The following is a 57,330-nucleotide window of genomic DNA, read 5'->3' as shown; positions in this document are numbered from 1 at the left end:
GCTACCGCGACCATCGGCAGGCGCTGTACGAAGCGGTCCGCCGCGCCGGCCCGGCGATCCTGGCCAGCAATATCACCGTGGTCCTCGCGCTGTGCACCCTGCTGCTGGCGACCCTGCCGAACACCCGGTCGCTGGGATTGATGGCTGCGGCCGGACTGCTGGTCGCCGTGGTCTTCGTGCTGGTGGCACTGCCGCCCGCGCTCGCGCTGTGCGGCCGGAACGTGTTCTGGCCGTTCGTTCCCCGGTTGCGCGAGGACGACATCACCGAGCGAGGCGTCTGGCATCGGATCGCGACCTGGGTGGTGGCCCGGCCGGTGGCGGTCTCGTCGGCCGCGATCGTGGTCCTGCTCGGCTGCTGCGCCGGTCTCTTCGGTGTGTCCATCGGGTTGTCGCAGACCGAGCAATTCCGGGTCGAGGCGGAATCGGTCGACGGTTTCGATACCTTGGCCGCGCATTTCCCGTCGGGATCGTCCGATCCGACGATCGTGCTGGCCCGTCAGGGGACCGCCGAGGAGGTTCGCCGGGCCTTGTCGGCCGTTCCGGCGATCTCGGCGGTGAACCCCGCCGGTAGCCATGCGGGTACCGACCAGTGGATGGTCACACTCGAGGCCGCGCCGGAATCCGCGCAGGCCTTCGGCACCATCGAGCAGATGCGTGCGGCGCTGGCCGATGTGCCTGCGGCGGAAGCGCTGGTCGGCGGCAGTGACGCTCGAGCACTCGATACCCGCGATGCCGCCCGCAGTGATCAGTTCCTGGTCATCCCACTCATTCTGGTGGTGGTCTTCGCGGTGCTGCTGGTGTTGCTGCGGGCCGTCCCTGCCGCCGTGCTGCTGATCGCGGTCACCGTGCTGAGTGCTCTCGCGGCTCTCGGGCTCGGCAGCCTGGTCGGCACCCATCTGTTCGGCTTTCCGGCATTGGACACCACGACACCACTGTTCGCCTTCCTCTTCCTGGTGGCGCTGGGCGTCGACTACACCATCTTCCTGGTGACCAGGGCCCGCGAGGAAACCCCGGGCCACGGCACGGTCGGCGGTATGGTGCGCGCGGTTTCGGCGACGGGTGCGGTGATCACCAGTGCGGGCATCGTGCTCGCCGCGGTGTTCTGTGTTCTCGGTGTGCTGCCGCTGATCACGCTCACCCAGCTCGGCATCATCGTCGGTATCGGCATCGTGCTGGACACGTTCCTGGTGCGCACGGTGGTCATTCCGGCGCTGTTCACCGTTGTCGGGCCGAAGGTGTGGTGGCCGAACACGCTCGCACACAAGTGAAACGGGCCCGCTTGACACTGGTGGAGTAGGTAAGGCTAGCCTGGGTGGCCTCGGGGTGGTGCTGCATCACCCCTCGGTCTGTTCGACGACTGGGCGACCAGTGAAAGAAGGATTTATGCTGACCGTCCACGAAAACGGTGTGCCGCTGACTTTTTCGTATGCCGACATGATGAAGTACCACGGCCCCGGATTCCCGGGCGGTGTCGCCCACGCCTACCGCGCCATGCAGCAGGCCGTCGCGGTACTCGGCGAGGTCGAACGCCGTGAGGTCACCGTTCGCACCGCGTTTCCCGGCCCGGGCGGCCGGGACGCCATCGAGATGACGCTGCGGGCCGTCACGGGAGACCGTTTCACCATCGACTCCGAACTCGCGGCGACCTCCCGCGGCACCACGCTCGCTCGGTATGTCTGGGAATTCGGCTACCGAGGCAGGACCGTGCGGGTGCAGCTGCGTGATGCGGGATTCGTCACCGACGAATTCATCGCACTCGGCGCGAAAACTGGCCGGACCTCCGCAGACGAGGCCCGGCTGACGGTGCTCAAGCAGGAGATGGCCGAACGGTTGCTCACCGCGGCCGCGGGTGAAGTCTACGAGGTGGTCGCGGCAACTCCCTGACCGGTGACGATCCGGCCGGCGAGCCGGGGGTCGGTGACGTTTCCCCGGCGCCGGCCCGGGTACGCCATGACCGTTGCCCGGGTGTGGAAGGCGGGGCGCCGATGGCTGCCGAAGGTATCGAGGGGTTGCGCACAGTTGTTCTGGACTGCCCGGACCCGTGGAAACTGGCCGAGTTCTATCGCGGCCTGCTCGGCGGCGAGATCGTCCGGCCGGAAAGCGACGGCGCCTGGGTGGCCATGACCGACCCACAAGGTCGCCGCCTGGCCTTCCAGCTCTCCCCGAAGTACCGGCCGCCGCAGTTCCCCGACCCGGCGGGATCCCAGCAGATCCACCTGGATATCCGGGTCAGCGATATGGAGGTCGCCCAATCCGCTGTGCTCGCACTCGGCGCCACCCTTATCCAGGCCACGGACAGCTTCCGGGTGTACACGGATCCGGTGGGACATACTTTCTGCTTGGTCCGGCCCGAGTAACCGCCTGTCCGCGGCGGCACGGTCTGCCCGGTCGGAGCGGTCGCGCTCCGTTTCGTTCCGATCCGCCGAGTGCCCGGGGACGATCCCCGTGCCCGGGCACTCGCGTATCGACTCAGCGATGTTTCGCCGCGTCCGCCCTGCCCTTCCGGTAGGCCTTCTCCAGCTGCGCCCGCTGCTTCTTCAGCTGGGCACGCTGCTCCTTGGCGGCCGCGCCCAGTTCACCGCCCCGGTTCTTCGAATAGTCGGCGAGGCCGGCCGCCCGCTTCTTGGCGGCCTCGGTCAACACCGGGCCCTTGGTCTGGGCGGTCCCGGCGAGTTCGTTGCCGCGATGTTTCGCGGTCTCGGCGACTTCCTCGCCCCGGTGCCTGGCGGCATCGGCCAGCCTCGCCGCCCGCTGCTTCGCCGTCTCGGCCCATACCGGGCCCCGCGCCTGAGCCGTATCGGCCAATTCGCCGCTGCAGTGCTTGGCGATATCGCCGATCTCGGCGGCGCGGCCCTTGGCGGCTTCGGTCCACCCGGGCCCGCGGGTCTGCACGGTATCGGCCAGCTCACCGCCCCGATGTTTCGCGACCTCGGCCAGTTCACTGCCGCGGTGCCTGGCGATATCGGCCCACTCGGACCCGCGGTGCTTGGCCGCTTCGGCCCAATCCGGGCCGCGCTCGCGGGTCAGCTCGGCCAGCTCGGCCCCCTTACCGGCGACGGCGCCCGCCAGTTCCTGGCCTCGGCTCGCCGCGGTGCCCGCGACCTCTTGGCCGCGCTCGGCAGCCTGTTGCAACTGGTGACGCACCGCCTCACCGGACCCGTTACGCCCGGACGCGCCGACCGGTAGCGCCCCGCCGACCGTGGCCGCGGCCCTGCGGGCAGCCCGCCGGCCCCGCCAGCCCAGCGACGGTTTGCCCGCGGTATCCGCCGCGGCGATCATCAGCCCGCCCAGCAGACCCATATCCTTCAGGAACGCGGTCCGCTTCGCGGCCTTGCGGGCCGGGTCGGTTTCGGCCCAGAAATTCTGTTCGGTGACCGTCGCCGGAACCACCGTCGCCGCCAGGGCCAGCGCCGCGGGGCGCGGTGCTTTCCCCAGCGCCAGCAGCGTGCCGCCCGCGATCTGGACGGCCGCGGTCACCTTGACCATCGTGTCCGGGTCGGAGGGGAGCGACGATGCGATATTCGACGGCAGCGATTCCTGCCCTTTCACCACCAGGTTCGACGCTTCTTGTACCCGTGATTGCGGATGCATCAGGGTTTCGACGCCGTTCGCGACGAACGTACTCGCCAGCAGCGGCCGGGCAAGCCGACGTATCAGCATGGTATGCGTCCCTTTCCTCGGTGTATCGCATCTGTCACAGCCGGAAACCAGGGGAGGTTGCCCAGCGTACTGGCGATCTACCCGGCATTCGGTACGGGAAACAGCGCGGCCTCACGCGTGTCGCGGGCGCGGCGCCCGGGGGATCCCGCGCCGCGGCGGCCATGGCCAACATCACACCTGTGGGCCGCTACCGGGCAAGGTACGCGGACACGTCCGGAATCTCCTGGTGCACTGCGGAATCCCGCCCTGCGATATGCCGGGCCGAAGGCGAATCCCGGATATCCGGCCGATATCCCGATGCCGGCTCCGGCGCGAATGTCTACCCTCGGGACCAGCACAATCGCCGTCGCGGCCGCGGTTCACCGACGGCGTGCCGCGGTGATCACGCCGTCGGCCGGGCGCCGGTTTCCCCGGCCGGCGGGTAGCGGCAACCACCTCCGCAAACCAGTTCTGTGACCGGAAGGACACATCACAAATGTTCGCCGCGATCCCGGATGGTGAGACCCTCGATATCGCCCTCGGTCTCGCCGTCCGAGCGCCGTCCGTCCACAACACCCAGCCGTGGCGATGGCGACCGACTCCCACCGGCATCCAGCTCTTCGCCGATCCCGGCCGCCACCTCACCGCCACCGACCCCTACCAGCGGGCCCTGATCATCAGTTGTGGCGCGGCACTACACCACCTGCGTATCGCGCTGGCCGCGATGAATTGGTCGACGAGCGTGGAATACTGCCCGGACCCCGCCGAACCCCGCCATCTGGCCACTGTGCACACCGCGCCGCAGCGGCCCACCGATGCCCAGATCGAGCAAGCCGCCGCCATCCTCCTGCGGCGCACCGACCGCCGCCGCTACCTGCCCCGGCCTGTCCCCGCCGGGCATATCCGCGCACTCGCCGGTCAGGTCTGTGCCTACGGTGCCGCGGTCCGGCAGGTTCCGGACTCTTTTCTTCCGCGTCTGGCCGAACCCATGCGCCACGCCGCCGAAGTACACAGTGCCGACCCCGTCTACCAAGCGGAGATCGCCCGCTGGAGCGGTCCCGGCCGCACCGCCGACGGTGTTCCATCCCGGAACGCGCCGGCACCCCGTCGCAGCGACGAGGTCCCGGTACGCAGCTTTGCCGAGCCTGCTCTGCTGGACCCCGCCGATCGACCCGACGGTGCCCAATGGCTGGTCGTGGGCACACCCCGTGACGATCGCCGCGCCCAATTGCGCGCGGGCGAAGCGATCAGTGCCCTCCTGCTGACCGCGACCGGACTCGGCCTGGCGACGAGTCTGCAAACCGAACCGCTCGGCATGCTCGATTCCCGGCGGGAGATCCGCACCGGACTCCTGCACGACTGCGCCTACCCGCAGGCAATGGTGCGCGTCGGCTGGGCGTCCGGTAGCGCGGCACCGCTCGCCGAAACCCCGCGCCGCCCGGTATCGGACGTGACGGCCGCCTGACTTGTGGTCGCCGGGGGCGTCCCTGCCTTCGCCGGTGGTGGGGGACCGGTCCAGGCATCCCGATCGGATGGCACATAGGGTTCACGACGCTCGATTGCTGCGTCCATCGGGATTCGCGCCGCTCCGATGCTGCCCCGCCGGTTCCGCCGCCGCCACCGTCGACCGGGAGGTGGCTGTACCGCCCGTCGTCGATACCGAGCGTGCCCCGGAACGGGCCGAGTGGTCGGCTACCGAACGACTGCGCCGACTGCGGCAGTTGCCGTCGTGGTCGCGCGAGAGATCGGGCGACCGGTCGGCTTCGCTCTGTGCCGGTCGAGCTCGGTTTTGCGTTGTGCCGGGCCTGCTTGCAGGCCTGCTGCGTGGCCTGGGCCGGCCTGGCCCTGCGCGATCCGGGATCGGTGCCGTACCTGCCGGGACCTGGTGTTGCACCGCGGCCGAGTTGATCATGTGCCGATACCTGGATATGCGCATTCAGCTATTAGTCCGACCGTGATGGACTCTTCCCAGATTGTCGGACGCCGATGTAAGACTCAGGACGTGCGGTGGGCGGTGGCGGAGTCGGATGACGGTGGTGCGGTGCTGTGTCCGCTCGGTCCGGACGGGCGGCCCGCGGGAGCTGTGGTCCACGAGCGGTCGCTCGCCGAGGCGGTGCGGAAGCGTCCCGAAGTCGAGAGGTGGGTGTGGCGTTGCACTGCCGGTATCTACCGATCGCTCCTGGCGGCGGGGGTGTGGGTCGAGCGTTGTTACGACGTGGAAGCCGCGGAGGCAGTACTGATCGGGTACGAGGAGGGGCAGGCCGGCCAGGCCCGGTCCTTGGCGGCTGCCTGGGCTCGCCTGCACGGCCTGCCGGTGCCACCGGATGCTCCGGCGCGGGCTGCCGAGCTCCAACCGTCGCTGTTCGAGTCCGGCCCGGTACCGTTGCCCGTCGGAACGGACGAATTCACCGCCCTGCTCGAGGTCTACGCGGGCCAGCTCGCCCGCACCGCGGCCACCGAACATCCGGAGCGGATGCGATTGCTGCTGGCCGCGGAATCGGCGGGCATGCTGGTCGCCGCGGAGATGTCGCGGTCCGGTATCCCGTGGCGAGCCGATCTCCACCGCGAGCTGCTGGATACGCTGCTGGGTGAACGTTATCCCGGCGGGGCGCAACCCCGCCGGATGACGGAACTGGCCGACGAAGTATCGCGGGCGTTCGGGGCCAGGGTCCGGCCCGACCTGCCCAGCGACATCATCAGGGCCTTCGCTCGCGCTGGAATCGAGTTGTCTTCCACGCGCAAGTGGGAGCTGCAACGCATCGAACATCCGGCGGTGGAGCCGATACTGGCCTATAAAACCCTGTATCGCCTCTACACCGCGCACGGCTGGTCCTGGCTGGAACAGTGGGTGCACGGCGGACGCTTCCGTCCCGAATATCTCCCCGGCGGCACGGTTTCCGGTCGCTGGACTACCAATGGCGTTGGGGCCCTGCAGATTCCGAAAGTGATCCGCCGGGCCATCCGCGCGGACCCGGGCTGGTGCCTGGTGGTTGCCGACGCCGACCAGTTGGAGCCGCGGATACTCGCCGCCGTCTCGCGCGACCCAGGACTCATGCAGGCGGCAGGGCGGGTCGATGATCTGTATGCGGACCTGGCGGCCCGTGGCTTCGGTGGCGACCGTGCGCAGGCCAAACTCGCGCTCCTGGGTGCCGTCTACGGCCAGACCTCCGGCGACGCCCTGACCCATCTGGCCGGCTTGCGGAGCCGGTATCCGGCTGCCGTGGCCTACGTCGACGAAGCGGCGCGGGCCGGTGAAGAGGGCCGGTTGGTGCGTACCTGGCTCGGCCGGACGTGCCCGCCGGTATCGGCCGAATCCCCGGACCGGCAGGAGATGCCGGGCGGCCGCGAATACCGCACCACCTCGGCCGCGCGTGCCCGGGGCCGTTTCACCCGCAACTTCGTGGTGCAGGGCAGCGCTGCCGAATGGGCTCTGCTGGTCCTGGCGGGTCTACGCCATGCGATAGCCCGTGCCGGGCTCCGTGCCGAGCTGGTCTTCTTCCAACACGACGAGGTGATCGTGCACTGTCCGCACGACGAGGCCGCGCGGATCACGGAAATGATCTCCACGGCAGCCGATACCGCGGGCCGGCTGGCTTTCGGGGTGTCGCCGGTGCGGTTTCCGTTCTCGACGGCAGTCGTGGAGTGCTACGGGGACGCCGGTCAGGGCTCGGCCGGCGCGCTGATCTCGTGAACGGCGCAGTTGTCGATGTGCGCCGCCGGTTGCGCGCCATGGTCCACACGACGATCCCCGGCGTCGAAGCGCAGATCCGATACGGCAAACGGCATTTCCTGAAGAACGGGCACCATGCGGCATTGATCCATGCGGCGAAGAACAAAGTGTCGTTCATGATGTTCAACGCCACGGAGATCGAGCCGGTCAAGGGAGTGCTCAGGTCCATGGGCAACGGTGAGCGCAAGACCGCCGATATCACCGAGGGCGGGGCCGTCGACTACGACCGGCTCGCCGGGCTTCTGACGAAGGCGAGCAGCAGCCTCTAGCCCTCCGTCGCGTCGAAACGCTCAGCCGAGGCTCGACACCGCTGCGGTGGCGTGGTTTTCGGATCGGCGGCTCGCCCGGCGTTGCTCATGATGCCAGATATCGGTGACTGCTACTGTGCCGCGGGAAGTTTGGGTGATCCGTGCGGGTCGGTGAGTGGAGGTATGGAGCGTGGCGCGAAAAGTTGTTGTCACTGTGGTCGATGATCTGGACGGCGAGTCCGCGGCAGCGGAGACTGTGTCGTTCGGGATCGACGGAGTGCTGTACGAGATCGATCTGACCGAGGCGAATGCCCGGGAGTTCCGTGCGAGTATGGCGAAGTGGGTGCCGTTCGCCCGGAGAACCGGCGGTCGCGGGCGGCTCAAAGGGGTTGTCGCCGGACGGTCGAAGGACGCGAAAACCGTGCGTGAGTGGGCACGGAACAACGGTCACGATATACCGGACCGCGGCCGTATCCCCGCTGCTGTGCAGGAGGCCTATCAGCGCGCCGTGAGTTGATCGCATCGATGTCTCGTGCTGCGTCGTCTCGACTCGGCCGCGGTCGCCAGGGCGGAGTCGAGCACGGCCGTCGGCCTGTCGGTCACCATATGTCCACCGCCGTTGACGTTTCGGGTGACGCGTCCGGACCGGACGCTTACGAGTGCCGGCACGCACCACGGTCGCCCGGACTGTGAGGGGTCGCGAACCATCGTCCGATGGTGCCGGTCGGACGGCTCTGCGGTGGCGTAACGCACGACCGGGACGCGCGGGTGGTCTCCGTGAACGCGGAGATACCCGGGGCATGGTCCGTGGTGGTCAGCAGCCGGGGTGCCGCCCAGATCTTCTTCCCGGCGTGGTGTGCTGCGGTGATCCATCGTTCGTAGCCGGCGGTCGCCCGGGCGGCGGCAGGGGTGGGGAGCGGATCAGTCCTGTGTTCGGTCCGCTGCCCGGAAAGGCGTTGCGAGCGAGGCGATCACCGTCGAGTCGGGACCGGATTCCCGGTGCCCTCCGCCTGATACGGCGGCCGCTGCGTCGGCGCGGTTGTCGTGGGTGAGGCGGTGGACCGCGCGGTCGAGGATGGGCAGAATTTCGGTGATCTCGAGGTTGTGGTCGGCGAAGCGTCCGATCAGTGCGTAGGTGAGGTTGTTCAGCACCAGGGATATGTCTTCGACATAGGTGGGGTCCGCTCGCTCGAAGAGGGCGGTGAGGATCGGTTGCATTGCCGCGACGCCCTGGGCGTCGAGCCGGTGTCCGCAGGGGCCGGTGCGGGCGCGGTGGTAGGCCTCCAGCATTCGGGGGTTGCGCTCCCACGGCTGGAAGACGTATCCGAGGACCCGCATCAGCCCGGCGTACAGCGATTCGCCCGGCTGCGGTCGCTGCATGGCGGTGAAACTGTGGGTGGCCATCCAGTGCTCGACCGCGGCGACGATCATTTCGTCGCGGTCGGCGAAATGCTTGTACACGGTGGCCAGTGATACGTGTGCGCGCCGGGCGACTTCGCGGAGTTGGACGGCTTCGAATCCTTCGGTTTCCAGCAGGTGGAGGACAACGTCGATGATCTGGTCGGCTGCCGTTGCCTTCGGTGCTGGACTCACAGGTCCACGGTAGCGATTTCGGGCTTCTCGGTGCGAGCCGGACCGGCGCGGTGCCCGCGCGACGGTATGGACCGTCCGGGTAACTATGTTACTGTCCGGTACGCCGCAGCTGTGACGTGCTTCATCGGGGCACGGCTGTGCGACCCGGGCCACTCTCCAAGGGGCTCCGGGTGCAAGGTTATGGAGAGGTATCGATGGATCAGCATGGGCGGAATTCCCGGCGGAGAGCGCTGCCACGGGGCACTCGGACGGTTGCGGCCGTAGTGGCCGTCGCCTGCGCCGTTGCGGTAGCAGCGGTGACGGCCCGGCAACCCGAGGCCGCGGCCGCGCCCGGCGAGTTCTACAGTCCGCCCGCGCAGATCCCGGCCGAGCCCGGCAGCGTGATCCGGACCCAGCCGATGTCGCTGCTGGCCACTCTGCCCTCCGAGCAGGGGTGGCCGGGCAAAGCGGAACACATCATGTACACCACCCGGTTGCAGGACGGATCGCCGGTCGCGGTCACCGGGACCTATATCGATGCCGCGGGGCCGTGGCTGGGGGCCGGTCCGCGGCCGACTGTCGTGATCGGTCCCGGTACAGCGGGCCAGGGCGACCGGTGCGCCATGTCGAAGGCCTTCTCGACGGGGCTCACGATCACCGCCGACCCCTCGCCGTCCTTGTCCGCGAATCAGGAGCTGCCGTCGTCGGCGGTGTGGAGTCGCCTCGGCGCGCGCGTACTGGTGACCGACTACGTCGGGTTGGGAACGCCGGGTATCCACACCTACGCGAACCGGATCGAGGAAGCGCATGCCGTCCTCGACGGTGCGCGCGCGGCCAACACTCTCGCCGGCACCGGTCCCGATACGCCGCTGGTGTTCTGGGGTTACTCCCAGGGGGGCGGGGCCGTCGCGGCGGCGGCGGAGATGCAGCCCGAGTACGCGCCCGAGTTGAACCTGAAGGGCACCTGGGCGGGTGGTCCGGTGGCGGATCTGGCCGCGATCCTCGAGCGGATCGACGGGGCCCTCATCGGCGGGGCGATCGGTTTCGCCGTCAACGGATTGCTGGCGCGCTATCCCGACCTGGAAAAAGCGGTCGACCGGGTGACCAGCCGGCACGGTCGCGACACCCTGGCAGCGCTGAGTGACGCCTGTATCGGCGATATCATCACCCGCTACCCGTTCCTGAAGACCAGCTCGCTCACGCGCGACGGCCAACCGCTCGGCACCCACCTGCAGGCGATCCCGGAAGCCGTTCCGGCTCTGGCCGACCTGCGGGTGGGCACTCTGACACCGGCGACACCGGTGCTGATCACCAGCGGACGCAACGACGACACCGTCCCCTACGACCAGGCCCGGCAACTGGCCGACGACTGGTGCGCCAAGAGGGCGACGGTCGAATTCCGGACGAACGAGCTGCCGCCGCTGCTGCCCGGGACCACCATCCCCAATCATTTCGGCCCGGAGTTGATCGACGGATTCGGGCCCGACAACGCCATCACCTATCTCCTGGACCGGCTGGCGGGAAAACCCGTCCAGGGCTGCACCATCGACTGATTCCGGCCCCCGGAACATAGTGCGCCCGCGCGCGGAAGTGGCGTGCGGGTTCCCGCCCGCGCGGCGTAGGGCTCCGTCGTATCGAGCGCACCACCGTCCGGTGGTGCGTGGTACCGCCCTGCGCTGTGCGGACTGTTCGAGTGGAGTTCGTCTCCGACGACACGATGAAGACCGAAGGATCGAGTGATGAAGGCAATCTCGCGCCGTTCGCTGTTGACCGGCGCCGCAGCCACGGGGCCACCCTGCTGGGCGCCCATGCGACCGCGACACCGGCCCCGGCCGCGGCCCAGTCGAAGAATGTGGCGCTGACCATGGAAGAGCATCGGGTGGTGGTGATCGGCTCCGGGTTCGGGGGCGGTGTCAGTGCCCTGCGGCTGGCCCGGGCGGGAGTGCCGGTGACGGTGCTGGAACGGGGACTGCGCTGGCCCACCGGCCCGAACTCCGAGACGTTTCCCCGGGCCACGGCACCGGATAAACGACTGCTGTGGTGCCGCTCCAGCCCGAACCTGTTCGGCCGGCCGCTGCTGTTCGAGCCCTACACCGGTCTGGTGGAGGCCATCCCGGGCGAGAATATGACCGCCTTGTGCGCGGCCGGTGTGGGTGGCGGATCACTGGTCTATCAGGGGATGTCACTGCAACCGTCGGAAGAGGTGTTCAACACCCATTTTCCGGAGGAACTGGACTGGCAGACCATGAACCGGCTGCACTATCCGCGGGTGGCGAAGATGCTGCGGCTGGCCGAGGCACCCGACGAACTGGTTGCTTCCGAGAACTATCGTGCGGCGCGCGTTTTCGCCGCCCAGGTCCGGCGGGCGGGGATGCCGCTGTCGAAGATCCCGATGCCGATCGACTGGGATTTCGCGCTGGCCGAGTTGCGCGGTGAGATGAAACCCTCCTTTACCAACGGTGACGGCGCGATGGGGGTCAACAACGGCGGCAAGCATTCCGTCGATGTCACCTACCTTGCCGCGGCCGAAGCCACCGGCCTGGTGCGGGTGGAGACCTTGCACGAGGTGACCGATATCGAACGGTCGCCCGACGGGCGCTGGGTCGTGCGGGTGCAGCGTCTCGATACGACCGGTGCGGTGGTGGAGCACAAGGTGCTCACCGCCGGTGCGTTGATCCTGGCGGCGGGCAGCCTCAACACCACCCGGTTGCTCGTACGCGCGGGTGCCGAGGGCCTGATCCCTGATCTTCCCGATGGCCTCGGTACAGGCTGGGGCACCAACGCCGACCGCATCTACATGTGGTCCGACCCGTCGGCGGGATTCGGTGCGCCACAAGGCGGCCCGGTGGTCTACGGCAGTCTGAACTGGTCCGACCCGCATACCGCCCACACTGTCGTCCAGGCTTCCATACCGCCGCTGGCGCTGGATCCGCGCAGCACGATGATGGTCGGCTACGGAGTCAGTGAAGGCCGCGGGGAGTTCCGCTACGACACCGCTCGCGACGACGCTGTCCTGCACTGGCCGCGCGAGGGGGACAGCGCCATCCAGAACGGATATATCGGGCCGGCTGTGCACCGGATCGCCGGGCCCGGCGGTGCGCTGGTGGACACGAACGCATTGTTCCCCACCACCTGGCATCCACTGGGCGGCGCGAGCATGGGTACGGTCTGCGACCTGGACGGCCGAGTGCACGGCCAGCGCGGCCTCTACGTTCTCGACGGGGCGCTGATGCCCGGCAATACCGCCGCCTGCAATCCGTCGATGACCATTGCCGCGGTCGCGGAACGAGCACTGGACAATCTCGTCGCCCGGGATGTCGGGACGCTCATCTGACCCACCAGGCAGTGCGGGACCGAACCGGCCCGCCGGTGCCACCACCGTGCTGATCATCGCGCCCGGCGTGCAGGGGAGCGGATGGTCAGCGGATCACCATGCCGCCGTCGCCGGCGAGGAACTGTCCGGAGACATAGCTGGTGTCGTCGGACAGCAGGACGGCGAGGGTGATATCGACCTTGCGGGCGACCGTGCGTCCGCTGACTGTGCGCGCACGGATCAGGGCAGGACGGCGGGCATGGTGTCCCACCCACGGACCGTCGAGGTCGTCGGCGGTGCGGTCGACGTCCCATTCCGGCAAGCGTCGAAGCACCTCTTCGAGGGCGGTACGCCCTTCGATGCGGGCCAGGGCGGCGCCGAGGCAGAAATGTGCGCCGAGGGATCGGTTGCCCGAGGTGTCACACAACGACGAGCTCCCCGGCAATTCGATGGCCTTCCGGTCAGGAGCCGGTTTCCCCGCTACCTCCGGCCAGGGCCTGGGAACCGTATCTGGCGGCGATCAGGGACCAGGGTTCGGCGTAGGGGCCGCGGTGTTCGATCCGCCGCTGCAGGGCCAGGGCGGTGCGGATCGCCGGGCGGAGGAGCGGGCCCGTTGCCCGGAGGGCGGCGCGCAGAAAACGTGGCTGGGCGGCGGCGACCCATGCGACCGTCTCCGGCCAATCGTGCTGCTGGAAGTCCAGCAGCGCGTGCGATTCCGTGGTGTCGAACCAGCCGGTGAACGCCCACCCGCGGTCGTCGGCGGGGTCGCCGGGCAGGCTTGCCGACGGTCCGAGCCGGCCGATACCCATGGCGTCGAACATGGAATCCTCGACATCGCGATGGGTGCGGACATAGCTGTCGTTACCGGCGATGAGCAGTACCTTGCCGTCGATGCTGTCGCGGCGGTCGACGGCATTGGCGAAGGCGAGCGCAGCGTCGCGGGCATCGATGCCGTGCAACCTGTTGTCGCCGGGGGTCGCGCGGATGAGTACGAGATGATCGGCGTTGATGCCGGCGGTCGCATCGGGGGACAGTACGCCGCCCAGTCGCAGGAACGCATGGGGCAGACCGCTTCCGGTGATGATGCCTTCGGCCAGTACCTTGTCCTCGCCGTACTGATCGATCGGAGCCACCGGTGTTTCCGCGGTGATGCGTTCGGGATGCCGATGTGGATTACGGGAACCGTAGACCGCGGCGCTGGAAGCGAACAGCAGCAGCGGTGCGGCCGGTAGCTGCCGACCGGCGTGTACCAGGTTTTCGGTGCCGCCGACATTGATCCGCCGGGCCGATCGAGGATTGCGATAGGACTGCGGGGAGAACATGGCGGCCAGATGGATGATCGTGCCGGGGCGGTGGTCGACGACGAGCGTCTCGACGGCGTCGCGGTCGAGCAGATCGGCGAAGTGTGTGCGCAGGGTGCCCGGTGGTCTTGCCACGGCCAGTTCTTCCGCGGTGGCCAGGGCGGTGGCGGTGCGCAGGTCTGTGGCCACCACTGCCTGCCCTCTGGACAGCAGGAGTTCGGTGACGCGTTTGCCGACCTGGCCGAATGCGCCGGTGACGAGAACAGGAGCGCTCATTGTGCCTTCTTTCACGCCGGTCCGCGGGAAAGGCTGTGCAGCAATGGGAATCGCCGGACGTATGCGAGCCGTCGAGGAGGGGGCGTCAGGGGAGTTTGACGACGGATAGATACATTTCGAGGATCGGCCGGTAGAGGTCGATATCGTCGAGCTGGCTTCCGAGTATCACGGAATCGCTGGTGGCGATGAGTACGTGGGCGAAGGCCAGGGGAGTGATCGTCAGGCTGCCCCCGACGCGTTCGAGATTGTCGGCGACGAATGCGGCGAGTTCTTCGGCCACTGCCAGTCTTTTGGCCGCTACGCGCGCCCGGGCCTCCGGATTGCGCAGGAGATAGAGGCTGAACTCGTGCCCCAGTGCGGCGTGTTCGGCGCCGCGGTCGCGGCCGAGCCGGCGCCACCGTTCCGCTACCCGGTCGAGTTCGCGCGGTCCGACCGCGGTGACGGTCGAGAGGACCTCGGAGAAGTTGTCGAAGTAGCGGCGCCAGTATCGGTCGCTCACCGCCAGGAACAGCTCTTCCTTCACCGAGAAGTGTTTGTAGATGGCGCCCTTCGTGTAGCCGGCCGCATGGGCGATGTCGTCGAGGGTGGCTGCCGCGAAACCCTTCTCGGCGAACACTTCCTCGGCGGCATCCAAGAGGAGCGCACGGGTGCGTTCCAATCGCCGTTCCTTCGTCCAACGCTCGACCACGCATTCGATCCTAACATGGATCTCAGATACCTATTGTGACTACAGATACCTATTGGTATCTTGGCGGAGGGCCGGATGCCGGAACGGGGAAGACCGCCGCGGAAGGCCGGCTTCCGTTGGGCGCCGGTGGTATCGAGCGCATCGCGGAGCCGCCGGCGGCGAGCCGACCCGTCAGCGCTGCGGAACGCAACCCAGAAGGGGCAGTTACATGAGCGAACTGTCGAACGAGAAATCTCCCGAGATCGTCGAAACCATCGGCGATACGAAAACTCTGGGAACCCGGAAACGGCCGGTGAGCAAGGGGGTCTACCTCTGGGCCACCGCCGGCGGACTGATCCTGGCGCTCCAGGTGTATGTCTGGATCAGATGGATCACCGGCCCCTACTTCGAGCGGGTACCCACCGGCCCGAACGATCCGCCGATCCTCATGAAGACGATCCTCAGCATCTGGACGGCCGGTGTCCTGATCGGATTCCCCATTGCCATCTACTGGTGGATCATCAGGCCGTGGTGGCGCGAACGCCGGATCACCCTGGACGGCATACTGCTGGCGTCCATGGGCCTGATGTTCTTCCAGGACCCGTTCCTGAACTACGTGAACACGTGGTGCACTTACAACACCTGGATGTTCAACCGGGGGTCGTGGGCGCCCTACGTTCCGGGCTGGGTATCGCAGGAAGAGCCCGGCGCCCAGGTCGCCGAACCGCTACTGATGAACGTCCCGGGGTACGCGTGGGGCGTACTGCTCATCACGATCGGCGTGTGCTGGTTCATGCGGAAGGTCAAATCGCGCCGGCCCGGGATCAGCAACCTCCAGTTGATCGGCGTCACGTTCGCGTTCACCTTCGTCCTGGACTTCGTCATGGAAGGCCTGATACTGCTGCCGCTCGGGCTCTACACCTTCCCGGGCGCGATCCAGTCGGTGTCGTTCAACGCCGGCCACTACTACCAATGGCCGGTCTACGAGGGGCTGATGTGGGGCGCGGTGCAAGCAGGCCTGGCCTGTCTGCGGTTCTTCACCGATGATCGCGGGCGAACAATTGTGGAGCGTGGGATCGACCAGGTCCGAGGGGGTGTCGTCCGGCAGCAGATCACGCGTTTCCTGGCGATCTTCGCTGCCGTGAGCGCGATCTTCTTCGTCTTCTACAACCTGCCCGCGCAATGGGTCGGCCAGCACGCGGACCCCTGGCCCGAAGATATCCAGGAGCGTTCGTACTTCACCGGTGGTATCTGCGGTGACGGGACGGACAGGCCCTGCCCTCATCCCGATCTGCCGATGCCACGCAACAACTCCGGGTACATCGACAAAGACGGTGAACTCGTCCTTCCGGACGGAGTCGAGGTTCCGGAGATCGTGCCGTTCCAGCCGGAGGACTGATATGCCTACCACAGCCACAGCCACAGCCACAGCCACAGCCGTGAGCCGCCCCGGCGTGCAACCACCGTTCTACCGGGCGGTCGGAGACGAGGCAGAAGTATTCCGCGCGGCCGCCTGCCAGGGACTGCCGGTCCTGTTGAAGGGCCCCACCGGTTGCGGGAAAACCCGCTTCGTGGAGGCCATGGCGCACGAACTCGGCCGCCCGCTGATCACCGTCGCCGGCCACGAGGACATGACCTCCGCGGATCTGGTGGGCCGATTCCTGCTCAAAGGCGGCGAAACGGAATGGGTCGACGGACCGTTGACCCGCGCCGTCCGCGAAGGCGGTATCTGCTACCTGGACGAGATCGTGGAGGCGCGCCAGGACACCACGGTGGTCATCCATCCGCTCGCCGATCATCGCCGCGAGCTGCCCGTCGACCGGCTCGGCACCACGGTACCGGCGGCGCCGGGATTCCAGCTGGTGATCTCCTACAACCCGGGATATCAGAGTGTCCTGAAGAACATCAAGGAGTCCACCCGGCAGCGGTTCGTCGCGATCGAACTCGGTTTCCCGCCGCCCGATATCGAGCGGGAGGTGGTGGCGCGGGAGGCCGGGGTCGCTCCGGAGATCGCGAACTCCCTGGTGCTGCTGGGTGATGCCATACGTAACCTGGAGGGATCTCCGCTGCGCGAAGCCTCCTCGACCAGGATGCTGATTCTGGCCGGGGCACTGGTGGCGGGTGGGCTGAATCTGCGCGCCGCCGTCCGGTCGGCGATCATCCGAGCCCTGTCCGACGATCCGGATATCGTCCGAGCCCTCGGTGAACTCGCGGACGCCGTCCTGCCGTCGTCATGACCGCATCCGGGGCGGAAGGTCCGGAACGGTTCCGGCTCCTGGCGACCTTTCTGGCCGGCCGGGCCGTCGCAGTTGCGGCGGCCCCGGCGGGCCAGGCCGCATATACCGACGGCGCCGCCGTCTTTGTCTCCGCGGGCCGGCCCGCCGCCTATCAGCGCAGTGAAGTACTGGTGCAGTGCGCACTGCTCCGGGTGGGAAGCCTCGATCCACCTGTGGTGAGAAGGCTCCGGGGGCGCCCGTATGTCGCGCGCCGCTACCTGGCGTTCGAAGGCAGGCGGGGGCTCGCCGAGCTCGCCCGCCACGTTCCGCTCGCCGTTGCGCTCGCCGCGGACGGGGAAGCGGCCACCACCGGCGCCGGGGAATCACTCGATCTCGCCAGAGGGAGAGCGGTGATAGCCGACCCACCGGAATGGTTCGGAGTGATCGAGCCCACCCGACTACTGAAATCCGGCAGTGGACCGAGCGCCCGGGCAACCGACAAAGATCTGCGGCTGGGATTCGATCTCCCCGAACAGACCGAGCCCGAGGACGACGAAGACAACGACCCGGAAGGAAACGGCACCGGCCGCATCCTGAAACTGCTCGAAAACCCCATGGTCAGCTCGGCGAAGCTCGCCGACCTGTTGCGGAAGCTGCTCGGCACCTCTCGTGCTTCCGGTGACAGCGATGCCGGTGCCCAGATGCGGGCCGGGTCGGTCCGGCGGGGTCGTAGGACCGGTGGTGACGCCCGGCCGCTGCCCACCCCGATCACGTTCGTGGTCGACGGAAAACCCGGCGCCGTCACCGGAGTCGGCGGGGCCTGGTACCCGGAATGGGATGTCCACGGTAACCGGTACCGGCCCGAGTGGTGCCGGGTCCTGGACTTCCCACTGACCACCGACGCCGATACCTCCGCCGCCGGCACCCCGCGCGACGCCGTGCTGCGGCACCGCCTGGCCCGGGTCGCGCTGGGGCCCGAGGTGCTACGCCGGCGTCCCGACGGAGACGAACTCGATATCGACGCCTTGCTCGATTTGGTCGTCGATATACGGTCGGGCCACTCACCTGCGGAGAACATATACGCCGAAACCCGGAAACTCGCTCGAAATCTCGGTGTCCTCATCCTGCTCGACACGTCCGGTTCCGCCACCGATACCGACCCCGAAGGCCTCGCCGTCCACGAGCATCACCGCCGTGCGGCCGCCATCCTCGCTGCCACGCTCGAGGAACTGGGTGACCGTGTCGCCGTCTACGCATTCCGTTCCGACAGCCGCCATGCCGTCCACCTCCCGGCGATCAAAACCTTCGACCGGCGATTCGGCGCCGTCGAGCGGGCGCGGCTCACGCACCTCGAGCCATCCGGTTACACCAGGCTAGGTGCCGGTATCCGCGGCGCCGGCCGCATTCTCGGAACCGAAGCGGGCACCCCGTATCGCCTGCTGCTCGTCCTCACCGATGCCCTGCCGTACGACCACGGCTACGAAAGCCGCTACGCGGAAGCCGATACCCGCAAGGCGGTCGAGGAACTCCGCGCCGAAGGGATCGCGAGCCTCTGCCTCACCATCGGTGCGGCCACCACCCCCGACATGCTCGAACGTGTCTTCGGTCCGTCCGGGTATGCCGGCGCCGCCGCGCTGTCCGACCTGAGTCCGCAGATGGACGAGTTGTTCTCGGCCGCGCTCCGCGAACTCAGCGCGCCGAAACCACGAGGCAGGTGAACACCACACCAGTTCTCGCCGCTCGAAAGGAAAACAGCAGTGGACACAGCACATCCATCGACCGGCTCCGGCCGGGAACGCAAGCTGTATCACTTCGACCGCCACACTCCGGAGTATCGGCACAGATTCGCCGCGATCACTCGGGAGATGCACGAAAAATGCCCGGTGGCCTGGACCGAAACCCATGGCGGCCATTGGGTCGCCGCGGGCCACCGCGAAGTGTTCGAGCTCGCGCGGTGCCCGCATGTATCCAACGATCGCGACTACAGGAACGAGCGCCGCGGTTACCTCGGTATCACCATTCCGTTCGCCGAACCCCCGATGCCCATGCGTAACGGCATCCTGGAAATGGACGACCCCGAGCATCGGCTGTTCCGGGCGGTACTCAACCCCTATCTGTCGCCCAGTGCCGTCCGCCGGTGGGAACCTTTCATCGATGAACTGGTGCGCGCGTGCCTCGACGAGAAGATCGAGTCCGGGCGGATCGACTTCGTCGACGATCTCGCCAATATCGTCCCTGCCGTCGTCACGCTCGGCATGCTCGGGATCCCGCTCGCGAAATGGGTTGTCTACAACGAACCCGCGCACGCGGTGGTGTACACCCCGCCGGATTCACCGGATCGGGAGCGCGTGCAGGAATTGAATATGGCGATGGGCCTCGATCTGCTGGCGAATCTGCACGAGATCCGCGAGAACCCGCGGCCCGGACTGATCGACGGGCTGGCCCGGCTGGAGATCGACGGTCAGAAGCCCGAGGATATCGATCTGCTCGGCATGCTGGGCCTGCTCATCGGCGGCGGGTTCGATACGACCACCGCGCTGACCGCGCACTCACTGGAATGGCTGTCCGAGCATCCGGCCGAGCGGGAAACCCTCGGTCGCGAACGCGATCTCCTGCTGAACCCGGCGACCGAAGAATTCCTGCGTTACTTCACCCCTGCGCCCGGCGACGGCCGGACGATCTCCGCGGATTGCGATATCGCCGGTCAGCGCTTCGCGGAAGGTGAGCGGCTGTGGCTGTCCTGGGCGATGGCGAACCGGGACCCCGCGGTGTTCCCCGACCCCGACACCGTGGTGCTGGATCGTAAAGGTAATCGGCACACCAGCTTCGGTCTCGGTATCTACCGCTGTATCGGGTCCAATCTCGCACGCACGGTGTTCAAGCGGATGCTGGTCGCAGTGCTGGACCGTATTCCGGATTTCCACTGTGACCCCGAAAGGGCGGTGCACTACGACACCATCGGTGTGATCCAGGGGATGCGCAAACTGCCCGCGACGTTCACCCCGGGCCGCCGTTCGGGGCCGGGGCTGGACGACACACTCGTCGTTCTGGAACGGATGATCGATGAACAGGGGCTGGCCGCGCCCGTGACCGCCGGATCGTGATCACCTCCCCGGCCGGGCGGGCGACCGGCCGGGTCGCGTGCTCGCCGATACCCCGGGAAGCTGTCCGATTCGTAATATGGGGCACTAGCGCAAAACGTCTCATATGAAGCAGACTGGGCGGAGATGGAACGCCGGTGGCTTGATCCGAGGGGATACAAATCGATGACTCACGACGACAGCGACCCACCGGCCGGCCCGAGCGCGGTCGCCGGTATCGATATCGAGCGGGTCACCGCGTGGTTTGCCGAACATATCCCCGGGGCTGCGCCTCCGCTGAGGTTCGACCTGATCACCGGCGGCCGGTCCAACCTCACCTATCGAGTCCACGACGACGGGTCCGGTGCCCGCTGGGTGCTTCGCCGGCCGCCCACCGGGAACGTTCTCGCCTCCGCGCACGATGTCGTGCGCGAGTACCGGATTCTCGACCTCCTCGCGGGGACCCCGGTCCCCGTTCCCCCGGTTCTCGGGTGCTGCACCGACCATGCCGTGACGGGCGCAGATTTCTATGTCATGGAATATGTGGACGGGATCGTCCCCGATGACGGTGAATCCGCCGCCGAGATCCCCCGGGAGAGCCGGGCTGCCGTCTCCCGCAGTGTCATCGATACGCTCGCCGCCGTCCACGCCGTCGACACCTCGAACGGGCCGCTGGCCGAGCTACGCAGACCCGGCAGCTATCTGGAACGTCAACTGCGCCGCTGGCACCGCCAGCTCACCGTCGGTGGTGTCGGTCCCGGGCCCCTCTGGGAGGTCCACGACCTCCTCGCCCGGCAGATGCCGGGCGAGCGCTGGACGGGGATCACCCACGGCGACTTCCGGCCGGGAAACCTGCTGATCGGAACCGATGGAAATGTACGTGCAGTTCTGGATTGGGAGCTGTGGACCGTCGGTGATGTCATGGCCGATATCGGCTGGCTCACCACTGCCTGGACCTCGGCCGAGCCGTTCGGCTGGGCCCCGGACCCCGCCGAGGGCTACCTGGATATCGACACGGTGCTGTCCCGTTACGCCGACGCTACCGGCCGGTCTCTCGACGACCTGCCTTACTACCGGGCTTTCGCGCTATGGCGGCTGGCGGCCATCGCGGAGGGGGTATCGGCGCGGTTCCGCGCCGGAGTGATGGGCGAGCAGGATGTCGACATGACGGAACTGTCGGAGCGGCCCGCCCGGCTCGCCGAATCCGCCCGCGCGGTATTGAACGGCTGAGCGATCCACAGTTCTCTCCCGGGACGGCCGGCCGCGGGGGTTGTCGCAGTGATGCCGGCCGTTGTGACCTCCCTGCCTGTGAGGCGGCCCGGGAACGACGGTTGTGTCAGGCGAGGGCTTGGGTGGAGGGGGTTTCGCCGGCGGATTCGTCGCGGTCGGACAGGCCGAGGCGGAGGTGTTCGCTGTGGTAGATGGCCTCGTCGAGGAGTTGGGCGACGTGGTTGTCGTAGAGGCCGTAGACGATACTGCGGCCGGATCGGGTGCCGGTGACCAGGCCGAGGTTGCGTAGCAGCCGAAGTTGATGGGATACCGCCGACTGTTCCATGCCCACCGCTTCGGCGAGTTCGGAGACCGCGCGCGAACCCTGGCGGAGTTCGGTGAGGATCAGTAGCCGGCTCGGCGTGGCGAGCGCCTGCAGTGTGGTCGCCACGCGCGCGGCGGACTCGGCGTCCAATCGCGCGGCGGGCCGGTCGCGGCCGTCGACCCCATGTCCCATGGTCATAGAGTCTAGCGAGTCCACCGGCGACGAGGTGCACGCCGGACCTCTCGACGGCGGCGGGGCCTTCTGGATTCGGGTGGACCGCTACACCGAGGATTCAACGCACGGAGCGCCGGCCGAGGGGGCGTGGCTGCTGATTCCCGGGGCCGAGAAGAACGTATGGCCTCACGGTCCCGCTCCGGGCTCGGATCGGGGAACGCCGGCCCTCGCCGCGTTTCGTCTCCGTACCGGGCGTGGCCGTTCACCGTGATACCGGCGGCGTCGAAGTTCTTTCGCCGTTTTCTCACAACCCCGCCCTATGTAGAATATGATTCTACCCGATACGCGAGCATGAATCTCAATGAGAAGAATCGGATTCTCATGAGGTCGCGTCAGCCCGCATCAGACCGTGAATCGCGCGCCCGGCACCCTGCGGGGTGCCGGGCCGAACGGTCGCGCGCTCCGGAAAGGCGAAGGTGGATGATGTTTTCCATCGTGAGGCGACTGGGCAGAGGTCTGCTGGTGGTCCTCCTGGTCACCCTGGCAGTCGTGGTGCTGCTGAGTTTCGCGCCGGGATCGGTCGCGGAGGCCATCCTCGGTGACGCCGCCACACCGGAAGCCGTTGCGGCGCTGAACAGCAAACTCGGCCTCGATGAGCCACTGTGGATGCAATACCTCAACTGGATCGCCAATGCCGCCCAGGGTGATCTGGGCACCTCACCGCTCACCGGACAATCGGTCACAACGGCGATTACGGAGCGGTTGCCGGTGACGTTCCAGCTGGCCGCGATGTCACTGGTCATCGCACTGGTCAGCGCGGTCTTCCTCGCCGTGATATCGGTGATGCGGCCGGGAAGCCCGGTCGACCGGGGGACCGCCGCGCTCTCCTCCGTCTTCCTCTCGGTGCCCGCGTTCGTCGCCGGCCCGGTCCTCATCTACTTCTTCGCCGTGGAGCTGGGCTGGGCCCCGGTGGCCGGGTGGAACCGTATCGGTGACGGGATCGGGCTGAACCTGCAGTCCGCCCTGCTGCCGGCCATTGCGATGTCGTTGATGGAGATCGCCGCATTCCACCGGCTGCTGCGCACAGACCTGATGACCACTCTGCGTGAGGATTTCATCGGGGCGGCCCGCGCCAAAGGGATGAACGAGTGGTATGTGATGTTCCGGCACGCGCTGCGTCCGTCGTCGTTCTCGCTGATCACTTTGGCGGGTATCAATCTCGGGCGTTTGATCGGCGGGACGGTGATCGTCGAAACGCTGTTCTCGCTACCCGGACTCGGCCAGTTGCTCGCCTCCTCGATCGTCTCCCGGGACCTGATCATGGTGCAGGGCATCGTGGCATTCATGGCGGTCGTCTATGTCGTCATCAACATCCTGGTCGACTCGAGCTACGAGCTGATCGACCCGCGGGTCAGGAAGGTGGCCACGGTATGACCCGAGCCGAAGTCCGGATCGAACACAAGCAGCGGATCGAGGGGCCGGAGAAACCGGAAGTCCCGCGGGTGCGCACACCTCGCTCGATACTGGTGTACCTGTCCTACGCCTGGTTGTTCATGATGATCGCGGCGGCGATCTTCGCCGACCTGCTGCCCCTGGCGTCGTATTCGATCCCGGTCGGCCCACCGCGGCAACCTCCGCAACTGGGATCGCTCGATCTCCTGGCCGGTACCGACAATCTGGGGCGGTCGATGTTGTCCCGGTGCGTGTACGGCGCCCAGGTGTCGCTGCTGATCGGTACGGTCGCGACTCTCATCGGGTCGGCGCTCGGGTCGAGTATCGGGATGCTGGGCGGCTATTTCCAGAAACGGACGGATGCGGGGATCCGGTTGCTCAGCGATACGATGCTGGCGTTCCCGCCGCTGATCCTGCTGATGGCGCTGACCGCGGTCTTCGCTCCGGGGCTGGGCACCCTGATGGCCGGACTTTCGCTGATCATCATCCCCTCGTTCCTCAGGCTCGCCCGCGCGAACACGCTGACGTGGACGGCTCGGGAGTTCGTGCTCGCCGCCCGGAACATGGGTGCCGGGCACGGCCGGATCCTGGGCCGGGAAATCCTGCCGAATGTGCTGCCACCGTTGCTGGCGTATCTCCCGATCGTCATGGCGGCGCTCATCGTTGCAGAAGGATCGCTGAGCTTTCTCGGGCTCGGCATCCCACCCCCGACACCGAGCTGGGGAGGCATGATCTCCGACGGCAAGGACAGCCTTGCCACCGCACCGCATCTGGTTTTCGTGCCCGCCGCAGTCATCTTCTGCACCGTCTTCGCGTTGAACCAGGCCGGTGACCATCTACGCGGCCGATTCGACCGCACGATGCGCGACTGACGCACCGTTTGCCTCCCGAACTGTAATCCCCTGCTACGCCGAGGTACCGAACGATGATCCGACGCTGTTGTCTGCTCGTCACCGCCCTGCTGATCCCGGTATCGCTGCTGACAGCATGCGGTGCGACGAGTAGCGAAAGGCCGGCCGGCACCGTTCCGGTACCCGGCGGCACCGCCCGCATCGTCCAGATCACGGAGCCGCGCAGCCTCGATCCGGCCACGCTGGGTAACCAATGGGTGCTCAATGCCGTGCTCGGCAATGCCTTGTTCGGAACGTTGCTGATCAACGATCCGGAGACCGGCGAACTCGAATTCACCATGGCGCAGAGTCTCACCACCCATGACGGGGGTGCCACGTTCGAATTGAGGTTGCGACCGGATCTGCGGTTCTCCGACGGTAGTCCGCTGAATGCGGCGGCCGTGAAAGACAACTGGGACCGCATCAAAGACCCGGCCAACGGATCGGCCTACCTGCACGAAGCAGCGATGATGGCCTCGACCGAGGCTGTCGATGCCACCCGGCTGGCCATCACGATGACCGAGCCGGTGCCGAACTTCGCCGAAGCGATCTACGGCACCTCCCTGAATTGGATCGCTTCACCCGCCGCGCTCGCCGCAGGCAGACAACAGTTCGACAGTCATCCGGCCGGGGCCGGCCCGTTCACGCTGAAGCACTGGGGACGCGGAGATGTCATCGAACTCGTGAAGAATCCCGGGTACTGGGACGCGCCCAAACCGCACCTCGACGCGATCACCTTACGTACCAGCGCCGATACCACACAGCGGATCAATACCTTGATCAGCGATGGCGCCGATCTGGTGATCGAAACCAACCCGGCCAGCCTCTCCGAGGTGGACGCGGCCGGATTCCCCACCGCCACAGTGGCGTTGCACGGCGGTCAGACCCTGACCATGAACACGCGCAGGCCACCTTTCGACGATGTGCGTGCACGTCGAGCGGTCGCCGCGGCCATCGACCTCGAGGCCATCGACCTCGCCATCTACCGTGGTACAAGCCAGGTCCCGGCGACCCTGTTCGGCGAGACTTCGCCGTTCTACACGGATCTGCCGCTCCCACGGCCGGATCGGGAGACTGCGCAACGACTCTTCGATGAGCTGGCGGCCGAGGGGAAGCCGGTCTCGTTCACCTTCACCAGTGGCCCCACCGCGGAGATCAGGGCACTCGCGGAGAACGTGCAGGCCCAACTCAGCGCGTTCGACAATATAGAAGTCGCGGTAGAGATCGCGGATATCACTGCGGTGATGGAACTGCGCCGGACAAACGACTTCGATATGACGACGAGCTCAGCGAACTTCACCGATCCGGAACCGGCGTTGTGGTCGGTATTCCACCGGAACTCCCAGCGCAACTTGTCCAGGATAGCCGATGCGGAGTTGAGCCGGGCACTCGAGGACGGCCGGACCGGGAAGACGATCGAACAGCGCACCGACGCATACCGCCGGGTGCAGCAACGACTGAATGCGCTGGTTCCGGTGATCTTCCAAGTCCGCAACGAACCCAGCGTCGTCGCCCGCAGAAACGTCGGCGGTGTCGCGCAGTACGGCTACGGATCTCTGCTACCGGAGGAACTCTGGATCGAGAACTGACAGCCGCAAATCCATCCAGACCGTGACCGATTCACTCCTCGATTCTCCTCCGAGAGGAACAATGATGTTCCGAGCATCGCTCTTTCGTTCGATCGCTGTGTGCTGCACCGCTCTCGTCCTGGCCGCCTGCGGCGGAACCGGAGCAGGGACAGGTACCGGTACGGGCCCCGGTGGCGACCCGGTGGCCGGCGGTACTGCCCAGATCCTCCAGATCAGTGAACCGCGCACCCTCGACCCGGTGGCCATGGGCAACCAGTGGGTGATCAACGCACTGCTGGGCAATGCCCTGTACGGGACGTTGATGGTCAACAACCCGGACAGCGGAGAGATCGAATACACCATGGCGACCGGCTTCGCCACACGAGACGGGGGCACCACGTTCGATTTGACATTGCGTCCGGATCTGCGGTTCTCCGACGGGACCCCGCTGGACGCGGCCGCCGTGAAGTACAACTGGGATCGTTTCGCCGACCCGGAAAACGGGTCGTCCTATATCGAGGATGCGGCGGTGATCGCGGCGACCGAGGTCGTGAACCCGACCACGCTGCGGGTGACGATGCGGCACCCAGTACCGCATTTCGCCTACACCATCGTGGAAAGTTCGATGAACTGGATCGCCGCACCGCAGGCGCTGCAGGCCGGGCGCGCGGCCTTTGACAGCAATCCGGTGGGTGCGGGCCCGTTCACCCTGCAGCGGTGGGCCCGCCAGGATGTGATCGAGCTGGTCAAGAACCCGGGCTATTGGGATGCGCCGAAACCGTATCTGGACCGGATCGATCTGCGCACCTCCGGCGACTCCGTGCAGGGCTACAACACGCTGATCAGCGGTGGTTCGGACGTGATCATCAGCTCCAACTGGGGAAGTATCGAAAAGCTGGAGAATCAAAGCTTCCCCACCGCCGTATCGCCGCTGCACGGCGGCCAGCACGTGTCGCTGAACATGCGGCGCGCGCCGTTCGACGATGTCCGGGCCCGCCGGGCCGTCGCGGCCGCCCTCGATGTGAACGCGCTCAACCTGACCATCTACAACGGAAGTGGGGAGCTCCCGACCACCCTGTTCCGCGAATCCTCCCCGTACTATGCGCCGGATCTGCCTCTGCACACGCACGATCCGGCGACGGCGCAACGGTTGTTCGACGAGCTGGCGGCCGAGGGCAAGCCCGTGAAGTTCACTTACACCACCACCGCGCAGACGGAGAACCGGCTGCTGGCGGAAAGTGTCCAGGCTCAACTCAGTGCGTTCGACAATGTCGACGTCGAAGTGCGGGTCATCGATATCATCGACCTGATAAAACTGCGTTATACGCACGATTTCGACGTGATGACCGGCGGCGCGTTCTTCGCTGATCCCGAACCGCGACTGGGGACAGCCTTCCACGGGGACTCGATCCGCAACACCGCCGGCATCGACGACGAGGCCCTGAACACGGCACTCGACACCGGCCGGACGTCGACGGATGTGGAGCAGCGCACGGCGGCCTACCGGACGGTTCAGGAACGGTTGATCGAGCTGATGCCCGCCGTCTTCTACACCCGCACTGTCGCGGGCGCCGCCACCGGGAAGAACGTCGGCGGCCTCACCATGTACGGCGCCGGCTCGGTCCGGCCGGAGGAGCTGTGGATCGTCGAATAGCGGGCCGGGCCCGAGGAGAGCTGGAACTATGAGTGCTCAACCGAATTTGCAGGTGCGCAACCTGCATACCTATATCAGTACAGCACGCGGTGTCGTACGAGCCGTGGACGATGTGTCCTTCGATGTGGACCGCGCCCAGGCGCTGGGCGTGGTGGGTGAATCGGGCTCCGGAAAGTCGGTGATGGCCCGGGCGATCATGGGCCTGCTGCCGCCGCGCGCCGGATGCTCCGGGGAGGTGATGTTCCGGGGCAGGAATATCCTCGCGCTGTCGAAGAAGGAGAAGCTCGACATCTGGGGAAAGCAGATCGCCATGGTTTTCCAGGACCCCGGGCGGTCGCTGAATCCGGTCGTGCGCGTCGAGCGCCAGCTCACCGAGGGCATGCGTAAACATCTGGGCACCGGGCGTTCCGAAGCGCGAACTCGCGCCCTCGAACTCCTGCGGGAGGTCGGGGTCCCGGATCCGGAACGCCGGCTACGCAACTACCCGCACGAGATGTCCGGTGGTATGCGGCAGCGAGTGATGATCGCCATCGCCCTGGCCTGCGAGCCCGATCTGCTGATCGCCGACGAACCGACCACCGCACTGGATGTGACGATCCAGCGGCAGATCCTCGACCTGCTGCGCCGCGTGCAGCGGGACCGGGGAATGTCACTGATGCTGATCAGCCACGACCTGTCGGTGGTCGCCGGACGCACCGACCGGGTCTCGGTCATGTACGCCGGACGGCTGGCCGAATACGGCGCAACCCGACAGGTCTTCACCGCCCCTCGCCACCGATACACCCGGGCCCTGATGGGCGCCACTCCCACCATCGAGCACCAGCGGTACGCGCCACTGCAGCTGATCGAGGGCGGCCTACCGGATCCGGCGGCACCACCGCCCGGCTGCCGGTTCGCACCGCGGTGCGGTCATGTCACCGATGGGTGCCGCGATGACCCCGGTCCCGCGTTGACCGAAATCGCCGCGGACCACCTGGTGGCGTGTGCGCATCCCGCTCTCGAACCTGCAACAGCCCATTCAGAATCCGGTGGTGATACCCATGGCAGGTAGCGGAACCGCGCATCTGCGTGACGAGGCGGCGCTGCTCAGTGTGCGCGATCTGGTGGTCGAATACGACACCGACGGCGGGACCGTTCAGGCGGTGTCCTCGGTCAGCTTCGACGTCCTACCCGGCGAAACCCTCGGAATCGTCGGGGAATCGGGGTGCGGGAAATCCACGACCGGCCGCGCCGTACTCCGCCTCGACAAGCTGACCTCCGGCCGGATCGCCTTCGCCGGAGAGCAGATCGACGAGGCCGACGGCCGCCGCATGCGTACTCTGCGGCGAGAAATGCAGATGATCTTTCAGGATCCGGTGGCCTCACTGAATCCGCGCCGGCCGGTCCGCGAAATCGTGGTCGAGGGCTTGGCCGTGGCCGGAAACCCCACGGCCGAACGCGAGTCGATGTCGGAGGAAGTACTGGCGAAGGTCGGGATAGACGAGCGGCTCGCCGGCTCGTTACCTCGGCAGCTGTCCGGCGGTCAGGCCCAGCGTGTCGCGATCGCGCGGGCACTGGCGGTCGGTCCCCGGCTGCTGATCTGCGACGAACCGGTATCCGCGCTGGATGTCTCGGTGCAGGCGCAGATCCTCAATCTCATTTCCGAGCTCAAGGCCGAATACGACCTGACCGTGGTGTTCATCAGTCACGACCTCGGTGTCGTGCGCACGATCAGCGATAACGTCATGGTCATGTACCTCGGCAAGGTGTGCGAATTCGGCGATGCCGTCGAGGTGTACGACCACCCGGCACATCCCTACACGAGGGCGTTACTCGATTCGGTACCGCTCGCCGACCCCGAGGAGGGCTTCGCGGGTCCGGCACTGGCCGGCGATATTCCCTCACCACTCGCGCCGCCACGAGGCTGCCGTTTCCGGACCCGCTGCCCGTACGCTCAGCAGCGATGTACAGAGGAGGAACCCGAGGTCCGGGAGGTCCGGCCGGGGCAGTACGCCGCCTGCCATTTCCCGCTGAGCGAAGCCTGAGGCCGAATTCTCTGCTGCGTTGTCACCGATAACGCAGCAGAGCGGATATCGCCCACAGCCGAAACACCGGGCCCGGCTTCGGCGCGGAGATATCCGGCTCGCCGGTGCTTATGGCGGTAGTGAACTCTGTGCCGAGGGTGCAGGAAACGTCGGCCCGCCATAGCGATCCGCGAGGAGTTCCCGCCGCAGTCCGGCGCGGCCTCGACCGGCTGCGGAGAGCTGTCCGCCGAGAATTCGCGGAGTGAGACCGACGCTATCGCACCGGACTCCGGCCGAACCGATTCGCGTCCGGATCGGTGCGGCCGGGGTCCGCCGCCGGGTCGTGCACGCATCACGATTGCAGGTGACGGTGTGCCGGATCAGTCGTAGCCGCTTACGCGCCTGTTCGGCCGAGGTAGTGCCGGAACGAGCTAGGCGTGGCGGTCGTGCCTTCCGTCGACGATCACACCGGCGGACGCCTCGAACGGTTTCACGATGCTGGTGAAGTCGGAGTCCGGGCCTTCGGACTCGGTGGTCGCCTCCCAGCTCCGGGCGACCGTTTCGGCGAGTTCGGTCGGAGTGCCGAGCTTCGCGGCCTCCTCCAGGTAGAGCCGGACGTCTTTGGTCATCAGTCCCGTGGCGAAGCCGAAGTCGAAGGTGCGGGGCAGGACCGAGCGCGGGAACTTGTCGCGGCTGGCATGGGTCGCGCCCGAACCGGCGTTGAGTACATCGATCATGACGCTGGGGTCCAGGCCGGCCTTCACGCCCATGACCATCACTTCGGCTGTGACGGCCAGGGTGGCGGCGGCCATCAGATTGTTGATCAACTTCATCGTCTGGCCGGCACCGGGCTCGGTGGCCACGAGATACGGCCGGCCCAGCGTCTCGAGAAGTGGCGTGGCGGCGGCATATTCGTCCGCCGGCCCGGACGCCATGAGGGCAAGGGTGCCGTGACGAGCCCCCGCGACACCGCCGCTCACGGGACAGTCGAGCATGGCGATACCGCGATCGGCCAGCAGTGTCGACAGCTGCCGGGCGGTGTGCGGGCCGATGGTGGAGAGTTCGACGACCCGGCGGACCCGGGAACCGTGGATGATGCCCTCGCCGCCGGTGGCGACTTCGAGGGCTGCCTGTGGTGTCGGCAGGCTGGTCAGCACCGTCTCGGCGCGGTCGGCCACGTCCGCGGGGGAGGTCGCGGCGGCGGCGCCGAGCGCGACCGCGCGGTCGATCGACTCGGCGCGGGCGTCGAACACTACGAGCCGGTGACCGGTTTCCCGCAGCCGGGCGGCCATCGGGAACCCCATATTGCCCAAACCGATCAAGCCGATGTCCACGGTGCCCACTAGTCGTTGTCCGTCTCGGCGAATACTTCCCGGGCGATCCGGAAACCGTCGACGGCAGCCGGTACACCGGCGTACACGGCGACCTGCAGCAGTACCTCACGGATTTCGTCGCGGGTCACGCCGTTGTTGAGGGCTGCCTGGACGTGGGTGCGCAACTCGTGCGGCCGGTTGAGTACCGAGAGCATGGCGAGGTTGAGCATGGAACGCGTTTTCGGCGACAGTCCATCGCGCCCCCATACCGCTCCCCAGCAATACTCGGTGACGAGGTCCTGTAGCGGCTGGGTGAAATCGTCGCCGGCGGCGTTGCGGACGTAGTCCGCGCCGAGCACCTGGGTACGGATCCGGCGACCCTTGTCGTAGGTGTCCTGGTTCATGGATGGTTTCCTGCCTGTAGTGGGTGGTCCCGGGCCGGGGCCTAGTTCCACGCCTCGTCGCCGGCGAGGGTCGTGCGGTGCATGGTCCGCTCTGAGGACGGATCGTAGGGCAGGGCCCGATGCAGCATGCCGGTGTTGTCCCAGATCACCAGGTCGCCGGCCGACCATTCGTGGGTGTAGCGGAAACGCTGCTGGGTGGACCACTCCAGGAGTTCGTCGAGGAGTTCGCGGCTACGATCCGGCGCCATACCGACGATATGGTCCGCGGTGGCGCCGATGACCAACGACCGCCGGCCGTCCCGGCGTCGCCACACCAGCGCGCTCTCGTGGGTGGGGATCCGGCGCCACTGCGCGAGTTGCTGTTCGGTGGGGTCGGGGTGCACCGCACGCTGCGCCGCCTCGAGACTGTGCACCACCCGCAGGCCCGCGCAACGTTTGCGTTCGCTCTCGGGCAGGTTCTCGTAGGCGGCGTAGGTGCTGGCGAATTCGGTACCGCCGCCGACCATTGCGACGTGCCGTGCGGTGAGCATGGTGGCCTTCGCGGGTATGCGGTTCGTGGTGTCGTCGATATGCCAGCAGAAGGTTCCCTTGAGATACTCGGCGGTGGGATTCTTGGCGGGATCCAGCGAAACGGTGAAGATCTCCCGGCCGCCGGGCGCCAGCACGGTCCCCAGTTTGCGGCTCAGTTCGAGCTGAGCCGAGTCGTCGAGATGGGCACCGCGAATCAGCAGCACCCCGCGCCACTTGACCGCCTCCCGGATCCGGGCGACGGTGGCATCGGACAGCAGATCGCCGGTATCGATCAGTTCGGCTCCCAGCTCGGGGCTCAAGGCTACGGTTTCTGTCATCGGGACATCTCCTGACACTGTTGTGCGCCGTGCTGCGGGCACGCGGCGGGTGGGTGGGCCGGATCGGCGGGCGCGTGACGCGCGTTCACAGCTTCACCACAACGGTTTTGGTGGCCGTGACCGCGTCGAGGGCCGCAACGCCCTTCTCTCTGCCGTACCCGGATCTGCGGAATCCGCCGAACGGCAATTCGACACCGCCGCCGGCGCCGTAGGTGTTGACGTAGACCTGTCCGGCGACGATCTCGGCCGCCAGGCGGTGCGCGCGGGAGAGGTCGCGGGTCCACAGTGCGGCGAGCAGGGCGTACTCGGTGCCGTTGGCCAGGGCGAGTGCTTGGTCGTCGTCGGCGAATGTGTTGACCGTGAGCACCGGTCCGAAGATTTCCTCCTGCGCGATGGCGGCCGCCGGATCGACACCGTCGATGAGTGTCGGTGGGAAGTAGCAGCCTTCGGTCAGCTCATTGCCGGTGGGAACGGCGCCACCGCACAGTATTTCGCCCCGGGTGAGCCCGTTCACCATTCCGGCGACCCGGGTCTGCTGCTTACGGGAGATCAGCGGTCCCAGGCCCGGGTCGTCGCAGCCGGGACCCATGGTGACCCCGGCGAACCGCTGGAGCACTTTGTCCACCAGTGCGTCGTGGACCGATTCCTGCACGAGTAGCCGTGAACCCGCCGAACAGGTCTGTCCGGCGTTCTGCAGTATCGCCTTGGCGACGAATTCCGCCGCGGTATCCAGATCGGCGTCCGCGAAGACGATCTGCGGGGATTTGCCGCCCAATTCCAGAACGGCCGGTATGACACGCTGTGCCGCGGCGGCGGCTACTTCCGAGCCGATACGGGTGGATCCCACGAAGCCGAGGGAGTCGACGCCGGGGTGGGCAGTCAGCGCGGCACCGGCCTCGGCGCCGAACCCGGTGACGACGTTGAATACGCCGTCCGGCAGGCCGGAATCCACGGCGATCCGGGCGAGAGCCACTGCCGTACGGGGTGTTTCGTCGGCGGGTTTGGCCACGACGCCGTTACCGGCGGCGATCGCGGGTGCCACCGCGCGGGCGACGAGCTGGATCGGATAATTCCACGCCACGATATGCCCGGTGACTCCCAGCGGTTCGCGGCGGGTGTAGATGTGCAGATCGCTGCTCAGCGGGATGATCTGCCCGTAATAGGTGTCGATTGCGTGCGCATAGAAGCGGAAGTACCGCGCCGCGACGGTGACGTCCGCGCGGGCTTGGCTCGCGGGTTTACCGGTGTCCTCGCATTCGTACCGCGCGAGCTCCGCATGATGGGTATCGATCGCGGTGGCGATCCGTTCCAGCACGGCAGATCTGTGTTCCGGGGTGGTGGTTCGCCACTGGCGTTGCGCGCGGCGGGCGGCCCCGACCGCCCGGTCCACCTCGTCCGGCCCGCCGCGTGCCACCGTCCCCAATGAGCGAGACGTCGAGGGGTCGATGTTCTCGTACACCTCGGCGGACGGCACGGCCGCACCGTCGATGAACGATTCGGTAGCAGACATGGGATTCACCTCGCGACTCTGCGCTGCGGCCAAGAGATCTGCGCGGCCGTAACCGTGCCGAGGCCTACGCTATAAGTATCCTTGGTCGTATATTTATGTCAAGTGATGCGATGACGTTCGATGAGCTGGCGGGCGATGACGGTGCGCTGAACCTCGTTGGTTCCTTCTCCGACGATCATCAGCGGTGCGTCGCGGAAGTACCGCTCCACGTCGAATTCCGTGGAATAGCCGTATCCGCCGTGGATGCGCACCGCGTTCAGTGCGATCTTCATCGCGGTCTCGGACGCGAACAGCTTGGCCATCCCGGCCTCCATATCGGCGCGGGCGCCGGCGTCGTAGCAGCGCGCGGCATGGTGCACCAGCTGGCGGGCGGCCGTCAGCTCGGTGGCCATATCGGCCAGATAGTTGCCGATCGACTGATGCTTCCAGATGGGGGTGCCGAATGTCTCGCGTTCCTGCGCGTACCTGATCGAATCCGTCAATGCCGCGCGGCCCACCCCGAGGGCCCGGGAGGCGACCTGGATCCGCCCGATCTCGAGACCTCGCATCATCTGCCCGAATCCTCGGCCCTCGATGCCCCCGAGTAGCGCCCCGGCGGGCACCCGGAAATCGTCGAAGGCGAGTTCGCAGCTTTCCACGCCCTTGTATCCGAGCTTGGGAAGATCCCGGGACACCACAAACCCCGGCCCGGGTTCCGCCAGTAGCACGCTGATACCGCGGTGTGCCGGGACCGCCGCCGGATCCGTTTTGCACAGCAAGGCCACCAGGCCGGATCTGCGTGCATTGCTGATCCAGGTTTTCGAACCGTTCACGACATAGGTGTCACCCTCGCGGCGGGCCACGGTGCGTAGGGCCTGCAGATCCGAGCCGCCGCCCGGCTCCGTCAATGCCATCGTCGCGCGTAGTTCACCGGTCGCCAGCCGGGGCAGATAGCGATCCCGTTGCTCGGCGGTTCCGTAGTCCAGCAGCAGTTTTGCTACGACCGTATGGCCTCCCATCGCCCCTGCCAGGCTCATCCAGCCGCGGGAAAGTTCCTCGGTGACCAGCGAATAGCATGTCGTGGAGACCTTGCCGTCGCCCCACGGCGGCGGGATCGCCACACCGTATATCCCGATCCGCTTCATCTGCTCGATCAATCGGTCCGGATAGATATCGGCGTGTTCGAGCCGGTGCACCACCGGCTCGACCTCGCTGTCAACGAAATCCCGTACTACGGCGACGAACTCGGCCTCGTCCTCATCGATCCCGTGGTTGTTCACGGTCGTCCTCGTCACCCGGCCGGCCAACCGGTGCGGGACAGGTCGCGGCTGTGTGGCGTGCGGCGGGTGGCGATGCCGGTGTGGAAATCCTCGGTGGCTGCCACCACCTCGTCCTCGCCGCGGACAACCCGAAGAGCCTGTCGTTTGAAAGCGCGGGCGGCGTGACTGAGCCGATGGGTGGTGGATTCGGTTCGGCCCCCGGCGTAGGGCCGTCCCCAGATCGAGACCTCGATCGACCCGTGGTCCAGGTATGCCTGAACACGTCTGCGCAGCCGGTGCTCGGTGGCCGTCAGTGTTGCCGAGATCGCCACTGCGTGCGGTTGTGGTCCCCGGTGTCGACGGGTGAGTACGGAGTCCAGATCGAGTGCGTGCGCCCCCAGGATCCGGGCCGGCCGTGGGTTGCCGAGGTCGCCGGCGACCACCGTGACCTCCCACCCGGCCATCGAGAGATCGAATATCCGCCCGCCCGCGGCGCTCACCGCATCATCCATGCTCGTCCCGAGTACCACCAGTCGTGGGCGCAGCGTCTGGTGGGCCGGGCCGTGGATGTGGGCGAGGCCGGCAACCTGCGCTACGTGATCCTGCGGCGGTGGGAGCGTCGAGGCGGATGGAGTCATGAGTTCTCCCTCGTTGTGGAGCGTCCGGAATGGCGGGCGCTGGAGAGCCGGCTCCGCTATAAGTATCCGGTGTCGTGTATTTGTAGCATAGAGCCCGGACGGCGAGGAAGTGGTTGTTTTCGGGCGACGCGTCAGCGCGGCGTTGCGCCACGGAGGAACAGCCGGACGGCATGCCGGAGATGGCGTTGCTCTTGTTGCTTCGAACGGAACAGGCCGAAATCGGCCATTCTGCCGGGAATCAGTTCCACCATCGCAAGGAAATGTTCGGCGGCGATCTCGATATCCTCGACATCGACAGTGCCCTCGGCGGCGCCCCGGCGCAGTACGCGTACGACCGCCCGTTGTCGCCCCGACCACATCATCGAGTCCGTGCTGACCGCGAATTCCGGAAACCTGGCCGACTCGTTCATCGCGATCCGCATCAGCCGGACATTCTCCGGGTCGACTGCGCGGTCCAGGGCTACCCGGCCGATCTCGAGCAGCGCTGTCTCCAGATCCTTGTCGTCGACAGCGGGATCGTCCCCCGGGGAGACGTACTTCGACAGTGCCCACGGAATGACATCGGCGAACACGGCGCGTTTGTCCGGATACCGTGCGTACAGTGAACGTTTCGTGGTCCCGGCCCTCCGGGCGATGGCCTCCATCGTCGCGCCGTCGTAGCCGGACTCCAGGAATGTGGCGACCGCGGCCTCGCGGACTGCCTGGTTCAGCTTCTTGGCCTCGGCCTGTGTGGGGCGGCCGCGTCTCGTCTCCACCATATGGGCAGCCTATCGTCCGGCGGGGATATAATATCCGCAATAGTATACTTATTTGCGAGGCCGTTCCGCTCCGCCGGTGCGGTATGTCTTCCCGCCACCACCTGGATCGGAGTGCCGATGACGATTCCGCCCACGACCGACAGCACGGGGCCCGGTGCGCGCCCCACCGCCGAGGAGATCGTTTCCGGATCGGACCTGACCGGCCGCACCTGTGTGATCACCGGAGCCTCCGCCGGCCTCGGCCGGGAATCTGCTCGCGCCCTCGCCGGTGCCGGTGCCCACGTCGTCCTGACCGCCCGGCGTGATGATGCCCTCGAGACGGCCGCTTCCGAGATACGCCGGGAGATGCCCTCGGCGCGCCTGTCGACCGTCGTCCTGGATCTGGCGTCGCTGGACGCGATCCGAGGCGCCGTCGCACGCATTACCGAACTCGCACCGGTAATTCATGTACTCATGAACAACGCCGGGGTGATGTTCACGCCGTTCGCCCGTACCGCCGACGGGTTCGAAATGCAGATCGGCACCAACCATCTGGGCCACTTCGAACTCACCCGTCTGCTTCTCGACCGGCTGCGCGCGGCCGAGGGGGCCAGGATCGTCAACCTCGCCTCGGAGGGGTATCGGATCGCCGACGTCGATCTCGCCGATTCGCAATGGGAGAATCGGGACTACGACAAGTTCCTGGCCTACGGTGCCTCCAAGACCGCCAACATCCTGCACGCCGTCGAGCTCGACCGGCGGCTGCGCGATGACGGAATCCGAGTCTGTGCGGTGCATCCCGGCCGGGTCGCCACCCGGCTGGCCCGTCATATGACCCGTGCGGATATTGCGTCGGTGCCCGTCGCCCGGGCCGAAGCGCCCGGCCGGCCCCGCCCCGACCACGGTGTTCGTACACCGCAGGAAGGCGCCGCGACCCAGGTGTGGGCGGCAGTGCATCCGGGGCTGCTCGATCTCGACGGCGTGTACTTCGCGGACTGCGCCGCCCAGCCCGATATCGCGGACTATGCGGTGGACGCCGATCGGGCCGCGCAGTTGTGGGAGCTCTCCGAACGGCTGTGCCGGTAGGGTTCAGCGCGGCCGCAGGCCGTCGAGTAGCAGACGTACCATGAACAGAACGCGTTGCTCGAGCTGTCCCGTACTCGGTGCGCGACCCGCCTCGATACTGCGGACCTGGGTGCCGACGACCATACTCATGAACGCGCGCGCGGCGAGATCGGTATCGGTGGTGGAGATCTGTCCGGCGGCCGCCGCGCGGTCCAGTACCTCGGCGACGAATGCGACGACCGGGCCGGTGTTCAAGGTAGTGCTGAGAGTGAAGATCTCGGGGAAGCGTACGTTTTCCAGAGCGAGGATCCGGTGCAGCCGACGCCCGTTGGGGGTCATGGCCTGATCGATGCGGAGTCGTGCGACCGCCTCCAGCGTCTCGGCCAGATCGCCGTTGTCCAGGCTCTCCAGGACCTCTCGCGGTACGGCCTGGGCGTCGATCGCGCGCCGGACGGCGGCGAGGAACAAAGCGGCCTTGTCGGTGTAGCGGGCGTAGACGGTGCGCTTGGCCATATGGACCCGGGCGGCGATCAGCTCGATCGTGGTCTGCTCATAGCCCCGTTCGAGGAACAGGTCCAGTGCGGTGTCCAGTAGTTCCAGCTGTCGCGCACGGGCTTGTTCCTGTGTCGGACGTCCGGCTCCCCGCGGCCGATCGCGCCCTCCGCTCGTCGTCTCCACGGATGTCAGTTCATCGCATTCGGTCCATGGGTGTCGAGCGGGGTGCTAGATTAATGACACCTGGCAGGTGCTATTAATCGCGGGGGGCGTGATTCTCGAAGGGTGGCCCATGATTCCGGCCATAGAACAACTGACCGAGCTTGCCGATGATCCGAACCGGTTCGATCACTCCGCCGCCGAGTTGTACGACGTGCAGATCGCGGCACTGAACGAGCGATTCCAGGCGCGGCGAGAACGGATCGGACTGCTGAAGCGCCGCGCGGACGAGGCGGGTATCACCGCGGTCGGCCGGTTCGAAGATGCAGTCGCGCTGCTATTTCCGCATTCGGTATACAAGAGCTACCCGGAGCGGTTCTTGACCGAGCACCGATGGGACCGGCTCGGTACCTGGCTGGGCACACTCTCCTCGCACCCGATCACCATGACCGAGGCGGCGGATATCCCCGGCATCGATCAATGGATCGAGCGGCTGCGCACGGCGGGCCACTATGTGTCCTGTTCGAGCGGGACAACCGGGAAACCCGCCATGCTGCTCGCCTCGGAGGCCGATATGGCCTGGTCACGCCGTGACACCGTGAATCTCTTCGCCTGGGGCTCCGGTGTGGCACCGGCCCGGGACAGGCGGATGATGGGGATCGGCCTGACAGCCTCGGTGCCCAAGAACATCGTCATCGGCAAGGCGCAGCAAGCGGCGTACGGCGATCCGGAGAAGGAAGTTTTCCGCTTGCCGGTATCGCCTCTCACGGTCGAGGCGATGACCGGTCAGGTGCGGTTACGCCGGAAGATCACCGATGGCACCGCGTCGCCGGCGGAGCTGGCCGCGTATGAGCGGACGTCGGCGCAGCGCCAGGCCGAACTCGACCGGGCGCTGATCGCGGGCGCCGACGCGATGATCGAACACCGCACGGAAAAGCTCTATATCTCGGGTATGTGGAGCACCCTGTACCAGGTCGCGGCGCTGGTCCGGGAACGCGGTTTCGGGTCCGCCGATTTCCATCCCGACAACTGTATCTACGTGGGCGGCGGCCTCAAACGGGCCCAACTCCCCGCCGACTACCGGCAATTCGTGTACGAAACATTCAACATTCCGCCCGGCCGGGAGTTCCAGAACTACTCCATGCAGGAGCTCAATTCCGGAATGCCGAAATGCCAGGGGGGCAATCGCTACCACGTTCCGCCCTGGGTGGTGCCCTTCGTGCTCGACGACGCGGGCGAAACTCTGTTGTCCCGCGGCGCGGGCGCGGTGGAAGGGCGAGCCGCCTTCTTCGACCTTTCACTCGACGGACGCTGGGGCGGAATCATCACCGGAGACCGGATCGTCCTCGACTACCGGCCGTGCGCCTGCGGCAACAGGGGGCCGTCTATCGCCGACTCCATCGTCCGCTACGCCGATATGGCCGGTGACGACAAGATCGCGTGCGCCGGTACCGCCGACGCGTATGTACGGGGGCTCGCATGACCGCCACCGAATCGCAGCAGACCGCCGGCGCGGTGCTGTCCGCACCGTTCTTCTTCCGGGGCGAGGTGGTAGAAGGTACCGCCGCCGTACACCGGTCACGGGATCTGGGCGTATCCTTCGCGACGCCCGACATCGATCTGGATCGCGTGGTCGCTCCCCGCACCGAGGTTCCACCGCTGCTCGACGTACCGCTCGACGAGATCGTCGACTTCTTGGTGGAGGCCGGACGGCGGATCCGCGACCCGCGCAATCCCTTCATCGGCGAATGTATCGACCGCATGTCGGCTACACACACCTTGCCTCGTGCACTGCTCGAAGCGCAGGTGGCAGGCGCTGCGGCCTACCTGGACAAGCAGATACTGCATGCGGTCGTCGAGCAGAATTTTCCCGATCCGAAAGCGCTGGACGGATGGATCGCCAAACAGGACTTCCAGGGTCGTAAGAGCTTCGTGCGGGCCTTCGCGCCCCGGTTGATCCACGTACTACCCGGGAATTCGCCCGGACAGGCGGTGAAATCCATCGCCCAGGGTGCACTCGTGAAAGCGATCAACCTGTTCAAGATGTCGTCCAGTGATCCGTTCACCACTCCCGCGATCTTGCGAACCATGGCCGATATCGATCCCGGGCACCCGGTGGTGCGGTCGATGTCGGCCGTCTACTGGCGGGGCGGGGACGCGGCCGTCGAGCGGGTGCTCTTCCGTCCGCAGTATTTCGACAAGATCGTTGCGTGGGGCGGCGGCGATGCCATCGACAATGTCGTCAAATATCTCGGCCCGGGATTGCAGCTGGTGTCGTTCGACCCGAAAACATCGATATCGATGGTCGGCCGGCAGGCCTTCGGGACCGCGGCGACACTCGAGCACGCCGCCGGGCTCGCCGCCGATGACGTCATGGTGCTGAACCAGGACGCTTGTGTCGCGAGCCGGTTCGTCTTCCTGGAGGCGAACGAGCAGGACGCGGACCGGTTCTGCGACCGGCTGTACCGGCGGATCGCCGAACGCGCGACCGCATCCGGTGGTAACCGGCCGTTGGGTGCGGAGCTGAAAGAGGAGATCCGCACCCTCGCGCTGCTCGACGACGAGTTCCGGGTATGGGGCGCAACGGACGGTACGGGCGTGGTGATCCGCTCCGGCGCCCCGGTCGATTTCCATCCGGTCGGCAAAACCGTCAACGTGGTCGCGGTGGAATCGCTCGACGCCGCGATCCGCTATGTCACCGTTGCGACCCAGACCGTCGGCTTCTTTCCCTTCGACCGGATGCCGGATTTCCGCGATCGGCTCGCAGCCGGGGGTGCGCAGCGCATCGTTCGTCTCGGGGAGGCGGGACCCAGCACGATCGGCAACCCGCACGATGCCATGTACCCACTGCACCGCTTCGTTCATTGGATGGTTCACGAGGACGGGACGGTCGCCACACCGGGATTCGCGGGACGGCTCGACGAATAAAGCGAAAGCGCCTCCACGGACAAGAATGTGATTCTACTCTATGGTAGAGCCACATTTCGCGCTCGCGGCCGGGCCGGCCCCGCCCGGCTTCCGAGGACCCTTTTTCCCGGCAACCGCCGCGGTATGCACCGGCGCGCTCGTGCGGGCCGCCGGCACGTGACCCGGTGGCGGAGCCGGAGTCCGTGGTTAGGAGCTGGAGCAGTGCGCCCACCGACCATCTATGATGTCGCGGCGGCGGCGGAGGTTTCGCCCTCGACGGTATCGCGTGCGTTCTCCCGGCCGGGACGCGTCAGCGCCGAGACCGCATCGCGTATCCACAGGATCGCCGCAGAGCTGGGGTACCGGGCGAACGCCCTCACCGGGGTATCGGCGAGAGAGCGGACGTCCGCGGTGGCCATGGTGGTGCCCGACGTCACGAATCCGGTCTACTTCGGTCTCATCCACGGTTTCGAGGCCGCCGCGACGAAGGCTGGATACACGGTGGTCCTGGCGGATACGCGATGGTCGATGCGGCAGGAACGAACGGTGCTGGACCGCATCCTGCCCGCCGTCGACGGCCTGGTGGTCACCGGTTCGCGGCTGTCGGATCGCGGCATGCGGGCGGCCGCGGGTCACCGTGCCCTGGTGATGCTCAATCGAATCGTGCCCGGGACGCGCACCGTACTGGTCGATACCGCGGCGGGGGTCGATGCGGCCCTGCGGCATCTGGTCGGGCTCGGCCACCGTTCGGTGACCTACGTCGCCGGCCCGCCGGCGTCCTGGGCCGACGGTATGCGGTGGCGTTCGCTGCTCGATGCGGCTCCGCGTTTCGGGCTCAGGATCAGCCGGATCGGGCCGTACCCGCCGACCATGGCCGGCGGCACCGCGGCCGTCGACGGGCTACTCCGCGACCTGCCCTCCGCTGTACTGGTATTCAACGATCTCGTGGCGATCGGAATTCTGCACGGTGCGAAGCAAGCCGGTATAGGAGTGCCGGACGAGATGAGCGTCGTCGGATTCGGGAATGTGGTCGGGGCCGATTTCTGCACGCCACCGCTGACCACGGTCGGGACACCGATGCGCGCGATGGGTACCGCCGCCTTCGAGCAACTACAGCGCGCGATGAGCGGCGATCCGATGGATACCCATGCGGTCGTCTCGCTGACCGCTCGACTGATGGTGCGGGGGTCGACCGGAGCCGCCAGGAGACGCCGGACACGGCCGGCGGTAGACGGGATCCGGCCGGCCGGGCCGCCGCGTGGGTCGAGGACGATGGCAGCCGAATCGTCGTAGCGCCCGAGGAATCCAGCTCGGCCATAATCCGATCCGACACCAGAGATTACTTTCGACGGCAGCTCTTCCAGCTGCCGTAACAGCACCGATATCGAATTGTCGATCGAATTCCGGAGAGGTTTTCGGAAATAAGTCAAGACTTGAATGTTCCACGCCATGATTGGTACTCCTGAAAAGTGCGGCTGTCGCTGCGTCGCACCGAGGAAGGAGTTCTGCAAAATGTCCTGGTTCGTAGACGATCGCTGCGTGAACTGCGATGTGTCCCGGCAATTGGCGCCCGGTTTGATCGGCGAGGTCGACGGTCGCTCCGAAATTCTGCGTCAACCGCGCGACGAAGCCGAGGAGCGAGCACTGGCGGCCGCCGCATTCGCTTGTCAGACCCGGTCCGTTCGGCGCGAGAACGTGCCACTGAAGGCGGAATCCGACCCGTTCCCCATGCGTCTGGAGGAGGGACTCTACCTGTGTGGCCACAACTCGTCACGTACCGCGGGCGCCAACTCTTACCTGCTGCGACGCAGCGGCGGTAACCTCCTGGTCGATACGCCACGCTTCAGCGAGGCGCTGGCAACTCGATACGAGGAGCTCGGCGTGGTGACGGATGTTCTACTGACCCACCGTGATCACGCTGCGCACGGCCGGCGTTACGCAGACCGATTCGGGGCTCGGCTGTGGATTCACGAAGGTGATCTCGATGCGGCCCCGGATGCCGATCAGATAATACGGGGAGCCGAACCCGCGAAAATTGTCGACGGCGTAATGGCGCATCCATTCCCGGGTCACACCGAGGGAAGTGTTCTTTATATTGTCGACGACCGATATTGTTTCAGTGGGGACAGTGTTTATTGGTCCCGTACCACCGGAGATATAGAAATTGCCGAAAGCGTCACCTGGTATTCGGTCGAAGTGCTGGCCGAGTCGCTGGCGCGATCGGCCGATCTTGTTTTCGAATGGCTACTGCCCGGACATGGGGATCGCCGGCAGCTTCCGGCGAGCGAGATGGCGTTCCGGATGCGGGGCCTGGCCGCACGTGTCGAAGCCCTTCGGCCCCAACCGATCGATTTCAGCGGCATGCGCTGGTGAGCACGACTCTGCACTGCCGACACCACACCGAGCCCGGTTCGGCCACTACCTGAGACGAGGCTTACCGACCGGCCACCCGAGTGTCGTTGCGCTATAGCTGCTTACCGACCGGGGAGAGCCGGGGCGGGCGCATTCGCGCCGGTTCCCGGCTGTTCGAGTGTTGCCGGCGTTCAACCGAGTCCGAAGGGGTGTCCCCAGAGGGTGACGATCTCTTTCGCTGTCGATGTTTCGACATCCACCTGGACGAACGCACGGGCTTGTGCGTAACCGGCGCAACCGGCGAGGCTGATGGTGCTGTTCTTCCAGGTAACGCTGCCGGTGGGAGATTTGACCCGGTTGAAGGGGCGGTGGCTTTCGTTGCCGAAGGCGTCGGGGGCTTCGACGTCGAGCAGGTAGTACTTCTTGGCCTGGCCGGGCCCGAGAGTGAGATTGCCGCCGGTGCTGGTGGACAGGTCGGGGGTATCGCTACCGGCACGCTGCGAGGCGCCGGCCCCCGCGTTGACACCGCCGCCGGCGATATTGACCTGGCAGCCCACGACATAGCCGGGGCGGATGGACATGCTCCGGGGCGGCTGGGAAACTTCGGCGCCGGCGCTTGCGGAAACCCAGGCGTTTCGATGCAGGGGTGTCGAACCCAGCGACGGGCTGATGACGGCGGATTCGCCGGTGAGCCGGACGGTGACGGTGGTGCCGTCGCCCAGGGTTTCGGTGATCTGTCCGCCGGGCAGGGCAACGTTGGTGTCGGCGTGTGCCGGTGCCGGCAGGAAGGCGAATGCGGCGGTGGCGAGCAGGGTGCTGCCCGTCGCGGCGAAGAGGGTGCGCAGGGGGTGTGCGGTGTGGGTCATTGTCGGTGAACCTCGTCGTTCTGGTGGTCGTCGGCCAGGTCAGGTGTGCCGGTGGCCGGATCAGCCGATGCTGAAAGGCGCGCCGTAGAGGGTGGTTTTGGAGTAGTGGTCCCCGATGATTTCGACGACGGTGTAGGAGCGGGCCTGGGCATAGCCGCCGCAGCCCTGGATCTCCATTTCGTAGTCCCGGTAACCGAGGGTGTAGGTACCGGGGGCGGGGATATCCTTGATCCCGATCTGCACGAACCTGACTTCCCCCGGACCGATTTGGATTCCGGCGGAGCCACTGACGCCTATCTGTGTGGTGGATACGCTGGCGCTCGCGCCGAGCGAGAATGCCCGGTCGCCGATGCTGACCTGGCAGCCGACGATGTAGCCGGTATTGAGCTGGGACACCCCGTGAGTGGAAGAGTTGTTGGTTCCGGGCATGTTCTCCGGGGTGCTGTAGGGGCCCGGTTCGGTGACAACCGGGGTATGGGTGACATCGGCGGTGACGGTGCCGGACACCCAGGTGACTCGCCCGGCGCCGTTGGCGGCCATGGAGGGGGAGACCAGCGCGCTTTCGGCGGTACGGGTGATGGTGAGGCCGGGGCCGGTTTCGGTACCGTCGGGCAGTGGCACGAAGGCGTCGGCGTTACCGGTGGCGGTGGTGAACAGGCCGAAGGCCGCGGTCAGTGCGGCGACACTGGTTGCGGTGCGGCCGAGGGCGGTGGGCATGCGAAACAGGGCGGTGCGTTTCATCAGGTGATTCCTCATCTCGATCGGCCTGTGCGGGCATCCGTGTGCTCCGGTGTGCGGGCGGGGCCGAGGTCGGCGGTGCCGGGTGCGGCTGTTGCGTTTCGCCGACCGGTGCGGTGCGAATGCGTTCGGAATCACACTCGCGAGCGGGGAGCCGGTCGAGTCCGTCGCGGCCTTGGTGATGCCGGTCACACAGTGGGGTCATCCTCGACGACCGGGCGATCCGGTGGCAAACGTGTTGCCGTGAGTTGCCGTGAAGGTCGAGATTTGCCGGGCTCGATTCCTGTGCCGCTGCTGCGTCGCCGGTGTTCGGCCGGCTCCGGAAAACTCGAAAAGCCCACAAAAACGAGAATGGCATTCTACTCTGGTGTAGAGTCACGTTTCGCTCTCATGGCCGGGATGCCCGGCTTCCGACGACCCTGTTCTCCGGCAACGCCGCCGTACGACACCGGCGCACGCGTGCCGGGTGGTTGGAGATCACATGCGCACAATTCCCCCAGACCTGGCCCGACGGTACGAAGAGCAAGGGTGGTGGACCCGCGACAGCCTGGGCGAGCTGCTGGCCCGCGGTCTCGCCTCCGCGCCGGATACCGCCTTCCGCGTCCATTCGGATATCCGGCCCTACTCGGGTACCTTCCGGGATGTCGAGCTGGTAGCGCGGCGGTTGGCCACGGGCCTGCGGGCCCGCGGTGTGGAGCCCGGAGATGTCGTCGCGCTCCAGCTACCCAACTGGATGGAGGCCGCGGCCGCGTTCTGGGCAGCCTCGCTCCTGGGCACGGTCGTCGTGCCGATCGTGCACAGCTACGGTTCGCGGGAAGTCGGCCATATCGTGGAGACGGTGCGGCCCAAGGCATTCTTCGGTGCCGAACGCTTCGGGAACCTGGTGTACGACCCCGCGGTCTACGCGGAAGTGCCGATCGTGGGTGTCGTCGACGGGAGCGACCCCCGCCACCGGTTCGACGCCTTGCTCGCCGACGAACCCTTCTCCGGTGTGGCACAGGTCGACCCGGCCGGCCCCGCGGTGATCGCCTTCACCTCCGGTACGACCCGGGTGCCGAAGGGGGTCGTCCACAGCCATCAGACGCTCGGCTGCGAGACCCGCCTGATGTCGCAACGCTTTCCGGACGATCTGGGACCGTTGATCAACGCCGCACCCATCGGCCATTTCATCGGAATGCTCTCGGCTCTGCTCGTCCCGGTCCGGGAGGGTGTCTCCATCGACCTCGCCGATGTCTGGAATCCCGGACGCATCCTGGAGGTGATGACGACCCACGGCGTCAGCCTGGGCGGCGGTGTGCCGTACTACGTCACCAGCCTCATCGACCATCCGGACTGTACCCGCGACCACCTGGCCCGGCTGAGGTATCTCGGTATGGGCGGCGCGCCCGTCGCCGCGCCGGTGGCCGAGCGGCTGACCGGGCTGGGGCTGACCGTCTACCGGTCCTACGGCAGCACCGAACACCCGTCGATGACCGCCTCCGAGTGGAACGCGCCCCGAGCCAAACGGCTCTACACCGACGGTGCTCCGCAACCCGGTGTCGAAATCCGATTGACCGAAGACGGCGAGATCCTCAGCCGCGGCCCGGATCTGTGCCTGGGGTACCTCGACGACACCCTGACTGCGGCAGCGTTCGACGAGCAGGGCTGGTACCACACCGGCGATATCGGAACACTCGACGCCGACGGCTACCTCACCATCACCGACCGCACCACGGACCTGATCATCCGTGGCGGGGAGAACATCAGCGCGCTCGAGGTCGAGGAGGTGCTGTTGACGGTGCCCGGTGTGACCGAAGCAGTCGCGGTCGCCGCACCGGATGCGCGACTGGGCGAACATGTCGCGGCAGTACTGCGGCTGCATCCCGGTACAGCGGCGCCCTCGCTCGAGGAGTTGTGCGCCTACTTCGCCGACGCCGGGCTGGCGAAACAGAAGTGGCCGCAGGAAGTTCACGTGGTCGACGATTTCCCGCGCAGCCCCAGTGGCAAGGTGCAGAAATACAAGATCCGGCACAGCCTGGCCGCGAACTGATCCGGGCGGAGGTGCGGGGGCCGAACAGATCTCGGCCCCCGCACCTCCGCCCTGTGTTCAGACCTCGAGAAGATCGAGGCTCTTGTGCCGCGCGACCGCGGTGGCGAGTCGGCCGGTGAGGTGCTCGATGATCGGCCGGTCGACCGCGCGGGTCATCGACCACAGGTACAGCCCGTACGGCAAATGTGCTCGATACATCCACCACGCGTGTTCCCGATCCGGCGGTTCGACTCCGTGGGCGGCCAGCCGGTGCAGGTAGTGCTCGAGCAGATCGCGCTCGGTCCGGGCGAGCTCGTCCGGGGGCAGGACGGTTGCCAGATGGTAGGCGATATCCTGGGCCCAATGGCCGCTCTGTACCACCTGCCAGTCGATGAGACCCGGTCTCCCGTCGGGCAGTTCGTAGATATTGCCGGCGTGCAGATCGCCGTGGACCAGGCACCGCGCGGAAGAATTGCCCAAGGTGTCCATGGCCGCCATGGCCGCAAGCAGCCGGTCCGCACGCCGAACATCGTCGGGAATACCGGCTGCCCGGCCGTCGTCGAGGAGTGGTTGAAGCGTTTCGACGGTCATATGGCCGGCAAGTGAGGCCAGGCGCGGTGGAAACAGCCCACTCGCGTCCGGCCGCTTGTCATCCCAGGTCGCCGCGTGCAGGGCGGCGAGCTGATCCAGGGTTTCCGCGGCCTGGGCGGCGCGGTATCCGACCAGTGGGTCGAGAAACCGGGCGCCCGCCGCCACCAGATCGTGCATGAGCACCAGTGCGTGTCCGGTGTCCTCGTCCACGGCGGCGTGCACGCACGGCGGGGTCCGGACCGGGAGATCGTGGGCGAAGTCCCGGTAGAAGTCCGCTTCGGCCCGGGAACCGCGGCGGTGGCGCGGGTTGAAATACCCCTTGGCGCACAGCGCCGGGGGAGCGCCGGCTTGCTGCGCGTAGGTCACTCGGAAACGCAATTTGGTGGCCACCGTCTCGATCCGCTCCACCACCTCGGCCGCCGCCGGAACCACGCCGGGATGGCCGGATTCCAAGATGCGGGCCAGCCATTCGGGTGACAGCACGACCGCTTCGTCGAACGGTGCGGGTTCGGCCGGTGTGGTCACAATCCCTCCTGGGGTTCGGGAATCCCCACCAGTTCGCAGGCGTGCCGCAGGAAGGAGTATCGCCGGGTGCCGGTATCGACCGGCGGCAGCCGGAGGACCCGCCGGGTGCGAAGGCTGAGCAGACCCGCTTTGAGGCAGGCGAACACCTCGTGCCACCGCAGATCGCCGGCCCGTAGCCCGGTCAGGTCCTGCCACAGCTCGATCGTCTCGTCCCGTGTTCCGAGCCCGTCGAGCCGGGGGACACCCAGGCCGGTGCTGTGTGCTTCGTCGAACACCAGCCACCAGGCGAGGTCGGCGACCGGGCCGGCCATCGACGCCTGCTCCCAGTCCATGACCGCGGTGACACGGAAGTCCGGTCCGAATGCGATGTTGCCGATGCGGGCATCGCCCCACGACAGCCCCGGTACGGACGCCGCAGGCTGATTGTCGGTGAGCCACTGCAGCAGAGCATGGACCGTATCCGGAACATTCTCCTCGAGTGTCCAGTGCGCGTGGGCGCTCCAATAGGCGAGTTGCTGCTGGTTGCCCGAGGTCCCGTATTCGGGCCGGTCGACGAAATCGACGACATCGACGGGAACCCGGTGGATTGCGGCCAGCTGGCCCATCGCGTCTTCCCACAACGCCCGCCGCTGCGCGGGGGTGGCGTCGGCAAGAAACCCGGACAGGTTGTACACGGGCATACTGACCGGCACCGAGCCGGAGACCCGTCGCATCAGATAGAACGGCCGGCCGAGCACCGACGGATCCTCTTCCAGCCACAAGGGTTCCGCAACCCGCACGTCACTGTGTTGCCGCAGGGCCACCAGGATCTGGTGCTGAATATGGAACCTGGGATCGAGGAACATCTGGTGTTCGGCCGCCGGCGCGACTCGTAGCACCACCTGTTCGATGCCCCGGCCGGAATGCAGCCGGACGAAAACTGTCTCGTTGGAAACTCCGGCACCCTGTGGGTAGGCCGGATCGTCGATCTCGACGGCGGTGACCTCGTGCCGTGCCGCCAGCCACGTATGCAGGACCGTGGCGGTGGTATCCAGATCACGACCTTTGGGAAATACAGGTGCGTGCTTCATTGCTGTGCCCCGTTACTCGTCAGGTGGACGACCGCCGAAAGCGGTCGAACAGAATGTCCACAATTGTTCGGTGACGGCTTCGATGTTCTCGCGCGGCGCGTACGCGAAATGGTGGTAAACCGACGTCACCAGGTTCACCGCCATCCAGGCATCGGCGGCGGGATCGTGCGGGCGCAGCAGTCCCGACTCGGCCGCCGCCCGCAACTCCCGCTCGATCAACCCGGCGAAAGGCATGTTGACCTGCGCCATCTCGTCCGGAAATATCTGGTAGAGCCGCCAGTGTTCGGACGTGATGAATTGCCGTGCGGTTCCGCCGTCTTCGGCGCGCAGCGATCGCAACGCCGCGAGGATATAGAAACGTAAGCGCGCCACCGGATCCGGCAACTCGCTTGCGGCCGCCGCCATCTCGGCCATCCGATCGGAGATCACATCTTCGAGGACGGCGAGCAGGAGATGGTCCTTGCTGGGGAAATGCCGGTAGAAGGTCTGCAGGGCGATCCCCGCCTCCTTCGACAATTCCTGCGTCGTGAAGGCGGACCCCTTCACCTCGATCAACCGCTGCGCGGCCGCGACGATCCCCTGCGCCTGCTCGATGGTGCGAGCCCTCGATCGCCGCACCGACTGCGATTGGTCCGCGGCACGGTCGGCCCATCCGGGCGGCGAAGTGCTGGGGACGTCGGATCGGGCGGGCCTCTTGGGTGTGGACACGCTTGAAGTCCTATCACGACGGGCTGAGCACGACGAGGGGGATGACGCGGCTGGTACGGCTCTGATAGACGTCGTAGTTCGGCCAGTACGCCGTGGCGAGCTCCCACAGGCGCGGGCGTTCTGCCGCGTCGGCGGTACGCGCGGTCACCCGTAACCGGTCGGCCTTGACCTGGATCACCGCCGCGGGGTTCGCTTGTAGGTTCAGGTACCACGCCGGATGCTTCGGGGCGCCGCCGGCCGAGGCCACGACCAGGTAATCCGCACCGTCGCGGCCGTAGATCAGCGCCGAGGTGCGGGAACGGCCGGTAGTGCGCCCGGTGGTCGTGAGCAGCAGGATATGGGCGCCGTTCCATTCGTGGCCGACCTCGCCGTCGGTCTCCTCGTATCGGGCGACATGGGCGGGCCCGCGCAGGCTGAGGTCGGGCGGCTGGTATCCGGGTTCGTTCATCGACTTCCTCCTCGTTCCGATCGGCTCAGCCGAAGGTCACCGGTATCTCGGTAGGCCCGCGCTCGTACATTCCGATGAAGCGGGTGGGTTCGGCGTCCGGGTCGGCCGCCAGATTCGGCAGCCGGTCGAGCAAGGCGCCGATCCCGGTCATCATTTCGGCCTTCGCAACATGCATGCCCAGGCAGGCGTGGGCTCCGCCGCCGAAGGCGAAGGAAGGCCGCAACCGCCGGGTGATGTCGTAGTCGTCCGGGTTGTCCCAGCGTGCGGGGTCCCGGTTCGCCGCCCCGACGCACAAGTGCAGGACCGATCCCGCGGGGAGCGATACGCCCTGCAATTCGGTGTCGCGGGTGACATACCGGGAGAACATCGGATCGGTCGGTGTCCAGCGCAGCGCCTCGTCGATGGCCGGACGCAGCAAAGAGCGGTCCGCGGCGACCTCCGCGAGCACGTCCGGCCGCTGTAGCAGCGCCGTCAATGTGATCCCCATCTGTTTCCAGGTGGTGCCGGAGCCGGCGGCCAGCAGCAGAACCACGAAGGAGTGGATCTCGGCGTCGGTGAGCCGCTGGGCGGTGCCGTCCTCACCCTTCAGTTCGGCCTCGACCAGTACGCTGATGAGATCGTCCTGCGGTGCCTCCCGGCGCTGTGCGACGATCGGGCGGATCAGGTCCACCACGGCCTCGGGGCGCCCCAGCGCCGCCCGGAATTCGAGTGCCTGCTCTACCGGTACGCCGAAACTGCCGGTGATGGTCAGCACCGGGATGGCCGCACAGAAATCGACGTTCAGTTCGGCGCGGCCATCGGCGGCGAATCCGTCGATCAGCTGGTGCACGGTCTGCTCGATCCAATTCTGTATCCACCACTGGGCCTTCGCCGGGACGAAGGACGGCTGGACCAGTGAACGGTAGCGGCGGTGTTGTGCGCCGTTCATCGAGATCATGCTGTTGACCGGGTCGATCCTGCCCTGATTCGGGTCGACCGGCCCCGGGGCGGAAGCGAATACGTCAGGGTTGCGGTAGGCGGTATCGCAGGCGGCGAAGCTGAAGGCCGAGAAATGTGGGCGGTCGGGCAGCGGCAGCCCATGGAACACCGCCGGGCCCGCATATCCGGTCAATTCGTGCACGGTCCCCGGATGCACCTCGGCCTCGGCGCGCAGCCGATGCCAGATGGGGTAGGGGTCGTCCCGGTATCCACCGCCCGTTTGGGCGAGATAGGCACCGCGCAGGTCGAACAATTCGCGTACGCGGTCGCGATCCAAGGTTTTCGCCGGAGTCATTCGTTCACCTCGCCACATAGCCGCCATCGACCGGAAACAGCACTCCGGTGATATTCGCGGCGTTATCGGATACCAGGAATACGGCCGCCTCCGCGCAGTCCTGCGCGGTGATCGGGCGGCCGAGCGGATGATTGGCGGCGGTGCTGGCGGCCAATTTCTCGGTCATTTCCGCGGAGCTCTCGAGGCCACCGGCCGCCATGAACCCGGTATAGGGCATACCGGCCGGGCATATCGCGTTGGCGCGGATCCCGAAGGGCGCACCCTCGATCGCCACCGCCTTGGTGAGCTGGTGCACGGCGCCTTTGGTCGCGGCGTAGACCGCGCCACCCCAGGCGACCAGCCCCGCGACCGACCCTGTGTTGAGGATGACGCCGGCGCTGCCCTGTCGTTTGAACTGGAGTACGGCATAGGTGCAGCCGAGGAACACTCCGCCGATATTCACCGACACCAGGCGCTGGAAATCCTGGAAGGTGTGGTCCTCGAGCGTGGCGCCCAGCCGAGGGGTCGGGATGCCGACATTGTTGAAGACGATATCGACGTGACCGAATCGGTCCGCGGCGGTGGCGATCATCTCGGCGATATCCCGCTCCTGCGTGACATCGGTTTCGACCGCGACGGCCACTCCGCCGCCGGCCTCGATGCGCCGCACGGTTTCTTTTGCGTGATCCAATCGGATATCGGCGCACACCACCGCGGCGCCTTCCTCGGCGAAGCGCTGGGCCGAGGCGGCACCGACACCGGAACCGGCTCCGGTGACCACCGCGGTCTTTCCTTCGAGCAGCACGTGGCTCACCCTTCTCGTTCGGTTATGGCGACATCTGTCGACGCCAGGCTCAGTGCCCCGGTCGGGCAGCTGTCCACGGCCGTGCGGACTTCGTCCAGCGAATCGGCCGGCGGATCGCGCAGAACGGCCAGCCCTTCGCCGTCCTGCGCGAAACTGCCCGGCGCATAGGCCACACAGACCCCGCAGCCGAGGCAGCGTGTCCGGTCGATCTGGACACTCCAGCCCGGCATCTCAGCCCGCTGTCCGAACCGGCGGCTGGGCCGGGGTGAACCGGTAGAGCCGCTCGGCGTTACCGCGCAGGATCTTGTACTGCGTCGTCTCCGGGAGGTGATCGATCTGCTTCTTCACGACATCGATGCAGTTCGGCCACGTGGAATCGGAATGGGGATAGTCGGTTTCGCACATGATGTTGTTCTCGCCGATCTCGGCGATGCTCGCGATACCGTGCGCGTCCTCGATGAAGCAGCCGAAGATGTGGTCGCGGAAGGTCTGGCGGATATCGAGGGTGTCGAGGTCGACGCCCTGACTGCCGGCGTGGTCACCCCAGTTCATTCCCCGTTTCACCCAATGCCGCTGTTTGTCCAGGACCTGCTCGGCGCGCTCCAGGAAGTACGGCATCCACCCGATTTCACCCTCGGACAGGGCGATCTTGAGGTTCGGGAAACGCTGGAACATCCCGCTGAACAACCAGGACAGCATCGCGCCGGAGGTCCGGGTCGCGCCCCAGGCCAGGTTGGCCAGGAACGGAGCGTCCTTCGAGATCTGTGGAACCGTCGAGGACGAACCGACGTGCATGGAGACGACCAGGTCCAGATCGTTGGCCGCGGCCATCACCGGGTCCCAGTAGCCGCTCGGGTCGTGGATCGTCGGCAGGCCCAGCGGTGCGGGGTTCTCCGAGAACGCGAAGGTGGTGGCGCCTTTCGCAGCGCACCGTTCCAGCTCCCGCACGGCCAGCTGCGGATCCCACAGCGGGATGAGGACGAGCGGAATATAACGACCCGGTGCCGCGCCGCACCAGTCCTCGATCACCCAGTCGTTGTAGGCCTTCAGGCAGACCAGGCCGAATTCGCGATCGCCGGCCTCCATGAACAGCTGGCCACAGAATCGGGTGATCGTCGGGAAGCAGAGGGAGGCAAGGATTCCGGCCCGATTCATATCTTCGATCCGCGCGGTGGGATCGTAACATCCTGGCCGCATTTCACTGTAGGACAGCGGTTTCGGGCTGAACTCCTCCTTCTCCTTACCCGCCACCGCACTCAGGCCGGAACTCGGGAAGCGTTTACCGTCGTAGACCCAGCAATCCACGCCGTTGTCGTCGAATTCCATATGCGGTGCGCGATCCCGGTCGGCGCGCGGGACGCGGTCCACCCACAGGTTCGGCGGTTCGAGAATGTGGTCGTCGACCGAGATCAACCAGTCGAGTGCGAGTTCGGTGGACATGATTACTCCTTCGGGGTCGGTCGCTCGCTCACCGGAGTTCGCCGATGACGAGGTGTTTGACTTCCTGGAAGGCCCGGATGCCGTCCGGGCCACGTTCGCGGCCGAGGCCGCTCTGCTTGTAACCGCCACTGGGGGCGTAGGCGCTGAACAGCGCGGTGTTGACATTCACCGCGCCGGTACGCAACCGGCGCGCGACTGCCGTGGCGGCGGCGGCATCGCCCCCGTACACCTGGCCGGACAATCCGTACGGGGAGTCGTTGGCGATCCGCACGGCGTCGTCGATATCGCGGTAACCCAGCACCGACAGGATCGGGCCGAAGATCTCCTCCTGCGCGGCCGGGTTGCCGTTGTCGGGAACGTCGAGCACGGTCGGTGCGAAGTAGTAACCGCGCGGGAAGCCGCTGGGCCGGACACCGCCCTGCACCACGGTCGCCCCCTTGTCCACGGCGCGTTCGACGATTTCCTCACACCGCTGCCGTTGCGTGGCACTGATCAGCGGACCGATCGTGGTCGACGGATCGGCGGGGGCGCCGACGACCAGGCCGGCATAGGTCCGGGAGACCAGTTCGAGTACTTCGTCCTTGTGCTCGCGGGGGACGAGCATCCGGGTCGCGGCAACACAGGCCTGCCCGGCGGTACCGCCGATCACGGCGGCGGCGCCGGCCGCGACCTTGCCGACGGCGTCGTCGAGATAGATCTGCGCCGATTTTCCACCGAGTTCGAGGGCGACCCGTTTCAGCGTGGGCGCTGCCTGCGCCATGATGGTGCGGCCGACCGCGGTCGAGCCGGTGAACGACACCATATCCACCGCGGGATGGGTGGTGAGCAGTTCCGCACCGGCGGAGCCGGATTCGACCACCACGCTGAGAACGCCAGGGGGAAGCCCCGCGGCCTCGGCGGCGGCACCGAAGACCAGCGACGAGATCGGGGTCAGTGGACTCGGCCGCAGAATCACCGAATTACCCGCCATGAGCGCGGGAACGAGCTTCTGCAGCGCCATGATGAACGCCGCGTTGTACGGTGTGATCGCCGCGACGACGCCGACCGGCTCATGTCTGCGGAGGCTGAGCGCCACCCGCCCGCGGACCAGTTCGCCGACGGGGACCGGATTGGGTTCCTCGTGCGATATGGACAGGTAGAGGTCGATCATCCCGCGGGCCATGGCCAGCCCCGAAAGGAATTGGGAGCGTTCGGCGAACATCCGTGGCTGTCCCGCCTCGGCGACCATGGTCGCGACCAGCGGCTCCCGCATCGTCTCGAGATACGACAGCAGCGCACGCAGCACCGCGGCCCGTTCCCCGGCCGGCGTGTCGGACCACACACCACTGTCGAAGGCGCGCCGGGCCTCGCGTATTGCCCGGTCGATCTCGGGCAGGGGAGTGGCCGGGATCTCGGCGACCGGGGACTCGTCGGCAGGGTTCTCGACGGCGAAGGCTTCGCCACCGGTTACGCGGTCGCCGGCGATATACGAGCGATGGTCGGTGAGTATGTTTTCCATGGTGGGGGCTCCTGTTGCCGCGGCGTGCGTTTCAGCCGGGTTCGGTGGTGTAGGCGACGACGCCGCCGTAGTGGGGCGAAGACTGACAGGCCAAGGCGGTCGTCACACCGGCACGTGTGCGGTCGCCGGCGCGACCGGCCAATTGCAGATAGCACTCGAGCATCTGCGGTATGCCGTGCATGCGGCCGTTACCCAGCGCCCCGCCGCCCGACAACGCCGGGAGACGACCGGGTACATCACTATCGATACCGCCGTCGCGGACGAAACTGTGGGCCTGCCCGGGCGGGCAGAATCCCAGTGCTTCCAGCCAGAAATAGACGAACGGCGAGAATCCGTCGTAGAGCTGCGGCAGGTCGACCTGGGCGGGGTGTAAACCCGTCGCGTCCCGGAGGCGCCGAGCCACGATCTCGCCACCCGCCATGATGTCGTCGAGCGGCCAGTGCAGCGCCGTCCGGTGCGGAGGAGGCGGGCTCTGCGCGTAACCGGACACGTACACGGGCCGGTGGGGGAGGTCGCGGGCCCGTTCGGCGGAGGTGAGAACGAAGGCGGCGGCCCCGTCCACGGGCAGGTCGCAATCGAAACGACGCACCGGATCGCTGATCATCGGCGCCGCCAGGTATTCCTCTGTGGTGAGCGGTTTTCCGTACCAGTGCGACCACGGGATCCGCGCGCCGTTCTTCCGGGCCTCGACCACGACCGCGGCCAGCGTGGCGGGATCGGCCCGGTACCGGTTCAGGTACTCCCGATAGGGGAAGGCGATCATCGGCAGCGGGCCCCCGAATCCCTGGGGTGCGGTCCATTGCTGGGCGCCCTCGGCCGCTGTCATCGGATTGTCGTGATAGCCACCGGCCGGGTTGTGCAGGGCGCGGTGTACGACGACATAGTCGGCGGCGCCGGCGCTGATCGCGTTCGCCGCCAGCGCTATCGCACCGGGAATCTGGCCGATACCGCTGAACCCGGCGATATACCGGGGCGAACCACCCATCCGCGCCGCCAGCCAGTCCGCCGAGACCGCACTCACCCCGTCGGTGACCCGGTGGCCACCGGCGGTCGGGAACAGTGCCGAGGTGACGAATCCGTCGATCTGTTCCGGCCGCAACCCGGCATCCGCGACGGCCGCGCGCGCCACCTCGACGGTGAGGGCGCCGAGCGGGCGTTCGCTGCGGCGGCGAATGCTGCTGTGAGCGTAGCCGGCGACGGCAACGTGCCCGTGGAACCGGCGGGTCACGATGATCCCCCAGGAGCCAGGGCAAAGGCCGGGACCGCTGTTCCCGGGGCGACATCCTCGAACGCCACCTGTACCGCAATCCCCTCGCGCAGCACGGTATCGGGGCCGTCGAGGAGCCGGCCGATCATCCGGAGTCCGGCCTGTTCGGCCAGTTCGACATCGACCAGGAGATAGGGCACGTCACCGGCGAAGCCGACCAGCGACGCCCGGTGGACCACCGTCCAGGATCGTACGACGCCCCGGCCACTGACAGGTTCGAAGCGGAATTCGGGATCGGTGGTGCCACAGTGGGAACAGATCGCCTCGGGCGGTATCTCGAAGCGGTCGCACCGGGCGCAGCGGGCGATCGCGAGTTCATGCTGCGCCGCCGCGGCCCAGTACGGCGCCGAGCGGGCATCGGGGACAGGGAGCGGCCGGGCGGGCGTCGTCACGGGACCACCCCGGCATCCTGCAGTTCGGCGATATCGCTCCACGAATACCCCAGCTCCAGCAGCAGGTCCTCGGTGTGTTCACCGTGTTCCGGTGCCCGCCGCATGACCGGTGGGCGCTCGTCGAATTGCACCGGTCCGGTGGGGAGCCGGTACGCCGGGCCGGCGTCGGTATCGACGTCCCCGAGATAGTCGTTCGCCAGCACCTGGGGGTCCTCGAGGAGTTCGCCGATCGATTGCACCGGGGCCCACGGCGCGTCCAGCCGGGACAGCAACTGTTTCCACTCGTCGAAGGTGCGGCGCGCGAATTCCGCGTCGAGTTCGGCCACGCATTCCGCGCGATGCGTTGCCCGTGACGCCATATCGGCGAAGCGTGGATCACTGCCCAGATCGGCCCGTTGCACGAGATCGCAGAATTGCGTCCAGTACCGGTCGGCCTGGAGAAAGACGAGCTGGATATGCCGGCCGTCCTTGGTGCGGTAGGCGCCGACCAGGGGATTGGGCGAAGCTCCGCGCCCGGTCACCACCGCGGGCGAGTTGCCCGCCAATGCCGCGAGTACATCGGAGGACAGCATCCACATCGCGGTCGCGAGCAGTGAGACATCGACCACCGACCCGCGACCGGTGCGGCTCCGCCGCAACAGCGCCGCAGCCATCGCGAATCCCAGGGCCATCGCGCCGTTGCGGTCGCCCATCGCGCCGCGCTGGCTGATCGGATACTCACGATCGGCCGGTGTCAGAA

General features: G+C 67.0%; 53 protein-coding genes and 2 pseudogenes (2 of these 55 only partly in view). 27 read left to right on the top strand and 28 right to left on the bottom strand.

The features are described from left to right. The 3 genes from NFL01S_RS13765 to NFL01S_RS13755 form a co-directional block, all read left to right on the top strand. A protein-coding gene (locus tag NFL01S_RS13765; RefSeq protein WP_157116519.1) for an MMPL family transporter crosses the window boundary here: on the top strand, positions 1-1,268 show its 3' portion. It extends 778 nt beyond the left edge of the window; 1,268 of the gene's 2,046 nt are visible here — the last part of the coding sequence; the start codon falls outside the window, past its left edge; its stop codon occupies positions 1,266-1,268. 115 nt (positions 1,269-1,383) lie between these two features. Beyond that, positions 1,384-1,884 (top strand): hypothetical protein, encoded by a 501-nt coding sequence (locus NFL01S_RS13760; protein WP_062975138.1) that lies wholly within the window; start codon positions 1,384-1,386, stop codon positions 1,882-1,884. Between the two features lie 101 nt (positions 1,885-1,985). Further along, on the top strand, positions 1,986-2,357 hold the full coding sequence (locus NFL01S_RS13755; RefSeq protein ID WP_062975136.1) for a VOC family protein: 372 nt from the start codon (positions 1,986-1,988) through the stop codon (positions 2,355-2,357). A 112-nt stretch (positions 2,358-2,469) separates the two neighbouring features. Here the strand turns inward: NFL01S_RS13755 and NFL01S_RS13750 are convergent, their stop codons facing one another. Further along, a complete protein-coding gene (locus NFL01S_RS13750; protein ID WP_063915939.1) occupies positions 2,470-3,660 on the bottom strand; it encodes a DoxX family protein in 1,191 nt (396 codons plus the stop codon). Between the two features lie 475 nt (positions 3,661-4,135). On the opposite strand from NFL01S_RS13750, the gene NFL01S_RS13745 reads away from it, so the two are divergent. The 5 genes from NFL01S_RS13745 to NFL01S_RS35410 all read left to right on the top strand — a co-directional run bounded on the left by NFL01S_RS13745 (position 4,136) and on the right by NFL01S_RS35410 (position 8,499). Next, positions 4,136-5,104 (top strand): Acg family FMN-binding oxidoreductase, encoded by a 969-nt coding sequence (locus tag NFL01S_RS13745; RefSeq protein ID WP_062975134.1) that lies wholly within the window; start codon positions 4,136-4,138, stop codon positions 5,102-5,104. A 549-nt stretch (positions 5,105-5,653) separates the two neighbouring features. Next, positions 5,654-7,330 (top strand): bifunctional 3'-5' exonuclease/DNA polymerase, encoded by a 1,677-nt coding sequence (locus tag NFL01S_RS13740; protein ID WP_245670683.1) that lies wholly within the window; start codon positions 5,654-5,656, stop codon positions 7,328-7,330. Then, on the top strand, positions 7,327-7,638 hold the full coding sequence (locus NFL01S_RS13735) for a DUF1801 domain-containing protein (protein ID WP_062975132.1): 312 nt from the start codon (positions 7,327-7,329) through the stop codon (positions 7,636-7,638). Before NFL01S_RS13740 ends, NFL01S_RS13735 begins: the two co-directional genes overlap by 4 nt. A 169-nt stretch (positions 7,639-7,807) precedes the next feature. After that, a complete protein-coding gene (locus NFL01S_RS13730; protein WP_062975130.1) occupies positions 7,808-8,134 on the top strand; it encodes a histone-like nucleoid-structuring protein Lsr2 in 327 nt (108 codons plus the stop codon). Positions 8,135-8,331: 197 nt separating this feature from the next. After that, positions 8,332-8,499 (top strand): hypothetical protein, encoded by a 168-nt coding sequence (locus tag NFL01S_RS35410; RefSeq protein WP_157116517.1) that lies wholly within the window; start codon positions 8,332-8,334, stop codon positions 8,497-8,499. Between the two features lie 39 nt (positions 8,500-8,538). Here NFL01S_RS35410 and NFL01S_RS13725 read toward each other — a convergent pair whose 3' ends face one another. Further along, on the bottom strand, positions 8,539-9,210 hold the full coding sequence (locus NFL01S_RS13725) for a TetR/AcrR family transcriptional regulator (RefSeq protein ID WP_062975128.1): 672 nt from the start codon (positions 9,208-9,210) through the stop codon (positions 8,539-8,541). 194 nt (positions 9,211-9,404) lie between these two features. Between NFL01S_RS13725 and NFL01S_RS13720 the strand changes: the two genes are divergently transcribed. Together NFL01S_RS13720 and NFL01S_RS13715 are read left to right on the top strand one after the other, a co-directional pair. Then, positions 9,405-10,742 (top strand): lipase family protein, encoded by a 1,338-nt coding sequence (locus tag NFL01S_RS13720; protein WP_062975126.1) that lies wholly within the window; start codon positions 9,405-9,407, stop codon positions 10,740-10,742. A 186-nt stretch (positions 10,743-10,928) separates the two neighbouring features. Then, positions 10,929-12,523 (top strand): annotated as a pseudogene (locus NFL01S_RS13715) (GMC oxidoreductase). Between the two features lie 219 nt (positions 12,524-12,742). Here the strand turns inward: NFL01S_RS13715 and NFL01S_RS35405 are convergent. From NFL01S_RS35405 to NFL01S_RS13700, 3 genes and pseudogenes are all read right to left on the bottom strand, one after another. Continuing rightward, positions 12,743-12,905: pseudogene (locus tag NFL01S_RS35405) on the bottom strand (cytochrome P450); the annotation flags it as partial. A gap of 58 nt (positions 12,906-12,963) precedes the next feature. After that, positions 12,964-14,079, bottom strand: coding sequence for an NAD-dependent epimerase/dehydratase family protein (locus tag NFL01S_RS13705; protein WP_062975122.1), 1,116 nt, complete (start codon positions 14,077-14,079; stop codon positions 12,964-12,966). A gap of 85 nt (positions 14,080-14,164) precedes the next feature. After that, positions 14,165-14,767: a TetR/AcrR family transcriptional regulator gene (locus NFL01S_RS13700; RefSeq protein ID WP_062975120.1), complete on the bottom strand. Its 603-nt coding sequence runs from the start codon at positions 14,765-14,767 to the stop codon at positions 14,165-14,167. Positions 14,768-14,975: 208 nt separating this feature from the next. Between NFL01S_RS13700 and NFL01S_RS13695 the strand changes: the two genes are divergently transcribed. From NFL01S_RS13695 to NFL01S_RS13675, 5 genes are all read left to right on the top strand, one after another. Then, entirely contained in the window at positions 14,976-16,145 is a 1,170-nt protein-coding gene (locus tag NFL01S_RS13695; RefSeq protein ID WP_062975118.1) for a spirocyclase AveC family protein, read from the top strand. 1 nt (position 16,146) lies between these two features. Then, the gene (locus NFL01S_RS13690; protein WP_062975116.1) at positions 16,147-16,983 is read left to right on the top strand and encodes a CbbQ/NirQ/NorQ/GpvN family protein; all 837 of its coding nucleotides are present in this window, start codon (positions 16,147-16,149) and stop codon (positions 16,981-16,983) included. Then, on the top strand, positions 16,980-18,680 hold the full coding sequence (locus NFL01S_RS13685) for a nitric oxide reductase activation protein NorD (protein ID WP_062975114.1): 1,701 nt from the start codon (positions 16,980-16,982) through the stop codon (positions 18,678-18,680). Before NFL01S_RS13690 ends, NFL01S_RS13685 begins: the two co-directional genes overlap by 4 nt. 39 nt (positions 18,681-18,719) lie before the next feature. After that, positions 18,720-20,066 (top strand): cytochrome P450, encoded by a 1,347-nt coding sequence (locus NFL01S_RS13680; RefSeq protein ID WP_062975112.1) that lies wholly within the window; start codon positions 18,720-18,722, stop codon positions 20,064-20,066. Between the two features lie 162 nt (positions 20,067-20,228). After that, complete coding sequence (locus NFL01S_RS13675; protein ID WP_062975110.1) at positions 20,229-21,272, top strand: phosphotransferase family protein; 1,044 nt, start codon at positions 20,229-20,231, stop codon at positions 21,270-21,272. Between the two features lie 106 nt (positions 21,273-21,378). On the opposite strand, the gene NFL01S_RS13670 is transcribed toward NFL01S_RS13675, so the two are convergent. Beyond that, complete coding sequence (locus tag NFL01S_RS13670; RefSeq protein ID WP_062975845.1) at positions 21,379-21,768, bottom strand: ArsR/SmtB family transcription factor; 390 nt, start codon at positions 21,766-21,768, stop codon at positions 21,379-21,381. Positions 21,769-22,230: 462 nt separating this feature from the next. Here NFL01S_RS13670 and NFL01S_RS13665 point away from each other — a divergent pair, with 462 nt between their 5' ends. The 6 genes from NFL01S_RS13665 (at position 22,231) to NFL01S_RS13640 (ending at position 29,338) form a co-directional block, all read left to right on the top strand. Further along, on the top strand, positions 22,231-23,184 hold the full coding sequence (locus tag NFL01S_RS13665; protein WP_062975108.1) for an ABC transporter permease: 954 nt from the start codon (positions 22,231-22,233) through the stop codon (positions 23,182-23,184). Next, positions 23,181-24,074: an ABC transporter permease gene (locus tag NFL01S_RS13660; protein ID WP_062975106.1), complete on the top strand. Its 894-nt coding sequence runs from the start codon at positions 23,181-23,183 to the stop codon at positions 24,072-24,074. Before NFL01S_RS13665 ends, NFL01S_RS13660 begins: the two co-directional genes overlap by 4 nt. Positions 24,075-24,127: 53 nt before the next feature. Continuing rightward, positions 24,128-25,681, top strand: coding sequence for an ABC transporter substrate-binding protein (locus NFL01S_RS13655; protein WP_062975104.1), 1,554 nt, complete (start codon positions 24,128-24,130; stop codon positions 25,679-25,681). 181 nt (positions 25,682-25,862) lie between these two features. Further along, on the top strand, positions 25,863-27,314 hold the full coding sequence (locus tag NFL01S_RS13650) for an ABC transporter substrate-binding protein (protein ID WP_245670678.1): 1,452 nt from the start codon (positions 25,863-25,865) through the stop codon (positions 27,312-27,314). 28 nt (positions 27,315-27,342) lie between these two features. Beyond that, positions 27,343-28,365 carry an ABC transporter ATP-binding protein gene (locus tag NFL01S_RS13645; RefSeq protein ID WP_062975100.1) on the top strand — a complete coding sequence of 341 codons (1,023 nt, stop codon included), beginning with the start codon at positions 27,343-27,345 and terminating at the stop codon, positions 28,363-28,365. Continuing rightward, entirely contained in the window at positions 28,355-29,338 is a 984-nt protein-coding gene (locus tag NFL01S_RS13640; protein ID WP_062975098.1) for an ABC transporter ATP-binding protein, read from the top strand. The genes NFL01S_RS13645 and NFL01S_RS13640 overlap by 11 nt, the downstream gene beginning before the upstream one ends. A gap of 410 nt (positions 29,339-29,748) precedes the next feature. On the opposite strand, the gene NFL01S_RS13635 is transcribed toward NFL01S_RS13640, so the two are convergent. The 7 genes from NFL01S_RS13635 to NFL01S_RS13605 all read right to left on the bottom strand — a co-directional run bounded on the left by NFL01S_RS13635 (position 29,749) and on the right by NFL01S_RS13605 (position 36,026). Beyond that, the gene (locus NFL01S_RS13635) at positions 29,749-30,651 is read right to left on the bottom strand and encodes an NAD(P)-dependent oxidoreductase (RefSeq protein WP_062975843.1); all 903 of its coding nucleotides are present in this window, start codon (positions 30,649-30,651) and stop codon (positions 29,749-29,751) included. An 8-nt stretch (positions 30,652-30,659) separates the two neighbouring features. Continuing rightward, a complete protein-coding gene (locus NFL01S_RS13630; protein WP_062975096.1) occupies positions 30,660-31,034 on the bottom strand; it encodes a carboxymuconolactone decarboxylase family protein in 375 nt (124 codons plus the stop codon). Between the two features lie 41 nt (positions 31,035-31,075). Next, complete coding sequence (locus tag NFL01S_RS13625) at positions 31,076-31,882, bottom strand: TauD/TfdA dioxygenase family protein (RefSeq protein ID WP_062975094.1); 807 nt, start codon at positions 31,880-31,882, stop codon at positions 31,076-31,078. 85 nt (positions 31,883-31,967) lie between these two features. Then, positions 31,968-33,392, bottom strand: coding sequence for an aldehyde dehydrogenase family protein (locus NFL01S_RS13620; RefSeq protein WP_062975092.1), 1,425 nt, complete (start codon positions 33,390-33,392; stop codon positions 31,968-31,970). 98 nt (positions 33,393-33,490) lie between these two features. After that, a complete protein-coding gene (locus NFL01S_RS13615) occupies positions 33,491-34,666 on the bottom strand; it encodes an acyl-CoA dehydrogenase family protein (protein ID WP_245670677.1) in 1,176 nt (391 codons plus the stop codon). After that, entirely contained in the window at positions 34,663-35,268 is a 606-nt protein-coding gene (locus NFL01S_RS13610) for a hypothetical protein (protein ID WP_062975090.1), read from the bottom strand. Before NFL01S_RS13610 ends, NFL01S_RS13615 begins: the two co-directional genes overlap by 4 nt. A gap of 131 nt (positions 35,269-35,399) precedes the next feature. Beyond that, a complete protein-coding gene (locus NFL01S_RS13605; protein ID WP_062975088.1) occupies positions 35,400-36,026 on the bottom strand; it encodes a TetR/AcrR family transcriptional regulator in 627 nt (208 codons plus the stop codon). Between the two features lie 117 nt (positions 36,027-36,143). Here NFL01S_RS13605 and NFL01S_RS13600 point away from each other — a divergent pair, with 117 nt between their 5' ends. Further along, entirely contained in the window at positions 36,144-37,091 is a 948-nt protein-coding gene (locus NFL01S_RS13600; RefSeq protein ID WP_062975086.1) for an SDR family NAD(P)-dependent oxidoreductase, read from the top strand. A gap of 3 nt (positions 37,092-37,094) precedes the next feature. On the opposite strand, the gene NFL01S_RS13595 is transcribed toward NFL01S_RS13600, so the two are convergent. After that, complete coding sequence (locus NFL01S_RS13595) at positions 37,095-37,748, bottom strand: TetR/AcrR family transcriptional regulator (protein WP_062975084.1); 654 nt, start codon at positions 37,746-37,748, stop codon at positions 37,095-37,097. A 109-nt stretch (positions 37,749-37,857) separates the two neighbouring features. On the opposite strand from NFL01S_RS13595, the gene NFL01S_RS13590 reads away from it, so the two are divergent. From NFL01S_RS13590 to NFL01S_RS13575, 4 genes are all read left to right on the top strand, one after another. Further along, positions 37,858-39,207, top strand: a complete 1,350-nt coding sequence (locus NFL01S_RS13590; protein ID WP_062975081.1) for a hypothetical protein — start codon at positions 37,858-37,860, stop codon at positions 39,205-39,207. Next, positions 39,204-40,652, top strand: coding sequence for an acyl-CoA reductase (locus tag NFL01S_RS13585; RefSeq protein ID WP_062975079.1), 1,449 nt, complete (start codon positions 39,204-39,206; stop codon positions 40,650-40,652). Before NFL01S_RS13590 ends, NFL01S_RS13585 begins: the two co-directional genes overlap by 4 nt. A 201-nt stretch (positions 40,653-40,853) precedes the next feature. Then, the gene (locus NFL01S_RS13580) at positions 40,854-41,924 is read left to right on the top strand and encodes a LacI family DNA-binding transcriptional regulator (RefSeq protein WP_063915938.1); all 1,071 of its coding nucleotides are present in this window, start codon (positions 40,854-40,856) and stop codon (positions 41,922-41,924) included. 144 nt (positions 41,925-42,068) lie between these two features. Beyond that, positions 42,069-43,004, top strand: coding sequence for an MBL fold metallo-hydrolase (locus tag NFL01S_RS13575; RefSeq protein ID WP_210745022.1), 936 nt, complete (start codon positions 42,069-42,071; stop codon positions 43,002-43,004). 170 nt (positions 43,005-43,174) lie between these two features. On the opposite strand, the gene NFL01S_RS13570 is transcribed toward NFL01S_RS13575, so the two are convergent. Together NFL01S_RS13570 and NFL01S_RS13565 are read right to left on the bottom strand one after the other, a co-directional pair. Then, positions 43,175-43,849, bottom strand: a complete 675-nt coding sequence (locus tag NFL01S_RS13570; RefSeq protein ID WP_062975073.1) for an MspA family porin — start codon at positions 43,847-43,849, stop codon at positions 43,175-43,177. 60 nt (positions 43,850-43,909) lie between these two features. Beyond that, on the bottom strand, positions 43,910-44,590 hold the full coding sequence (locus tag NFL01S_RS13565) for an MspA family porin (RefSeq protein ID WP_371851824.1): 681 nt from the start codon (positions 44,588-44,590) through the stop codon (positions 43,910-43,912). Between the two features lie 478 nt (positions 44,591-45,068). Between NFL01S_RS13565 and NFL01S_RS13560 the strand changes: the two genes are divergently transcribed. Then, positions 45,069-46,616: an AMP-binding protein gene (locus NFL01S_RS13560; RefSeq protein WP_062975071.1), complete on the top strand. Its 1,548-nt coding sequence runs from the start codon at positions 45,069-45,071 to the stop codon at positions 46,614-46,616. A 57-nt stretch (positions 46,617-46,673) separates the two neighbouring features. On the opposite strand, the gene NFL01S_RS13555 is transcribed toward NFL01S_RS13560, so the two are convergent. The 12 genes in view from NFL01S_RS13555 to NFL01S_RS13500 are tightly spaced (at most 31 nt apart) and all read right to left on the bottom strand, a layout consistent with a single transcriptional unit that may run on beyond the window. Next, the gene (locus NFL01S_RS13555; protein WP_062975069.1) at positions 46,674-47,711 is read right to left on the bottom strand and encodes a phosphotransferase; all 1,038 of its coding nucleotides are present in this window, start codon (positions 47,709-47,711) and stop codon (positions 46,674-46,676) included. Beyond that, a complete protein-coding gene (locus NFL01S_RS13550; RefSeq protein ID WP_062975067.1) occupies positions 47,708-48,781 on the bottom strand; it encodes a phosphotransferase family protein in 1,074 nt (357 codons plus the stop codon). Before NFL01S_RS13550 ends, NFL01S_RS13555 begins: the two co-directional genes overlap by 4 nt. A 12-nt stretch (positions 48,782-48,793) precedes the next feature. Then, on the bottom strand, positions 48,794-49,489 hold the full coding sequence (locus NFL01S_RS13545) for a TetR/AcrR family transcriptional regulator (protein ID WP_245670675.1): 696 nt from the start codon (positions 49,487-49,489) through the stop codon (positions 48,794-48,796). 13 nt (positions 49,490-49,502) lie between these two features. Then, positions 49,503-49,937 carry a nitroreductase family deazaflavin-dependent oxidoreductase gene (locus tag NFL01S_RS13540; RefSeq protein WP_062975063.1) on the bottom strand — a complete coding sequence of 145 codons (435 nt, stop codon included), beginning with the start codon at positions 49,935-49,937 and terminating at the stop codon, positions 49,503-49,505. 25 nt (positions 49,938-49,962) lie between these two features. Continuing rightward, positions 49,963-51,210 (bottom strand): cytochrome P450, encoded by a 1,248-nt coding sequence (locus NFL01S_RS13535; RefSeq protein ID WP_062975061.1) that lies wholly within the window; start codon positions 51,208-51,210, stop codon positions 49,963-49,965. Positions 51,211-51,214: 4 nt separating this feature from the next. Continuing rightward, positions 51,215-51,994, bottom strand: coding sequence for an SDR family NAD(P)-dependent oxidoreductase (locus tag NFL01S_RS13530; RefSeq protein ID WP_218019609.1), 780 nt, complete (start codon positions 51,992-51,994; stop codon positions 51,215-51,217). Between the two features lie 5 nt (positions 51,995-51,999). Continuing rightward, complete coding sequence (locus NFL01S_RS13525; RefSeq protein WP_062975056.1) at positions 52,000-52,224, bottom strand: ferredoxin; 225 nt, start codon at positions 52,222-52,224, stop codon at positions 52,000-52,002. Between the two features lies 1 nt (position 52,225). Then, the gene (locus NFL01S_RS13520) at positions 52,226-53,434 is read right to left on the bottom strand and encodes an amidohydrolase family protein (RefSeq protein WP_062975053.1); all 1,209 of its coding nucleotides are present in this window, start codon (positions 53,432-53,434) and stop codon (positions 52,226-52,228) included. A 28-nt stretch (positions 53,435-53,462) separates the two neighbouring features. Next, on the bottom strand, positions 53,463-54,932 hold the full coding sequence (locus NFL01S_RS13515; RefSeq protein ID WP_062975048.1) for an aldehyde dehydrogenase family protein: 1,470 nt from the start codon (positions 54,930-54,932) through the stop codon (positions 53,463-53,465). A gap of 31 nt (positions 54,933-54,963) precedes the next feature. Then, positions 54,964-56,160: a thiolase family protein gene (locus NFL01S_RS13510; protein WP_062975046.1), complete on the bottom strand. Its 1,197-nt coding sequence runs from the start codon at positions 56,158-56,160 to the stop codon at positions 54,964-54,966. Beyond that, positions 56,157-56,591 (bottom strand): Zn-ribbon domain-containing OB-fold protein, encoded by a 435-nt coding sequence (locus tag NFL01S_RS13505; protein ID WP_062975044.1) that lies wholly within the window; start codon positions 56,589-56,591, stop codon positions 56,157-56,159. Before NFL01S_RS13505 ends, NFL01S_RS13510 begins: the two co-directional genes overlap by 4 nt. Next, positions 56,588-57,330: the 3' portion of a CaiB/BaiF CoA transferase family protein gene (locus NFL01S_RS13500; protein WP_062975042.1), read on the bottom strand. The gene runs 469 nt beyond the window's last position; the window shows 743 of its 1,212 coding nt (coding positions 470-1,212); its start codon lies off the right edge, out of view; its stop codon occupies positions 56,588-56,590. The genes NFL01S_RS13505 and NFL01S_RS13500 overlap by 4 nt, the downstream gene beginning before the upstream one ends.

It is taken from the genome of Nocardia flavorosea NBRC 108225 (assembly GCF_001613385.1).
In the GTDB taxonomy this organism is placed as follows: Bacteria; Actinomycetota; Actinomycetes; order Mycobacteriales; family Mycobacteriaceae; genus Nocardia; species Nocardia flavorosea.
Note: the sequence above shows the minus strand (reverse complement) of the source record. Positions and strands in the feature narration are given on the sequence as shown.

Coding starts and splice junctions, on each gene's coding strand:
- NFL01S_RS13565 (WP_371851824.1), bottom strand. CDS start 44,590: ATGAAACGCACCGCCCTGTTTCGCATGCCCACCGCCCTCGGCCGCACC.
- NFL01S_RS13535 (WP_062975061.1), bottom strand. CDS start 51,210: ATGACTCCGGCGAAAACCTTGGATCGCGACCGCGTACGCGAATTGTTC.
- NFL01S_RS13755 (WP_062975136.1), top strand. CDS start 1,986: ATGGCTGCCGAAGGTATCGAGGGGTTGCGCACAGTTGTTCTGGACTGC.
- NFL01S_RS13685 (WP_062975114.1), top strand. CDS start 16,980: ATGACCGCATCCGGGGCGGAAGGTCCGGAACGGTTCCGGCTCCTGGCG.
- NFL01S_RS13665 (WP_062975108.1), top strand. CDS start 22,231: ATGATGTTTTCCATCGTGAGGCGACTGGGCAGAGGTCTGCTGGTGGTC.
- NFL01S_RS13660 (WP_062975106.1), top strand. CDS start 23,181: ATGACCCGAGCCGAAGTCCGGATCGAACACAAGCAGCGGATCGAGGGG.
- NFL01S_RS13525 (WP_062975056.1), bottom strand. CDS start 52,224: ATGCCGGGCTGGAGTGTCCAGATCGACCGGACACGCTGCCTCGGCTGC.
- NFL01S_RS13520 (WP_062975053.1), bottom strand. CDS start 53,434: ATGTCCACCGAACTCGCACTCGACTGGTTGATCTCGGTCGACGACCAC.
- NFL01S_RS13690 (WP_062975116.1), top strand. CDS start 16,147: ATGCCTACCACAGCCACAGCCACAGCCACAGCCACAGCCGTGAGCCGC.
- NFL01S_RS13625 (WP_062975094.1), bottom strand. CDS start 31,882: ATGACAGAAACCGTAGCCTTGAGCCCCGAGCTGGGAGCCGAACTGATC.
- NFL01S_RS13745 (WP_062975134.1), top strand. CDS start 4,136: ATGTTCGCCGCGATCCCGGATGGTGAGACCCTCGATATCGCCCTCGGT.
- NFL01S_RS13670 (WP_062975845.1), bottom strand. CDS start 21,768: ATGGGACATGGGGTCGACGGCCGCGACCGGCCCGCCGCGCGATTGGAC.
- NFL01S_RS13620 (WP_062975092.1), bottom strand. CDS start 33,392: ATGTCTGCTACCGAATCGTTCATCGACGGTGCGGCCGTGCCGTCCGCC.
- NFL01S_RS13605 (WP_062975088.1), bottom strand. CDS start 36,026: ATGGTGGAGACGAGACGCGGCCGCCCCACACAGGCCGAGGCCAAGAAG.
- NFL01S_RS13585 (WP_062975079.1), top strand. CDS start 39,204: ATGACCGCCACCGAATCGCAGCAGACCGCCGGCGCGGTGCTGTCCGCA.
- NFL01S_RS13640 (WP_062975098.1), top strand. CDS start 28,355: ATGGCAGGTAGCGGAACCGCGCATCTGCGTGACGAGGCGGCGCTGCTC.
- NFL01S_RS13630 (WP_062975096.1), bottom strand. CDS start 31,034: ATGAACCAGGACACCTACGACAAGGGTCGCCGGATCCGTACCCAGGTG.
- NFL01S_RS13675 (WP_062975110.1), top strand. CDS start 20,229: ATGACTCACGACGACAGCGACCCACCGGCCGGCCCGAGCGCGGTCGCC.
- NFL01S_RS13655 (WP_062975104.1), top strand. CDS start 24,128: ATGATCCGACGCTGTTGTCTGCTCGTCACCGCCCTGCTGATCCCGGTA.
- NFL01S_RS13590 (WP_062975081.1), top strand. CDS start 37,858: ATGATTCCGGCCATAGAACAACTGACCGAGCTTGCCGATGATCCGAAC.
- NFL01S_RS13515 (WP_062975048.1), bottom strand. CDS start 54,932: ATGGAAAACATACTCACCGACCATCGCTCGTATATCGCCGGCGACCGC.
- NFL01S_RS13550 (WP_062975067.1), bottom strand. CDS start 48,781: ATGAAGCACGCACCTGTATTTCCCAAAGGTCGTGATCTGGATACCACC.
- NFL01S_RS13575 (WP_210745022.1), top strand. CDS start 42,069: ATGTTCCACGCCATGATTGGTACTCCTGAAAAGTGCGGCTGTCGCTGC.
- NFL01S_RS13645 (WP_062975100.1), top strand. CDS start 27,343: ATGAGTGCTCAACCGAATTTGCAGGTGCGCAACCTGCATACCTATATC.
- NFL01S_RS13610 (WP_062975090.1), bottom strand. CDS start 35,268: ATGACTCCATCCGCCTCGACGCTCCCACCGCCGCAGGATCACGTAGCG.
- NFL01S_RS13540 (WP_062975063.1), bottom strand. CDS start 49,937: ATGAACGAACCCGGATACCAGCCGCCCGACCTCAGCCTGCGCGGGCCC.
- NFL01S_RS13705 (WP_062975122.1), bottom strand. CDS start 14,079: ATGAGCGCTCCTGTTCTCGTCACCGGCGCATTCGGCCAGGTCGGCAAA.
- NFL01S_RS35410 (WP_157116517.1), top strand. CDS start 8,332: ATGGTGCCGGTCGGACGGCTCTGCGGTGGCGTAACGCACGACCGGGAC.
- NFL01S_RS13760 (WP_062975138.1), top strand. CDS start 1,384: ATGCTGACCGTCCACGAAAACGGTGTGCCGCTGACTTTTTCGTATGCC.
- NFL01S_RS13600 (WP_062975086.1), top strand. CDS start 36,144: ATGACGATTCCGCCCACGACCGACAGCACGGGGCCCGGTGCGCGCCCC.
- NFL01S_RS13570 (WP_062975073.1), bottom strand. CDS start 43,849: ATGACCCACACCGCACACCCCCTGCGCACCCTCTTCGCCGCGACGGGC.
- NFL01S_RS13560 (WP_062975071.1), top strand. CDS start 45,069: ATGCGCACAATTCCCCCAGACCTGGCCCGACGGTACGAAGAGCAAGGG.
- NFL01S_RS13720 (WP_062975126.1), top strand. CDS start 9,405: ATGGATCAGCATGGGCGGAATTCCCGGCGGAGAGCGCTGCCACGGGGC.
- NFL01S_RS13750 (WP_063915939.1), bottom strand. CDS start 3,660: ATGCTGATACGTCGGCTTGCCCGGCCGCTGCTGGCGAGTACGTTCGTC.
- NFL01S_RS13695 (WP_062975118.1), top strand. CDS start 14,976: ATGAGCGAACTGTCGAACGAGAAATCTCCCGAGATCGTCGAAACCATC.